This window comes from Hydrogenibacillus schlegelii (assembly GCF_001653195.1).
Lineage (GTDB): Bacteria > Bacillota > Bacilli > Thermicanales > DSM-22653 > Hydrogenibacillus > Hydrogenibacillus schlegelii.
In genome coordinates, this window is sequence record NZ_JXBB01000045.1 from 57672 (window position 1) to 114762 (window position 57091).

The following is a 57091-nucleotide window of genomic DNA, read 5'->3' on the forward strand; positions in this document are numbered from 1 at the left end:
TCCCGGGACGGCGATGGTAAGGCGGAACGGGAAGACGGCCCGGGCGGCACGGGCAAAAAAACGGCCGGGACGATCGTCCCGGTCGGGGGAGGGTCGGCGATGGCTGAAGCGGCGGAGGCGCTTCGTTCCTGGTGGGATCGAGGGCAATCTTTCGCGGCGTATGTCGACGGCATGACGGTCAACCGGGAGCGGCTGCAAAGCATCGAAGCCCGCTACGCGCTTCCTGAGGCGGCCCGGGCGTTCTGGCGCCGTTTCCGGGGGCACGGCTGGCGGGCGCTCATCCTCACGGCGGATTGGTGCGGCGATGCGATGATGGCCGTGCCGGTGTTTTGCCACATCGCCCGGGAGGCGGCGATGGAAGCGCGGTTTTACATCCGGGATGACCATCCGGCGCTCATGGACCGCTATCTGACGGGCGGCGCCCGGGCCATTCCGAAATTCGTCTTTGTCGATGCGGCGTTTCAGGAGCGGGCGGTCTGGGGGCCCCGGCCGCCGGAGGTGCAGGCGTATCTCGACGCCGTGCGGCGCCGGATTCCACCGCCGGACGATCCGGCGCACGAGACCGTCAAGCGGGCCGTCTACCGGGAGGTGGGCGATCGGTACGCCACCGATCCCGCCTTCTGGGCGGCGATCGAGGCCGATCTGCGCCGGACGCTTGAGCCGGTGGCGCCGGCGTGAAGCGCGGGGCCTGCGGCGAGCCGGCGGCGAATTGCGCCCGAGAAAGCGCCGGACGGCCGGTTCGCCCCCTTTCGATCAGAGGGTGATCACCGTGTAGCCGTCCCGGGCATAGCGGGCAAACGTGTCTCGCGCGAGATCAAGGGCGAGGCCGAGGTCCCGGACCCGGTCGGCGACGCCGAAGCGCTCGGCCTGCTGACCGCAAGCGGCGACGACGGCGCCGGCCTGAAGGAGCTCCTTCAGGAGCCGGTGCGCTTCGTCTTCGTCCTGAAGGCCGGCGAGCCACTTAAGGCCGTCCACAAAGAAGAAAATTTCCACCGTCTCGAGGCCGAGCGCTTCCCGGGCGAAAAAGGTTCGAGAGGCGACCCGAAGGGCGGAAAGCGCTTTGGCCTCGTTGTCCGGTCCGGTGGTGATCAGGTAGGCGAGCCGTCCGGCCATGGTTTCTCCCTCCCCGGTTCCGTTTCTCCGCTCCCATTGTAGCAAAAAAAGAGGAACGCCGGCCAAAAGTCCGGTCCGTCATGAAACGATCGTCGGAGCATTCGGGACGGCTTCGACTGACACGACGCCGGCGATCCGGTACCGACGATCCGTCGGCTACAGGCGGCCGCTCTTCCGCCCCTACAGGCGGCCGCCGGCGTCGCGGACGATCGCCTCGGCCGCTTCGGCGTGCTCGGGCGGGACGAGGGCGATGAGCACGACGTCTTCGCCACCGGCCGACGGGTCCCCGTCGGCGAGGCCGCTGGCCGACGGATCGGCCGCCTCCAAAACGGCAAAATCGGGCCGCGGGTGATCGGTGCCGAGCGTGAGGTGGGAGAGGCTCGGGATGCGGCCGGAGAGGAGATTGGCCGGTCGGGCGACGGCGCCGTCGTGGGGAAACGGGTTGAGCCGTCGGATGTCGACCTCGAGCGGTCCGAGGACGCGCAGGCGGCCTAAGGCCCGCTCGGCGGCATCGACGGTTCGGAAGAAGGCCTGGATCAACCGTTCGTGCGCGGGCATGGTCCCGTCGGCCTCCTCCTTTCGGGATGCGGTTTAGGTTCTCCCGTTCCGGCCGGCATATGCGAAACCTCCGGCGCCGATGAACCTGCCGGCCGGATGCCGACCGTCGGCCGAGGGAGCGCCGTGAGGCGGGCGACGGTCTTCCGGCGGCGGGTCGGGCGCTTTTCTCAATCAACAAAGAATCGGACCGCGAGGAGGAATGCCGATGCGAAGCGGGTGGCGGTTCTGGGCCGCGCGGTGGCGCGTGCTCCGGCTTACGGCGGCGTTGATGCTGGGGTCGGGAATCGGAGCGTACGTTTATGCCGAGTCGCTGGAAGGGGTGCTCGGGCCGGCGGTGGCGCAGGTGTTCGCGAAGATCGGCGCGGGGGACGGCGTTCTTCCGTCGGGGTCGGAATTGTTCATTCGTATTCTTCTGTCCAATCTTCTGGCGGCGGTCTTCGCGATCGCCGGGGGCGTCGTCTTCGGCCTTCTTCCGCTCTGGTCGGCGGTCCTAAACGGCGCCCTCATCGGCTTTCTCCTCGCGAAGACGGCGGAGCAGGGCTTTTCGCCGGCGGCGATGTTCGTCTACGGCATCCTGCCCCACGGTCTCTTTGAGCTGCCGGCGATGATTCTGGCCGCCGCTTACGGCCTCGTCATCGGCGGGGCGGTCCTCCGTTCCCTCGTCGGGAGGGTGGTCGGGCGCCGGGACGACCGATTCTCGGCCGGGTGGCGGGCGATCGCCGGGGCGTTTTGGCCGACGATCATCGCGATCGTGAGCCTCCTCATCGTGGCCGCGGCGGTGGAAAGCTTCGTGACGGTGCCGCTCGTCGAGAGGGCGTTTCGGGCCGGCCGCTGAACGTCGATCCGCGTCCTGGTCGCCGAGCGTCGATGCGCCCCGGTCGTAAAGCGTCGATGCGCCCCGGCCGCAAAGCGTCGGTGCGCGTCCTGGTCGCCGAGCGTCGGTGCGCGCCCGATCGTCTCGGCTCGTGGCCGAGTGTCGGACGCCGGATCCGACGGAACGCCTGATTCGGCTGGTTCGGCGACTGCCTTTTTCCGTATGCTATAATTCAGGATGAACGCCCAAGATGAACACGCAAGCGGTCCAGAAACGGAGAGGCGTCCGTGGACAGGCAGGAATCGGTGGACAGGCAGGACGCGAAAGACCGGCGGGCATCGATGGACGGGCAGGAACCGGAAGCGCATCAGGAGCGGCGGAGCGGGGAAGCCGGCCGGCGGGCGCATCTCGTTGCGCTGGCGATCGGCCGCCCCCGCGGGCGGGGGAGCGCCGGCGGCCGGGGTGCGGAGGAAGGGACGCCGGAAGAATCGCTGGAGGAGCTCGCGCGGCTCGTCGAGACGGCGGGCCTGGTCGTCGTCGGACGGGAAGTGGTTCGCCGGGCGCGGCCGGATCCGGCGACGTACCTGGGCGCCGGGAAGGTCGAAGCGCTGGCCGCCCGGGCGCGGGAGGGCGCCTTCGACGTCGTCGTGTTCGACGATCCCCTCACGCCGATGCAGCAGCGGAACCTCGAGCGGCTCCTGGACGTCCTCGTCCTCGATCGGACGGGCGTCATCCTGGACCTTTTTGCCCAGCGGGCCCGGTCCCGGGAAGCGAAGCTTCAGGTCGAGCTGGCGCAGCTCGAGCATCTCCTCCCGCGGGTCACCGGCCGCGGCGTCGAGCTTTCCCGCCTCGCCGGCGGCATCGGCACCCGCGGTCCCGGCGAAACGAAGCTGGAGGTCGACCGGCGGCGCATCCGGGACCGGATGGCGGCGCTCAGGCGGGCCCTGGCGGACGTGCGGGCCCATCGGGCGCGCCTTCGCGGCCGGCGGGAACGAAGCGCCGTCCCCGTCGTCGCGCTCACCGGATACACCAACGCCGGCAAGTCGACGCTTCACCGGGCGCTCGCCGGCTCGGACGTTCTGGCGGAGGATCGGCCGTTTGCCACGCTCGATGCGATCGCCCGCCGGGTCGAGCCGAAGGCCGGCGAGCCGTACCTCCTCGTCGATACCGTCGGCTTCGTCCGAAAGCTTCCCCCCTCCCTCGTGGCGGCGTTCCGTTCGACGCTGGAAGAGGTGGCGGAAGCCGATCTCATTCTGCACGTCGTCGATGCGTCGCATCCGCGCAAGGAGATGCAGATGGCCGTCGTCCGCCGCGTCCTCGAGGAGATCGGGGCGGCGGCGCGGCCGATTCTCACCGTCTACAACAAAATCGACCGGCGGTATCCCGACGGGATGCCGGAGGTTCTGCCGGCCGATCTCTGGGACGGCGTGACCGTCTCCGCCGCCCGGGGATGGAATCTGGACGCCCTCGAAGCGGCGATTCAGGCGGCCCTCTCCGGCCGACGGGAGGTCGTCGAAGCCCTGGTGCCGTATGACCGGGCGCAGTGGGTGGCATGGGCCCACCGAGAGGGCTGGGTCCTCGCCGAGGAAGCCCGTCCCGACGGGATTTTCCTCCGAGTGGAGCTGGAAAAAGGCTTGGCGGCCCGCCTGCGATCGGCGGTCTCGCCGCCGTGACGGAGGCCGCGCAGCATCGAGTTTCACCGGCGAAGGGCAGCGATTTCGGCCGGAGAGGAGAGGCGGCGTTGAAAACGCAGTGGCTGTTGTTCGCGCTGCTCGTCTTTGCGGTGCTCGTGGCTGTTTTTGCGCTTCTTAACGTCGAACCGGTGACGATCCGCTACGGGTTCGGGACGGTTCAGACGTCGCTCGTTCTCGTCATCTTGCTTTCGGCGCTTTTCGGCGGCGTCCTCGTCGGCCTGTACGGCATCATCCGGCAGTACGTCCTCGAGCGGGATCTCCGGGAGGCGCGAAAGGCGCTCGCTTCGCTCGAAGCGGAGCGAGACGCCCTCCAAGAAGAGCTCGGCGCCCTGCGGGCCCGGCTGGAGCAGAAAGAGGCGGCCGAACGGGGAGCGGAAGCGTCTGACGATCCGGAAGGCGCGCTTCCCCGCCAGCCGTAAAGCCCGCCGCTCCGCGGCGCGCATCCGGAGGGGAGGTCGGCGGAAGGGGCGTGACCGGGCGGAGGACGCCGTCGGATCTTCAAAAGGGGACTTTCCGCCGGTCCGGATTCGGTCGAGGGCGTCGCTTGAATCCGCGCCTCCGCCGGTCAGCGGCGATCCGCCCCGGAAAGGCGGGCGAGGTTTTTTTTGATTTCCCGATACAGGCGGAACGGTTTGGTCGTCATCCGGACGGGAACGGTAAGGGCAAAGCGAAGCGCTCCGGTCGATTGCCATTCCGCCTGCAGGCGCTTCGGTTTGCTCCGGAGGCGTTCGAGGAGATCGCGGGAAAGGAGCCACGTCGGGTCGACCGGTTTTCTCAGCGTGGCGCCGCATTCCGTGCACGTGACGCGAAGGAGGATGTCGCCGGCGTATTCGAGGGCGTGGGTCGTTTCCCGACGACACCGGGGGCAGAAAAGCTCGGCGTCCAGCCGCTGAATGTTCATTCCGCCCACCTCCTTCATCCTTCCTCCACCCTATTATACCAGCGCGCCGGAGGCGGGTGTCGAAAAGCCGGGGGATGGTCATGCGCTTTAAGGCGGTGACGGTGTTCGTCAACGACGTCCCGATCGTCGTCAGCCACGACGCCCAGGTGCGCCACGCGCTGATGGCGTACGATCCCGCGCTCTTCCGGCTCGTCCGGGACGGCCGGGCGGAGGTCACCGATGCGGACGGGCATCCGGTCGATCTCTTCGGCGCCGTCGGCGAGGGGTGGCGGTTTTACGTTCGGCTCGCTTCCGACCGGGAACGGCCGCCTGAAGAAGGGCGCTAGAAAGGGCGCGAGGAGAAAACCGGCCGACGAACGGCGGTGGCCGGCGAAGATGGAGCGTTGATCGCCGAAATTGGAAGAAAGGAGCTCGGAAAGAAGAGGCGGGCCATGGCGGCATTTCGACGGGAGACGGATGACATTCGGCGGGAGTCCGGCAGGGGGCCCCGGCCGCCGACGGAAAACCGGGTTTCGGGCTATCTTTCCCTCGGCGCCCGGCAGAAGGCCTCGGACGTCCATCTCGCCGCGGGGGAGCCGCCGGCGATCCGCCTGGACGGGGCGCTTCTCGTCCTTCCGGAGCCTCCCCTGACGGCGGCGGAGCTTTGGGCCTTCATCGAAGAAGCGCTTGACTCAAGCGGGCTTGCCCGGTTGCGGACGGAAGGTTCGATCGACGCGCCTTACGGGATCGAAGGCGTGGCGACCTTTCGGCTGAATATTTTTAAACAAAGGGGGGCGCCGGCCCTCGCCGCCCGCATCATCCCGGATCGGGTGCCGACCGTCGAGGAGCTCGGCCTCCCGGAGGCGGTCCGTTCGCTCGCCCGGCTTGAGGACGGCCTCGTCCTCGTCACGGGGCCGACGGGGAGCGGCAAGTCGACGACGCTGGCGGCGATCATCGAGACGATCAACCGCGAGGCGGCGCGGCACATCATCACGCTGGAAGATCCGATCGAATACGTCTTCGAAAACCACCGCTCCCTCATTCGTCAGCGGGAGATCGGGCGGGACGCGACAAGCTTTGCGGCGGCGCTCCGGGCGGCGCTCCGACAGGATCCGGACGTCATCCTCGTCGGCGAGATGCGGGACCTCGAGACGATCGCGACGGCGCTCACCGCCGCCGAGACGGGGCACTTCGTCCTTTCGACGCTGCACACGAAAAACGCCGCCCAGACGATCGACCGGATCATCGCCGTCTTCCCGGCGGCGCAGCAGAACCAGGTCCGGCAGCAGCTTTCGGCGACGCTCCGGGCCGTCGTCGCCCAGCGCCTTTTGCCGAGGCGGGGTGGCGGGCGGGTGGCCCTCGTGGAAGTCCTCATCAACACGCCGGCGGTGGCCAATCTCATCCGTCAGCAAAAAACGCACCAGATCCCGAGCCTGATGCAGACCGGGACGGCGTACGGGATGCAGACGTTCGAACGGGCGGCCCGGAAGCTGATCGAGGCCGGGGCGGTGGACCCGGCGCACCTCAGGCCGTATCTCGCCCCGGCCGGCGTCGACGAAGTATAAGCCGGGCGCGACGAGCGCGAGCAAAAATCGGCGGGCACGGCATATTCTCCCGACGCCGGACATACGGTAAAGCAACGATGTCCGGAACAGGGGGAAGGCGGATGACGAAGCCGCGTCTTTGGATCGGGAGCAAATCGGACGGACAAGCCCCGACCCGCCGGAAGGGGAAAGAAGCGGACCGCCCGACGCCCGACCGGCCGGGGACGGTCGGGGTGGAGCGGCCGGTGGAACCGGCACGGGAAGGCAGAGCGGAAAGCGGCCGGTCGGAAGGCGCCGGAGCGGCCGGCGAGGCGGCCTACGGCCCGCCGCCGGCCGGGGCGAGGACGGCCGGAGCCGACAAGGCGCCGCGGGCCCCCGGGAAGGCGGCGCCGGCCGGCGGTGAGGCGCGCTCCGGCGGCGGGTCGGGCGACGGCCGTCCGGATCGGTCCGGCGTGCCCTTTAAGACGCAGGTTTACGCCAAGTGGTTCGGCGGCGGGGCGGCCGGTCCGGCGCGCCCGGATGGGCCCCGCCAGGGCGGAATCGCCCCGGAGGAACGGGCGACCGACCGGTCGATGGCGGCGGGGGACGATCCGGTCCGGATGAAAGCGACGTCGGCTGTACCGACGGCCGGCGGATCGGCGTTCCGGAGCGCCGGGGGAGCGCGGGATAGAGCGCCGGGGCCGGACCCGGACGGCCCGGAGGCCCGGGGCGATCGCTTCGTCCGACGGGATCGGTGGACGATGGAAGGACCGGCGGGTCCCGTCCGACGCGGGACGTTCGTCCCCTTTCGGCCGGCCCGCCGGCCCCGCGCCCGCCTTCGGGGGGCGGCCGGCGTCGTTTTGTCCCTCGTCTCGGCCCTCGTCCTCGGGGGGCTCTTCGGGTACGCCCTGCTCTGGTTCGTCTTCGGGGACGGCGGCCCGGTCGCCCGCTCGCCGTCGACCGGGCCCGAGGCTTCGTCGGACGTCCGCTCCGTCGAGCGACCGGAGCGGAGCGGGCTTCCCGGCGCGGAGGCGGCGGACGGCTTTTTGCCGAAGCTCGTTTTTTATGCGGTTCAGGGCGGCGTCTTCCGCGATCGGGCCGGGGCGGCGCCGCTCATCGAGACGGCCAAAACCCGGTCGATTCCGGCGGCGGTCGTCGATGGGGATCCCCTGCGGGTGTTTTTCGGCGTCGCCTACCGGGAAGACGACGCGATGAAGCTGGCCGCCTATTATGCCGGAAAGGGCGTCGACGTCTACGTCCGACCGTACGACTTAACCGGCGGGGCAATGTCCGAAGCCGTCCCCGGGGACGTCCGGAAGCTGATCGGGTCGTTTCTTACGCACGGCCTGTACCTGTTCGACTTAAGCGGCCGCTGGACCGCCGAAGGCTTAAGCACGCCGGTCGAAATCGGCGATCCGGCGTGGCAGGCGTTTCGGGAGACGCACGGCCGTTTCCTCGACGAAGGAAGCCGGCTCAAGGCGCATCTCCCGGCGCCGGCTTCGGCCGACGTGGAGGCGATGACCCAGGCGTTGAATGCGGCGGTGATGGGCCTCGTGGAGTATCTGAAGGCGCCGAGCGACGCCTACCTCCTCGCCAACGAGGAGGCGCGCCTCCGGTATTTTCAGGCGCTCCGGTCGCTTTACGATCACCTCCGGGCCCGCTGATCCGGCCGGAGAAGATCGGCGGGGATCTTCGGCCAACTCTTCGGCGAAAAAAGCGAAAGAAACGGCGGCGTCCAGGACGCCTCAGGGGGCGGTGGGTTGGCCGAAGACCCGCCGCCGTTTGTCTTGGGACGACGGATTTCGATATAATAAACCTGATTGCCCTGCGAAACGGGGGTGTCCCGATGACGGTGCGATCGTCCGGCCTTCCGCCGGTCGTCCTCGCCTCCGGTTCTCCCCGGCGGTCGGCGCTTCTCGCCATGGTCGGCGTGCCCTTTGACGTGCTTCCGGCCGACGTCGACGAAGCCTTTTTGCCGGGCGAGGAAGCGGAGGCGGCCGCCGTCCGCCTGGCCCGGCTCAAAGGGGAGGCGGCCCGCCGGCAGCGCCCCGACGCCCTCGTCCTCGCCTTCGACACGATCGTCGCGCTCGAGGATCGCCTGTTCGGCAAACCGCGGGACGGCAAAGAAGCGGCGGAGATGCTGCGGGCGCTCTCGGGCCGGACGCACCGGGTCGTGACGGGGCTCTATGCGGCCCTGGGCGGGCGGGTCGAGACGGCGGCGGAGGTGGCCCGGGTGACGATGGTGCCGCTTTCGGAGGACGTCATCCGGACGTACGTCGCGACCGGCGAACCGATGGACAAATCCGGCGCCTACGCGGTGCAGGGCCGGGCGGCGCTCTTCGTCGAGCGGATCGACGGGGACTACACGAACGTCGTCGGGTTGCCGCTTTTTGCGCTCCGGGGGCTCGTCCGGCGGCTCGGAATCGACCTCGCCGACTACTGGACGGTTCGGTCGGTGGCCGAGGTCGGGGGGGCGTCGCCTCAGAACGGCTGACCGCGGCCGGTTCGGCGGAGGCGCTTCGGCGTCCATCCGTCGGGTCGCCGGTCACCGGCGGGACCGCCGCAACGGGATTTTGGAACATCGGCCGGAAGGGCGGTGAGGCGGTGGCGGGCGAGGGGCTTCGCATGCGGGAGGTGCCGGAGGAGGCGCGCCCGCGGGAGCGGCTTCTCCGGTACGGGGCGGAGGCGCTTTCGGATGTGGAGCTCGTGGCGATCATGCTGCGCACCGGCGTCCGGGGCGAAAGCGCCCTCCGGCTCGCGGAACGGGTGCTCGCCGCCGCCGGCGGCCTTCGGGAGCTTCTTGGAATGGGCATCGAAGAACTCGCCGCGATCCGCGGTGTCGGGACGACAAAGGCCGTGCAGCTTCTTGCGGCCTTCGAGCTGGGGCGTCGCCTCGCCCGGGAGCTCCCGCGGCCCTACGTCGTCCGTTCCGCCGCCGACGCCGCCCGCCTGCTCATGGACCGGCTCCGGTATCTCGCCCAGGAGCATTTCGTCGTCCTGTTCCTGAATGCCAAATACGAACTGATCGGCGATAAAACGATCTTCATCGGCACGCTGGACGCTTCCCTCGTGCACCCGCGGGAGGTGTTCCGGGAGGCGATCCGGCGGAGCGCCCACAGCATCATTCTCGCCCATAACCATCCGAGCGGGGATCCGACGCCGAGCGCGGAAGACGTCCGCGTCACGGGACGCCTCGTGCAGGCCGGACGCCTCCTCGGCATCGAGGTGCTCGACCACATCATCATCGGCGACGGCGTCTTTCGGAGCCTCCGGGAAGACGGCTGGCCGGTGGAGGCGGAGCGTTTCTGATCGCCTTTTCGTCCGGCGCGACCGGAATCGAGGCGCGACCGGACGCCGTGCGGCGCCGGTTCCGGCGCCGTGCGGCGTCCGAGCGGGTGAGAACCCGGAAGGCGAGCTTGAGCCTGGAAGGAAGGATGAACGCTGATGCTGTTTGCCATCGCCCGGGACATGGCGATCGACCTCGGGACGGCCAACACCCTCGTCTACGTTAAGGGAAAAGGGATCGTCGTCAAGGAGCCGTCGATCGTCGCCGTCAACACGAAGACGGGGACGATCGAGGCCGTCGGCAACGAGGCGAAGCAGATGGTCGGCCGCACCCCGTCCAACATCGTCGTCAAGCGGCCGATGAAAGGCGGCGTCATCGCCGATTTTGAAACGACGCAGATGATGCTTCGCTATTTTATCCAGAAGGCCCAGCGGACCAAGGGGCTCATCAGCCGGCGGCCGAACGTCATGGTCTGCGTCCCGTACGGGGTGACGCCGGTCGAAAAGCGGGCGGTGGAGGAGGCGGCCCGGGAGGCGGGTGCCCGGGAGGCGTGGACGATCGAAGAGCCGTTTGCGGCGGCGATCGGGGCGAACCTTCCGGTGTGGGAGCCGACGGGGAGCATGGTCGTCGATATCGGCGGCGGGACGACGGAGGTGGCGATCATTTCGCTCGGCGGCATCGTGACGAGCCGTTCGGTCCGGACCGCCGGCGACGAGATGGACGAGGCGATCATCCAGCACATCAAACGGCGTCACAACCTCCTCATCGGCGAGCGGACGGCGGAAGATCTGAAACTGGAAATCGGCGCCGCCCGGCCGCCGCGGAAGGAGGCGACGATGAGCATCCGGGGACGGGATCTCATCACGGGGTTGCCGAAGACGATCGAGGTGACGGCGTCCGAAATTGCCGAAGCCCTGGCGGAAGTCGTGGCGACGATTGTCGATGCGGTGAAGACGACCCTGGAACAGAGCCCGCCGGAGCTCGCGGCGGACATCATGGACCGGGGGATCGTCCTCACCGGCGGCGGAGCGCTCCTTCGGGAGCTCGATCAGCGGTTGTCGGAAGAGACCGGGCTCCCGGTCTTTGTCGCGGAAAACCCGCTGGAGTCGGTCGTCATCGGGACCGGGCGGGCGCTTGAAAACCTCGACCTGTACCGGAAGCATTTTTTTGAGCCGAAAAAGGCGGGGAAGCGGTCTTTCTCCGGCTGAAGCGGGAGGGCATGCGTGTGCCGCGCTTGGGCCGCCTGCTGATCGTCTTTTTTTTCGCCGCCGCCCTCCTGGCGGCGTCCCTCGCTTTTACGCCGGTGCCCCGCGGCGCCCTTTCGCTTCCGGAGCGGATGATCAAAGACGTTGCGGGCTTCGGCGCCTGGGCGCTTTCGGCGCCGGCCGGGTGGGTGAAGGGCTGGGCGAAGCGCCTGGCCGATCTGAAGGACACCTATGCGGAAAATGCCGCGCTCAAGCGGTCGCTCGTCTCCTATGCCCGGCTGAAAGCGGACTACGATCTCCTCAAGGCGGAAAACGAACGGCTTCGGGCGCTTCTCGACCTGAAGTCGACGAGCCGGGATTATGCGCTGCTGGCGGCGGAGGTCATCGGCCGGGAAGAAGAGACGTGGATGCGGTCGCTCGTCGTCGGTCGCGGCGAGACGGACGGCGTCCGGCCGAAGGAGGCGGTGCTCGCCTCCGGCGGCGCCCTCGTCGGCGTGGTGGAACGGGTCGGCGCCTTCACGAGCGACGTCCGCCTGATCACCGACCTCGAGGGGGCGCTCAACATCGCGGCGATGACGGTCGGTCCGACCCCCGCTTACGGCGTCATCGACGGCTACGACGCCGAGCGGGGCCTTCTTGCGATGAGCAAGATCCCCCTCGACGTCGACGTCCCGCTGGGGAGCACCGTCGTCACGTCGGGGCTGGGCGGCGTGCTGCCGAAAGGGCTCCTCATCGGCCGGGTCGAACGGGTCGTGCCGGCGGCCGACATGCTCACCCGAACGGCGTACGTCAAACCGGCGGCGGATCTGTATCATCTGGACTGGGTCCTCATCGCCCGGCGGCTCGATCGGGCGGTCGAGACCGGGGGCGGCCGATCGGCGGAAGGGGGCGCCGGGCGGTGAAAGGGGGAGCGACGGCGTTCGTTTTTTTTCTCGCCATCGTCGCCGACCTTGCCATTCCGTCGATCGTCGTCCCGGGCTCGATCCTTGCCGCGTACCCGGTTCAGCCGCGCTTTTTTCTCGCCGCCCTCACGCTGTACGCCGCCTTCCGCGGCTCCAGAGCGGGGGCCGCGGCCGGGGCCCTTGGCGGGGCCGTCATCGACGTCGCCTTTGGCCGGGCGTTCGGTCCGAACGCGCTCTTTTATGCCGCATGGGGGGGAGTGGCGGGCGAGGCGCGGCGGGCCGTATACCGGAACGCCTTTACCCTGTCGGGGATCGGCGCCGTCGGGGCGGTGCTGTATGATGTCTATTTTTTCGGTCTCTTTCGCCTCTTCCGCTGGACCGAAGCGAGTTGGGATACGCTTTTCTTTCATCAGGCGCTCTGGGAGTTCTGGCTGACGGCGGCGGTGGTGGCCCTCGGGTACGGGCCGGCGCGGCGCTGGGAAGCGGCCGGCGGTGGGCCCGACGGCGGCGAGGAGGGGACTTAAGGATGAACGACGTCGTCCGGAAGTTCAACGTGCTGTTTCTCGCCGTCTTTTTCCTGTTTATGCTGCTTCTTTTGCGCCTGACGGAGCTCATGCTCGTCGACGGCCCGCTGTACGCCCGGGCGGCCGAGCACATCAGCGACAAGCGGGTGTCCGTTTCGGGGTCCCGAGGGTGGATCTACGACCGGAACGGTCTGCCGCTCGCGAAGAACGAGACGGTCTTTCGCCTGACGTTTCTCGACGAGGGACTGAGCCGGGAGGACGTCGTGGCGCTGACGGCAAAGCTCGAAGCGGTCTTAAAATCGCTTCCCCGGGACAAAAACCCCGTCTACAACAATCGAGTCGACATCCTCCGGGCGCTCGACGTCGGCTGGCGCTATGAGGCGAAAACCGGCGATGAAGAAAAAGCCCGGGCGGCGATTCAGCGCCTCCGGGAGGGGACGCCGTTTCGGCCGGAGGAGTGGGAGCTGAAGGAGGCGCCGCTTTCCGATCCTCGCTACGTTCCCCGGACGATTCCGGTCGACCTTCCGCCGGAGGTCGTCTTCCGCCTGGAAGAGGAAATCGGGGAGTATCCCGGCGTCCGGATCGAGACGGCGGCCCGGCGGGTGTACGTCTACGGCGATCTCGCGCCGTATGTGATCGGCTACACGCGGCCGGTTCGCTCGACGTCGTCGAAAGAGCGCTACGATGAGCTGCTTTCGCTCGGGTATAAGCCGGAGGACCCCATCGGCGAGGTCGGCGTCGAGGCGGCGTACGAGTCGGTCCTTCGGGGCGTTCCGGGAACGGCGATCGTCCGGTCGAATGCGCTGACGCGGGAGCAGACGCTGACCGTGGAGCGGGAGCCGGCGGCGGCCGACAACGTCGTGCTGACGATCGACGCCCGGTTTCAAAGGACGGTCGAGACGATTCTCGCCGAGGAGATCGGCCGGATCAACGCCACGATCCCGGACCAGAAACGCGATCCGGTCAAAGAGGCCCTTGCCGTCGTCGTCGATCCGTGGAACGGCGATGTGCTGGCGATGGCGAAGGCGCCGGGGTATGACCTGAACTGCTGGAACAACCTCGATCGACCGGAGTGCTATAAGGAAGTTGAGCGGGGATTTTTTAATCCGCTTCTCGACGGCAAGTATCCGCCCGGTTCGACCTTTAAGCCCCTCACGGTCCTCTTCGGCTTGCAGAAAGGGCTCGTCGGCCCGAATGAAAAAATCATGTCGACCGGGACGTATCGCATCGGGACGACCGTCAAACACGACTACAAACCCGGCGGCCACGGTCCCACCGACGGCCTGAAGGCGATTCAGGAGTCGGTCAACACCTACATGTACGAGATCGGCATGCGCCTCTACCGCCGGGTCGGCGGGGTCAAACCCGCGATCGAGACCGTCCGGAGATTTGCCGAACCGTTCGGCCTCGGCACTCCGACGGGGATCGACCTGCCGGGGGAAGGGACGTTTCTTCCGGGCGGCGGGACGGAAGTCGGTCGGATCGCCGACATGATGATCGGCCAGTACGACTTCTACACGCCCCTCGAGATCGCCCAATACGCCGCCACCCTCGCCAACGGCGGCACCCGGATGCGGCTCCACGTCGTCCGCTCGATCAACGAGCCGGTGGAAAACTCCAAAGGGCCCGGCCCGGTTCGCTATCCGATCGAAGGGGAGGTCTTAAACCGCGTCGACGTCGACCCCCGCTGGATCGCGTACGTCCGGGAAGGGATGCGCCGGGTGACGCAACCGGGCGGGACGGCGGCGGCGGCGTTCGCCGGCGCGCCGGTGCCGGTGGCGCTGAAGACCGGGACCGCGCAGCGGGTGCAGGTCACGGTCCCCGGCACGAATCGGGTGCGCTATAAGTACGATACGCTGGCGATCGGCTTCGCTCCGGCGGACCGGCCGGAGATCGCCTTTGCGGTCATCGTCCCGGGGGTCTATTCCTTAAGCGGCAACACGGCGGCGCCGATCGCCCGGCGGATCGTCGACGCCTACTTCGGGGCGGAGCCGCCGGCGCCGCTTGAACCGGTGACCAAAGCGGCGGACCGCGATCGGGCAAAGGAGTAGCCCGTCCGGCGCGGCGGCCGAGGGGCTTTCCGGCGGCGCCGAAACGAAAAAGTGCGCCTTCCGGCGTCGGCCGGCGGGAGGGCGCCGAGGCGCCGGGCGCTCATGGGTGCCGGATGGGGCGCCGAAGCAGGAAAACGGCCGCCGGAAGGCGAATGGGATAGGGGAAAGCGAGGGGTCGATCGTTGGCGGCGCGTGCACCGCGACTGCACATCAAAGGAACCCGCGACGGGCTCGTCTTCTATTTCGATCCAAACGCGTCGGTGGAGGAGCTTCTCGTCGCCCTGGAGGAGCGCCTCACCGAAGGGATCGACCGCCTGGCGGAGCGCGGGGGTCCGACGCCGGTCATCCTTCACTTCGGCACTCGGTTCGTCCCGGAAGAGGTGCTCGCGGCGATCCTGGAGGCGTTCCGGAGCCGTCCGGCCCTGGTCGTCCGGGAGGTCGTCCGGGACGTGTACCGGAAGGACGAGGTGGAACAGATGCTCCGCCGGGCGCGGATGCGGACGGAGGTCGGGATCATCCGCTCCGGCGAGCTGGTGGAGAGCGAGGGGGACATCCTCATCCTCGGCGACGTCAACCCCGGCGGCGTCGTCCGGGCCGGCGGCAACATCTTCGTGTTCGGTCAGCTGGCCGGCGTCGCCCACGCCGGGTGCGGCGGCCGGAGCCGGCTGATCGTCGCCCATGACTTTCGGGCGACGCACCTTTCCATCGGCGGCGTGCACGCCGAAGCGGTGCCGCCGGAGCACTACGGCCGCGGCGCCTTCGTCCGCCTGGAAGGCGAGGCGCTCCGGTTTTACCCGATCGGCGCCCTCCGAACGCTCGACCTCGGGGCGCCGGTGTAGGCCGGGCCGCGGCGGGGTGGGCTTTCGCCCGGCGGCCGGCGTTGGCTTGGACGTCGGCCGGAGGCGACGGATGGAAGCGACGGCCCGGCGGCCGGGATCGGTTGGATGCGTCGGACGGGCGCCGCCCCGCGACGGGCTTTCGGCAAAAGCGGACGCCCGCCCCGGGGGCCGGGATCCGTCTCAGTTGCCGGTGCATGGGGCGTCACGGCGGGCGACTTCCGGCCCGGCCGCCGGGGCGGGGGCCGTTTCGGCGAACGTCCGGGGGCCGGGAGCGACCGCGGGCGATACGGCGGAAAAGGAGCGGACGGCATGGGAGAAGTCATCGTCGTCACGTCGGGAAAAGGCGGCGTCGGCAAGACGACGACCGTCGCCAACATCGGGACGGCCCTGGCGATGCTCGGGAAGTCGGTCGTCCTCATCGACACGGACATCGGGCTCAGAAACCTCGATCTCGTCCTCGGACTGGAAAACCGCATCGTCTACGACCTCGTCGACGTCGCCGAGGGATCGGCCCGGCTGGAGCAGGCGCTGGTGCGGGACAAGCGGTTCGAGGACCGGCTGGTGCTCCTGCCGGCGGCGCAGGTGAAGGACAAGACGGCTCTGAAGGCGGAAGCCCTGGTCCGGATCGTCGAAGCGCTTCAGGGGCGGTTTGACTACGTCTTTCTCGATTCTCCGGCGGGGATCGAACAGGGGTTTCACAACGCCGTCGCCGGCGCCCGGCAGGCGATCGTCGTCACGACGCCGGAGGTGTCGGCGATCCGGGACGCCGACCGGGTGATCGGGCTTTTGGAAAAACGGGGGCTGTACGGACCGAAGCTCATCATCAACCGTCTTCGGCCGCACATGGTCCGGAGCGGCGAGCAGGTGAGCATCGAGGAGATCGTGCAGATCCTCGGCATCGATCTACTCGGCGTCGTGCCGGACGACGAGGCGGTGATCAAGATGACGAACGAAGGGACGCCGGTCGTCATCGACGGCCGAACGCCGGCGGCGACGGCCTACCGGAACATCGCCCGCCGGATTTTGGGGGAACACGTTCCGCTTATGAAACTGGACGATCGGGCAGGGATGCTGGCGAAGGTCCGGCGCCTGTTCGGTCTGTGAGGCGGAATCCAGATGGAGGAGCGTCTTAGGCGGGATGCGGCGTTCGGGTGGCTTCGCTTCTTCGACTGGTCGATCGTCGGTCTCATCGCTGCCTTTGCCGCCTTGAGCTACCTGAGCATCCAGGGGGCCAATCCGCTGTACGGGGAGCCGGTCAAACAGCTTCTCTGGTACGCGGTCGGATTTTTCCTGTTTGCTGCCGTGCAGGCGGCCGACGCCCGGCTAGTGCAAAATATTGCACCAATCCTTTACGGTCTCTCGCTCGTCCTCCTCGTGCTCGTCCTCTTCTTCGGCCAGGAGACGAACGGGGCGCGAAGCTGGTTTCAGTTCGGCGCCTTCAAATTTCAGCCGGCGGAAATGGCGAAAGTGGCGACGATACTCATGGCCGCCCGATGGTTCCAGGAGCGGGAAGAGGCGGAGCGGCCGCCGGAGCGCTTTGGGGAGCTGTGGCCGTTTTTTGCCCTGGTGGCGGCGCCGGCCTTCCTCATCCTCATCGAGCCGGACCTGGGCGATGCCGTCGTCCTGGCCGTGGTCCTCGTGGCGATGCTCGCCGTCGCCGGACGGTTGAGGCATGCGGCGGGCGTGCTCGGGCTCTACGGGCTCGGCATCGCGCTCCTCGCGGCGCTCTATCGGTTCTGGCCGGCGGTGTTTTTCAAGCTGATCAAGGAATACCAGTGGCGGCGGATCACCGCCGTTCTGGCCGATCCGCCGAATCCGGCCGATCCGAGCCAGTATCAGGTGTATATGTCGCTTCAGGCGATCGGCTCCGGCCAGATGTTCGGCAAGGCCGGCTCGGGCGGAACGCTGCTTACGGAACTCCGGCTCGTCCCGGAGGCGCAGACGGATTTTATCTTTGCGGTGATCGGCGAGCGGTTCGGCTTTCTCGGAGCGGCAACGGTGCTGCTTCTGTATTTCTTCCTCCTGTATCGGCTCGTTCAGATCGGAATGCAGGTCCGGACGACGTTCGAGCGGGCGACGGTCGCCGGGCTCGTCGGCATGTGGACGTTCCAGATTTTTGAAAACATCGGCATGACGGTGAAGCTCACGCCGATCACGGGCATCACGTTGCCGTTTATCAGTTACGGGGGCAGTTCGCTGACGACCAACCTGATCGCCCTGGGGCTGGTGGTGTCGTTCGGCTGGCGGAGCGCCCGGGCGGCATAGGCAGCCGGGATCGGGACCGGCGGTGATTGAGCGGCGGACCGGCGCCGGCGCAGGCGGTGATGCGGCGGCGGTGCGGGGCACGAGCGGCGCGGCATATTCGCCCCTCCGACGGACTATAGTGGCGGTAGCCGCGGATGGGACGAGGGGGAAGACGATGCCGCGCACGTTTGTCCGATGGTTTGCTCTCGCCGCCTTCGCCGTCTTTCTCGCCGGTGCGTGGCGCCTGGGCGGAAGCCCGGGGACGGCCGGCCGGGGGGAGGCGATCGTCCCCGGGCCGCCGACCTGGTTGCCGCCGGCCGCCGTCCGGGCGGCGGAGGCGGGCCGGGACCGGCTTTACGCCCTCGTCGGGCGCCTCACGGCGGATGGCGTGCTCCGGACGCTCTTTCCGGCCCTGGCGCCGGTCGAGCGGCCCGCACCGGTCGCCTTTCGCTCGCCCTTGGACGGGGCGGTCTTTGTCTCGAGCGCCTCCGGCGCCGGGATCCTCATCGAGACGGAAGCGCAGGCGGCGGTGCACCCCGTTGCGGAAGGGTGGGTCCTTCAGGCGGCGGACGACGCGGCCCTGGGGATCCGGCTTTCGATCCTCCATCCCGACGGGACGGTGAGCGTCTACGGCCATCTGGGAGAGCTTCGGGTCCGGCCGGGGAACTGGGTCTACCCGGATGACGTCCTCGGCCGGGTGCGGGAGCGTTCGCTTTATCTGGCGCTGGAGCGGGACGGCCGGGCGCTTTCGCCGACGGATGTGATCCGGTTTGATCCGCGTTAGCGTCCACCCGCTCTTCTGGCCCCTCATCGCCGCCGGGCTTCTCGCCGGCCGGATCGGCGAACTGTTGCTCCTCTTTGCCCTCGTCCTCGCCCACGAACTCGCCCACGCCGTCGCCGCCGAAGCGTGCGGCTACCGGGTGGAGCGGATCGTGCTCCTGCCGTTCGGCGGCGCCTTGATCGCCGAACCGCCGCCGCTTCTTACGGCGCGGGTGGAGGCGATCGTCGCCGCCGCCGGCCCGCTCATGAACGCGGCCCTTCTCGTCGCCGGGGCCGTTTTGGAGCGGGCGGCCGGCGAAAGCGCGGGCGGGTTCCCCCCCGGAACGCTTCAGGCGTGGCAGGCGGGGAACGGGGCGCTTTTGAGCGTCAATTTGCTGCCCTTTTTTCCGCTGGACGGCGGGCGGCTCCTTCAGGCCGGCTTGAGCCGCCTCGTTCCGTACCGGCGGTCGCTCGTCGGGTCGTACGCCCTCACCCTCCTCGGCGGCGGTGCGCTCCTTTTTGCGCTGATCGGCCTCCGGCAGGCCGGTTGGGCGGTGGCGACGGCGTCCTTCTGGACCGTCGTCGCCTATGCCGTCTGGGAAAGCGGGCAGGCGTGGCGGGCGCTTCCGCTCACGATGGCCGCTTTTTGGCTCCGGCGAACGCTTCATGCCGAGGCGATCCGCCGCTTCCCCGTCCGAATCGTCGCCGTCGACGGCCCGCTGACGCCGGATGGGGCCGTCGGGCGCCTCTTCCGGGAGCGCTACCACCGGTTCGTCTGCCGCGGGCGCCCGGAAACGGGCGGGCGGCTCCGGTGCCCGGGGCCGTCGCCGGTGTCGGCGGTCGAAGAAAGGGCGGCATCTGTCGGCGCCGGGAGCGTTCAGGCGCCCGATGAGTTCCGGTTCATCGCTTGCCTCGTCCGGGGGGAGGACGTTTGCCGGGGCGGTTGCAACGGTTCCTCCGGCGCGTTATAGTGGTACCGTGTGAAAGCGCGAAAGGCGCAAGAGGGGGTCGACCATGAGCCGAACACCGTCTGAGCCTGCGCCTGCCCGCCCCCTCGCCCTACCGCCATCGGTGCCGGTGGCGGCTTTTGGTGTGCGGACGGGTCTTATTCTTCCGAACGACGACATCGCCGCCATCGTCGCCGATGCCGTCGGCGACTGGATCGAGGACGGCGATATCGTCTGCGTCACGGAGGCGGTCGTCGCTCGCTCTCAGAACCGCTACATGAGCTGCCGGGAGCTCGCCGACGACATCCGGGCCAAGCTCGACCTCAAGCCGGGCGCCCGCCTCGCCGTCGTCTCCCCGATCGCCAGCCGGAACCGCTTTGCCCTCGTCCTCCGGGCGGCGGCGATGGCGACCCGCGGGGGCACCGTCGTCGTGCAGTTTTCTCTGCCGTACGACGAGGTCGGGAACCAGGTGATCGATCCGGAGTTTGCCCGGACGCGCCTCCGGTTGAAAAAGGTGTACAAAAGTCTGTTGGAAGCCCGGGGAAACACGCCCCACCTCAACATCCTCATCCGGGAAGTCGTCGCCGCCCTCGTGCTGCAGCAGCACGGCTTTCAGATCCTCGCCATGCGGAAGATCATGGGTCGGGGGATCGCCGACGTCACCGTCCGGGACCCCGGCGGGGCGGTGGCCCCCCTCGAGGTGACGTTTTCTGAGGTGGAAAAGGCCGTCCGGCAGGCCGCCGCCCTGAAGGCGGACATGCCGGAGGCGACCCGGGCGTACGCGGCGACGGTCGATCTCGCCCGGCGGACGGTGACGCTGTACGATGCCGCGACGGGCGGTGCCGAGCCGGCGGTTGTCGGCTTTTACCCCTACGGCGACGTCGAGGAGGACATGCGGGACCCGGAGGCGATCGCCGAAGCGGAAGTCGGCGAGGGCGCCTTCCGGCACCCGATCACCGGCGTCGACTACCGGCGCCTGTACCGGGAGACGATTCTCGCCGGCGGCGCTCAGGCGGAAGTGTTCTTCGCCGAAAACCCGCTCAAGGTGTACGACCGGGGCTACCTCGACGGCGTCATCCTCGGCGAGGTCCACGGCCGGGAAGCGAGCCGGGAGCTCTTTCTTTCGTTCGGCGCCCGGGTGCCGGTCGTGACGCTCGACGAGATCGGGCCGCCGCCGTGGGGCGTCATCGGTTCGAACGTCTCGAACTACGACGAGTGCCGCCTGAAGCTGCTTCCGGAAGATGCCGACGCGACGGCGGAGGCGATCCGGCGGGCGATCCGGGAGCGGAGCCGAAAGGACGTCGAGGTGCTCATTTTCGGCGACGGCGCCTACAAGGATCCGGACACCGGGATCTACGAGCTCGCCGACCCGTATCCGGCGATCGGCCAGAGCGAGGGGCTCCGGACGGTCCGGCTGCGGACGGGGCTCAAGCTCAAGATGCACGTCGATACGCTTTATCAGCAGGGGCTCAGCCGGGAGGAGATTGCCTCGCGCCTCTCGGGAGCCCGGAGCGCCGGGGCCGACGAGGTCGGGACGACGCCGCGCAACCTCTCGAGCCTCGTCGCCACGCTGGCCGACCTCGTCGCCGGAAGCGCCGACGCCGGCACGCCGATCGTCGTCGTCCGGGGGTACCTCCCGTCGGAGGGCCGCTGAAAGAAGCCGGAGGCCGACGTCTTGTCCCGGCGTCGGTCGCCCCGCTCTGGCCGCACGGGTAGACACGTCGGTCCCTTCCGCGGTCGGGGCGGTTGATCGCCGACGGTCCGTGTCGTACAATGCCGATAATCGCGACGCTCGTGAGGAGCGCATGCGGTGAGGAGGGTCCGTCCGCCGATGCCGAGAGAGATCCGTCGCTTTCAGAAGGTGCTGGTGGCCAACCGGGGCGAGATCGCCATCCGCGTCTTTCGGGCCTGCGCCGAGCTTAAGATCCGCACGGTGGCGATTTATTCCGAGCAGGACATCGCGTCCCTCCACCGCTATAAGGCGGACGAAGGCTACCTCGTCGGCGAAGGGAAGGCGCCGATCGAAGCATACCTCGACATCGAAGGCATCATCGACATCGCCAAGCGCCACGGCGTCGACGCCGTCCACCCCGGCTACGGTTTTCTCGCGGAAAACGCCGCCTTTGCCCGGCGCCTCGCCGAAGAAGGCATCGCCTTCATCGGCCCCCGGCCGGAGCACCTCGAGATGTTCGGCGACAAGGTGGAGGCCCGTCGGCGGGCGGCGGCGGCGGGGCTTCCGGTCGTTCCCGGGACGGAAGCGCCGGTGGCGGAACGCGAGGCGGTCGAAGCGTTTGCCCGGGAGCATGGCTTTCCCATCATCATCAAGGCGGCGGCCGGCGGCGGCGGCCGGGGCATGCGCGTCGTCCGGAGCGCCGCCGAGCTCAAGGACGCCTTTGAGCGGGCCCGTTCCGAAGCCCAGGCCGCTTTCGGCGACGGCCGGGTGTACGTCGAAAAGCTCATCGAGCGGCCGCGGCACATCGAGGTGCAGATCCTGGGCGACCGCTACGGAAACATCGTCCACCTCTTCGAGCGGGACTGCTCGATCCAGCGGCGGCATCAAAAGATCATCGAGGTCGCGCCGGCGCGGGGGCTTTCGCCGGAGCTTCGGGCCCGGATCGCCGACGACGCCGTCCGCCTCATGCGGTCGGTCGGGTACGAAAACGCCGGCACGGTCGAATTTCTCGTCGACGCCGAGGGGCGCCACTATTTCATCGAAGTGAACCCCCGCATCCAGGTCGAGCACACGATCACCGAACTCGTCACCGACATCGACATCGTTCAGGCGCAGATCCGCCTGGCGGAAGGCTACGCCCTCACCGATCCGGAGGTCGGCATCCCGCCGCAGGAAGAGATTCGTCCCCGGGGCTATGCCATCCAGTGTCGCATCACGACCGAAGATCCGGAGAACAATTTCCTGCCGGACACCGGCCGCATCCTCGCCTACCGTTCGCCGGGGGGCTTCGGCGTTCGGCTCGACGGCGGAAACGGCTACACCGGCGCCGTCATCACGCCGTATTACGATTCCCTCCTGGTCAAGGCGTCGACGTATGCCCCCACGTTTGACCTCGCGGCGGACAAGATGCTCCGGGTCCTTCGGGAGTTCCGCATCCGGGGCGTGAAGACGAACATCCCGTTTTTGGAAAACGTCATCGCCGACCGGGAGTTCCGGGAAGGGACGGTCGACACCCACTACATCGAGCGGCGGCCGGACCTTCTCAACATGCCCCGGAGAAAAGACCGCGGCACGAAGCTCCTCCGTTTCATCGGCGAGGTGACGGTCAACGACCGCCTCGCGCCGGAGAAGCCGGCGCTCAAGAAGCCGCCGCGCCTCAGGCCCACGCCGGAGATGCGGGAGGCCGTCCGACGGCAGCTTCGCGGCGAGGGGCCCGTCCCGTCGACGAAGGTCCTCCTCGACACCCTCGGCCCCAAAGGGCTTGCCGAATGGGTGCTCAAGGAGCGGCGGGTGCTCCTTACGGACACGACGTTTCGCGACGCCCACCAGTCGCTGCTCGCCACCCGCGTCCGGACGCACGATCTCCTCGGCATCGCGGAGGCGACGGCGCATTTTGCGCCGGAGCTTTTCTCCCTCGAGATGTGGGGCGGCGCGACGTTCGATACGGCGATGCGCTTTTTGAAGGAGAGCCCGTGGGAGCGCCTCCGGCGGCTCAGGGAGATGATCCCGAATCTCCTCTTCCAGATGCTCCTCCGGGGCGCGAACGCCGTCGGCTACACGAACTACCCGGACAACGTCGTCCGGGCGTTCATCCACGAGGCGGCCCGGCAGGGGATCGACGTCTTCCGCATCTTCGACAGCCTGAACTGGTTCGACGGCATGCGGGTGGCGATCGAGGCCGTCCTCGAGACCGGCAAGGTGGCAGAGGTCGCCATCTGTTACACCGGCGACGTCCTCGACCCGGCGGAGAAAAAGTACACGATGCGCTACTACCTCGATCTGGCGAAGAAGATCGAGGCCGCCGGCGCCCACATCCTCGCGATCAAGGACATGGCCGGGCTTTTGAAGCCGTACGCCGCCTACGAGCTCATCCGGCAGCTCAAACAGGAAGTGTCGCTCCCGATCCACCTTCACACCCACGACACGAGCGGAAACGGCCTCTCGATGCTCCTCAAGGCGGTGGAAGCCGGCGTGGACATTGTCGACGGCGCCATCGCCGCCATGTCCGGTCTTACTTCCCAGCCGAGCTTAAACAGCCTCGTCGCCGCCTTAAAGGGAACCGACCGCGACCCGGGGATCGACGTCGAGCGGCTCGACCGCCTCTCCGATTACTGGGAGGTCGTCCGAACGTACTACGCGCCGTTTGAAAGCGACATGAAAGCGCCGGCGGCGGAGATCTACAAGTATCAGATGCCCGGCGGACAGTACACGAACTTAAAGCAGCAGGCGGCCTCCGTCGGCCTCGGCGACCGCTGGCCCGAGGTCAAAGAAGCGTACGCCCTCGTCAACCGCCTCCTCGGCGACATCGTCAAGGTGACGCCGTCGTCGAAGATGGTCGGCGACTTTGCCCTGTTCATGGTGCAGAACAACCTCGACGAAAAGACGCTCTTCGAGCGGGGCGAAGCGCTCGACTTCCCGGCGTCGGTCGTCGACTACTTCATGGGCTACATGGGTCAGCCGCCGGGCGGGTTTCCGGAACGGCTGCAGAAGCTGGTGCTCAAAGGCAAAGAACCGCTTCGGGATCGCCCCGGGGCGGTGCTTCCGCCGGCCGACTTCGAGGCGATCGCCCGGGAGCTCGAAGAAAAGCTCGGCCGCCCGCCCGCCTTCGAAGAGGTGCTGTCGTACGTCCTCTACCCGAAGGTGTTCCTCGAGTACGCCGAGCACGTCGAGCGGTACGGCGACGTGTCGGTCCTCGACACGCCGACGTTCTTCTACGGCCTTCGGCCCGGCGAGTCGACGACGGTCGAGATCGAACGGGGGAAGACGCTCTACATCCGCCTCCTTTCGGTGAGCGACCCGGACGAAAACGGCCGCCGAACCCTCTTTTTCGAGCTGAACGGCCAGATGCGGGCCCTCGACATCTTCGACCGCTCGATCGCCAAAGCCGAGCACGCCCACCCGAAGGCGGACCCGAAGGATCCGCGGCACATCGGCGCTTCGATGCCCGGCAAGGTGCTCAAGGTGTTCGTCCGACCCGGCGAACGGATCGAGCGGGGGACGCCGCTTCTCGTCACCGAGGCGATGAAGATGGAGCTCACCGTGCAGGCGCCCCGGGACGGGGTCGTCGCCGAGGTGCTGGTCAAAGAAGGCGATCCGGTCGAAGCGGGCGATCTCTTGGCCGTGCTGGAAGACGCTTGACCTTACAAACAAAGCCCCGCCCATCGGGCGGGGCCTTTTTTTGCGCGGGTCCAACCATCCGGTTAGCGGGCGATGAGGACGTTCGCCTTCACCGTCTGCAGCACGCGGTGGCTGACGCTCCCGAGGAAGAGCTCCTGCAGGGCGTTTAAGCCCCGGCGGCCGAGGATGACGAGGTCGACCCCTTTCGCCTCGACGTAGTCGGCGATGGCCCGCGCCGGGTCTCCCTGAAGCAGCTCGACCGAAAGCGAGACGCCTTCCCGGTCCGCCTGTTCCTTGGCTTTGGCGAGGACGGCTTCGCCCCGCTTCAGCATCATCTCCCGGTACTCGGCGCCGGAGATCATCCCGGTCATCTGCGCGAAGACGCCCTCTTCGAAGTGATCGAAGCGAACGACGTGGACGGCCACGAGGCGCGCCTCCGGCAGAAGCTTGGCGAGCGCGAGGCCGGTCTTGAGCGCCCGTTCGGCGTGCTCCGAACCGTCGTAGGCGACGAGGATGTGGCGATACATCGGGACGCCTCCTTTGATGGGGATTCACGTCCATCATATCACACATATTTCCAGGATGACCAAAAAAATAAGGAAAAATTTCGCCCTTTTTCCGCCGCGGGACGTCCCGGCGGCGCAAACGGGCGGAAGCACGCCCTTTTTCGTTCGGGATGAGGGCCTTCGCAAAGGGGGCGAGTAAAGTTAAGGAGACCTCACCTAACACCGAAATCCAGCGGCCAAAGAGACCGAACAAGGGTGAGGTCTCCCCTGGAATTCATTCGACGCCTGATCCCTCTTATCCTTACCAATTCCTCAACAAAATCCTTGTCCTTCGCTTTGCGTCCCTCTCCTTGAATCAGTGGGAAGAGGAGTCCCCTTCGCATCCGGCGGCGGTGTTACAGAACCCGCCGGCGAAAGCCCCGGAATTCATGCCGGGGATGAAGCCGGTTGTACATTCTTGATACACATGGTAGAATACGTGCATGGTGGAGATAAGGTCCGGAAGACACTCCAGATATCTCATGCTGTACCACATGGTCTGGATTCCGAAATACAGGCGAACAGTCCTTGAAGGTCCCATGGCCGATCGTCTCAAGGAAATCCTGCAGGAAACGGCGAAAGAACGCGGTTGGGAGATCATCGCCATGGAGGTGATGCCGGACCACGTTCACCTCTTTGCTTCCGTGCCGCCGACGATCCGTCCGGCCGATGTCGTGAAGGTGTTCAAGGGCGTAAGCGCCCGTAAGCTGCTTCTGGAGTTTCCCCATCTCCAGAAGTGAACCGGGCGCGGCACCCTGTGGGCGCCATCCTACTTCATGGCCACAGCCGGCCATGTTTCCGCCGAAACCATCCGCCGGTACATTGAAGAACAAAGACAGAAAGGAGGGGGCTGATTGCAAACCATCACCCTTCGCCTCCGGCTCCATCGCCCGACGCAGGCGAAGATCCGGCGGTATCGGGAACTCGTGGAACACACGACGGCCTTCGCCAACAATCTCGTCGCCGCCGGGAGGCCAAAGGGACTCACCAGCCGGACGGCGCGGGCGTACCTCGCCGGCAACCTTCCGTCGGCCGTGATCAACCAGGCGCTTCGGGACGTGGCGGCGCATCGGGACGTTAAAACGTTCCGGGTCCTCTGGCCGTCGTTCAACAACCAGAACCTGCGCTTGAAAAAAGTCGGGGACTTCTGGACGGCTTCGTTTCCAATGCAAACCGGCCGGGTTCGGGTGCCGCTCGCGGTAACCCGTAAGCAGGCCGCCCTCCTTGAACGCCTCGGCCGGGACGTGAGGCAGGGAGCGGCGAAGCTGTACGAAAAGCGCGGGCGGTGGTTCCTCGCCCTTTCGGTCACGCTGCCCGTCGAGGAGAAGACGGCTGGGACTGAGTCCGGGAAAATCGCCGGCATCGACATGGGTCTTCGTTATCTCGCGGTCGTGAACGCGGGCGGGGAGACGCTCTTTTTCCCCGGCGATCAGGCGGCCTCCGTTCGCCGCCGGTATCACGCCCTTCGCCGGCGGAACACCCGGAAGCGAGACTTCGGGCGATCGCTTCATTCCTGGTCTTTCTACCGGCTTCAGCAATTCATCGCCTACAAAGCACGCCTCGCCGGTATCCGCGTCGAATGGGTGAACCCGAAGGACACCAGCCGGACGTGTCCGCGGTGCGGGCACTGCGCAAAAGAGAACCGAAACGGCATCCGGTTCCGGTGCCGGAAGTGCGGCTACCGCGGACACGCGGATGCCGTCGGCGCCTGGAATATCAGCCTCGCGATTAGCGGCCTGGCCGAGGCGGCGTAAGCCGCCGTTCGAGGGCCGCCGCCCGGTGCGGTAACGCCTTTCGGCGGAACGCAGCCGGGGCGGGCCGAGACGTAAGCCCCGATGGCGCTGCGATGAGGCCGAAGCCGAAAGGCATGGGGCCGAGCAAGCGCTAACCTCCCCGTGGGAATCCCCGGAATTGAATTTGAAAAGAATCCTGACGGAACGATAAACGATTCAAAGGCTAAATACGATCATCCTTAAAAATGAGGTGAGGTGACTATGAAAATGAGAATGAGGTTCATGCTGGCCCACTTTATTTTCGCTGTCATGTTGGGTGTGAGTGCCTCAGGGAAGGCAACGGGCGTGCCCCGGCCTCAAAGCGTTGATCCGAAAGCCGATGTCGAAAATCCTGCTCCTGTCTTTCCGGACAACGCTCCTCTTGCTTCGTCCGGGATAATTCCAAAAGAGAAGATCATAGAAACGATCAAGGGACCGCCGGAGGGCCAGGTGTCCGCGGAACTCACGACGTGGAGGGCCTATGAAAGGGCTGAGAAGACGGGGACCTCGCATTTCGTTGGGCCAGATCGTCAAGTGTGGGTCCTCAAGGCAAAGATGCCGGAATTCAATGATTTTCGTTTGGGTCTCATCCGAGATGCGGAGGTCACGTTCGTGTTCGATGCCGAAACAGGGCAACTTCTTAACCAAAAGATTGTCGGGTTTCCGGACAAATTGCCCATGATCGCTCGACCCGATCGCTAATCGGTGGTTGGTGACCTTTGCTTCCTGACTGATAGGATCTCTACGACCCCCATCAGCTAGATTTACGACGGTTTCCCGCAATGGGGACACGGCTCACCCAGTCAGCACACGGGAATGATCTCATGATGCTTCTGGGCGTTGCACACGGGGATCATTTCTTGTTCTAGCCATTTATGGTCAACACAACGACGGAACTTGACGGGATTTTCGGCCTCTGGTAAAGTGAGGCTGACCACGCCCAAGGCGCCAGCGCGGGAGTCCGGGGAGCCGGGCTGAGAGGGAAGCCGATCCGCTTCCGACCGCCGAACCTGACCTGGATCATACCAGCGGAGGAAGGCCAGGCGCCGCGACGATCGACGGCAGGATCGAATCGGACGACCGTCCGATCCGAACCGTCTCGGACGGTCGTCCGAACGACTGAAGGCACAGGGCCGCCTCCGGGGAGGCGGCCTTTTTCGTGCCCGATGGGGCCGGACGGACGGAGGCCGGACCTCCCGGCCCTGGCGCCGGAAGAGGAGGGGGACGATGACGACGGCGTTTGAGCGGATCGCCGCCGAAGCAAGGGGTTACCGAGGGTACTTTCCGAACAGCCGTAAGGTGTACCTTCAGGGGTCGCGGCCGGACCTCCGGGTGCCGATGCGGGAGATCCTGACCGAAGAGCGAGGGCCGGACGGGAAGCCGGTGGCGGTTCGCGTCTACGATACGAGCGGGCCGTACACGGACCCGGACGCCCGGATCGACCTTCAGGCCGGGCTTCCACCTCTTCGTAGGCCGTGGATCCTCGAGCGGGGCGATGTGGAGACGGTGACCGGCCACCGGGGCCGAACGGTCTTCCGGGCCAAAGGCGATCGGGCGGTGACGCAGATGGCGTACGCCCGGCGGGGGATCATCACGCCGGAGATGGAGTTCGTCGCCCTCCGGGAGGGCGTCGATCCGGAGTTCGTCCGCCAGGAAGTCGCCCGCGGCCGGGCGATCATCCCGGCAAACGTCAACCACCCGGAAAGCGAGCCGATGATCATCGGCCGGAACTTTCACACGAAGGTGAACGCCAACATCGGGAACTCCGCCGTCTGGTCCTCGCTGGAAGAAGAAGTCGAGAAGATGACGTGGGCGATCCTCTGGGGCGCCGATACGGTGATGGACCTTTCGACCGGAAAGCGGATCTACGAGACGCGGGAGGCGATCCTCCGGAATTCACCGGTGCCGGTCGGCACGGTGCCGATCTACGAGGCGCTGGAGAAAGTGGGCGGAAAACCGGAAGACCTCTCGTGGGAGGCGTTCCGGGAGACGATCATTGAGCAGGCGGAACAGGGCGTCGACTACATGACGATCCACGCCGGCGTCCGGCTTTCGTATCTGCCGCTTACGGTCGATCGGGTGACGGGCATCGTCTCGCGGGGCGGATCGATCATCGCCGCCTGGATGCTCGCCCACCACGAAGAAAACTTTCTCTACACCCACTTCGAGGAGATCTGCGACATCCTTCGCCGCTACGACGTCGCCATCTCCTTAGGCGACGGCCTCCGGCCCGGTTCCATCGCCGACGCCAACGACCGGGCGCAGTTTGCCGAGCTCGAGACGCTCGGGGAGCTGACGAAGATCGCCTGGGCGTACGACGTGCAGGTGATGATCGAAGGGCCGGGACACATCCCCCTTCATCTCCTGAAGGAAAACGTCGACAAAGAGATCGAGCTCTGCCACGAGGCGCCGTTTTACACCCTCGGCCCGCTCGTCACCGACATCGCCCCCGGCTACGACCACATCACGTCGGCGATCGGTGCCGCAGTCGTCGGCGCTTACGGGACGGCGATGCTCTGTTACGTGACGCCGAAGGAGCACCTGGGGCTTCCGAACAAAGACGACGTCAAACAGGGGCTCATCGCGTACAAGATCGCCGCGCACGCGGCCGACCTTGCCAAGGGCATCGCCCGGGCGAAGGAGCGGGATGACGCCCTGTCCCGGGCCCGGTTTCAGTTCCGCTGGCGGGATCAGTTCAACCTGTCGCTCGACCCGAAGACGGCCGAAGCGTACCACGACGAGACGCTCCCCGCCGAAGGGGCGAAAGTCGCCCACTTCTGCTCGATGTGCGGGCCGAAGTACTGCAGCATGGCCATCTCGCACACGCTCCGGGATCGGGTCGCGGCCGTCGGAGCACAGGCCGACGCCTCCCCGGCGGCGATGGCGCCGGAGGCGGTTCAGGCCGGGATGCGGGCGATGGCCGAGGCGTTCCGGAAAAGCGGCGGGCGGCTGTACGTCCCGGTGGAAGACCGGCCGAAGGGCGAAGCTTAAATACGCCGTCTCCGTCAAAAGCCTCCGCGAACCTCGCGGAGGCTTTTTGAGGTGTTCGCTCCGTCGCCCTGGGCGCCGGTTTTCGCGTCCGTTTTCGCCGATCGCGTCGGGCGTCCTTTCGCGCTTTCCCGCGGCTTTTGCGTTCGCTTTCCGCCGCAGCTTCGGGCGTCGTCCCCGACGTTCGCCTCGGTTTTTGGCCTGAGCGAAGACGGCGACGAGGGTTCGGCCGGCGTTCGGGGTACGGATGCGGCCGCATCCCGGCGGGGGTGGGCGCCGGCGGAGCAGGCTCCGGCGAAGGGGGCGCCGGTGGGGGTGGGCGCCGGAAAAAGCGGCGCCGGCGGGGACGGTTGACAGGCTTTGGCCCCGGCGGTAAGCTGGGGCTAGGCCCGCCCGTTTCGGCAAGGACCGGCCGGGGTGACGGCGACGACCGCAGGCGGGTGCGGCATGCGGGCGACCCTGCGGGGACGAAAGGGGGCAAAAAGGCGCGCCGTGGGATGGGAGATGGCGGCCCTGGTGGCGGCGTTCGGAGCGGCCGGCGCCTTCATCGCAGTCGCGTGGGCGGTGCAGCGCTTTCTCCGGACGGCGGAAGCGGAACTTCGGTCGGCCGTCCGGGAACTTGAGGCGCTTTCCCGGACGGCCCAGGCGACCCTCGAGGAGGTCCGCCGGAGCGTCGATCGGCTGGCCGAGGACGTCCACGGCCTGGCAATGCGGGCTGAAGGTCCTCTTGTTCAGTCGGAGCGGCTGGCTAAGGAACTGACCGACCGGGCGCGGGAAATCGGCGGTGCGACGGCGTCCCTGCGCACCGCCGGGGAGCGGATGCTTACGGCAAGCAGCTGGTTGCTTCAAAAGGCGGCGCCTCGAGCCGGCCAGGTGGCGGAGGCGCTGGCGCTGGCCCGGGCCGGCGTCGAGCTCATCCGCCGCATTCGGGCGCGCCGGGCGACGGGAGAACGGTCCCAGGGGAGGGGATGACCGATGTGCCGGGCGGATGACCAGGCGATCAAAGGCTGGATCGGCGGAGCGCTGATCGGCGCTTTCGTCGGCGCCGCGACGTGCCTTTTTCTGACGCCAAAGCGCGGCGAGGAGATGCGGGAGGAAGTAAAAAAGGTCGCCGGCCGGGTGGGAGATGCCGCCCAGGCGGTCGGCGAGACGATCCGGCGGGAAGCGGAGGCGCTCGCCTCGCGGCTTCGGCGGTCTTCCCGTTCGGCCCTTGACGAGTGGACGGCGGTGAAGGACGACTTTGTCCGGGCGGTCGAGGCGAGCTTGAGCGCCGGGAAGGACCTCAAAGCGGCGCTGGAAGACGCTGCGGCTGCCGTCTTCGATCGGGCCGAAGCGGCCGCCGTCGAGAGCGTCCAGAAAGCGAAAGAGGCGGAAGACGGCGATTTGAAAGCGACCTCCGGCGCGCCCGAAGGAAAAGCCTAAGGAGCGAGACAGCCGTCCGGCGGAAAGGCGATCGGACGGCTCTTTATTTCCGGTTTGGTGCATCTCGGAGGGGAGCGACCCGCGCCAGGTGGGGCCGGTCGGACCGATCGAAGCCGACCGACGCTTGACAAAACGGCCGCGTTCCTCATACAATGGCGACAAGTCCGCCACCATCGAAGGCGGCTTCGGGGCCACGGCGGTCTTTCCCGGCGCCGGCCGGGTCGTGCCGCGACCGTTCGAAGCCGCTGGCCTGCGGACGGGCAGAGCGGAGTTCAGGTGAGTTGAGAAGAGAAGAGCATGGCCGAGCGGAGTCGAGCGGCCCGTTCGGGGCAAGGGGAAGCGGAGCGTCGAAGGGCGGCTGGAGCGCCGGTCTGAGATCGCCGCGTGCGCAGACGTTTTTGTTCCGGCGGAGCATCGAGACCGGTCCTTCAGCCGCGTGGATGCACCGTCCGGTGATCCGGATCGGAAGCGGCGGGACGGGGCTTTCGACGACCGCTTGGGCACCGGCCGGACTTCTGGCACGCTCGCCGAAAACGTCCATGCTCTTCTCCGATCGGGAGGAGGGCTTTTTTTGTTCTATTATCCGCTCGTGCGCAAGCTGTATGCCGACGCCTGGACGCCGGTCGTCGCTTACGAAGCGCTGCGCGCCGAACGGCCGACGCTTCTCGAAAGCGCCGAACACGGCGCCCGCGTCGGGCGGTATTCGGTGCTGGCCTACCGGCCGCTTTTGACCTTCACCTACGCGGTCGAATCGGCCGGCGGTCCGGGGGCGGCGCGGATTCGCGATCTTTCGTCCGGGACGGAGGAGCGGCTCACGGAGGCGCCGGAGGCGGCGCTGGAGGCGTTTTTGACCCGGATCCGGCGGCATCCGGGTGCACCGGCACCGGACGTGCCGTTCGTCGGGGCGGCGATCGGCGCCTTTTCGTTTGAGCTGGCATACGGCGGCAAGGCGCCTGTCATCCGGGGGCCGGCGACGCCGGAGAAAGGGCCGGAGGGAGCGCCTCGGGCGAAAGACGCCCGGGCAAAGGGGGCCTCCGCGGCGGATCCGCTCGCGCTCATCCGGGTCTTTTTGCCCGGTCGGCTCGTCGTGTTCGACCATCTGACGAAGACGGCGGCGTACGTGGGCCTCGTGCCGCTCTCGTCACCGGAACTCGGGTCGGCGGAGCGGGCGGCGCTGACCGAGGCGGAGGCGGCGCTGGAGGCGGAGGCGGAGGCGTTTGTCGCCCGCCTGGGAAAGACGGCGCTCCCGGCGCTTCAGGGCGATCGGGGGGAGGTCCCCGAGATGCCGGTGACCGCCGAGCCCGTGGACGGGGCGTTTGTCGAGCAGGTGGGATCGGTGCTCGCGGCGGTCCGCCGCGGAGCGGTCGAACAGGTGGTCCTTTCGCGGCGATATGAGGTGGCGGGGACGTTCGATCCCTTTCTCGTCTACCGGTACCTTCGGGCCGAAAATCCGTCGCCCTACCTTTTCCTCCTCGATCTGAGCGGCTTCGGGGGGGACGTCTACGCCGGGAGTTCGCCGGAAAGCCTCGTCCGGATCGAGGGCGGGCGGATCTCGACCCGCCCGATCGCCGGCACCCGTCCCCGGGGGAAAACGCCGGAGGAAGATGCGCGGCTGGAGGCGGAACTTCTCGCCGACGCGAAGGAGGCCGCCGAGCACGACATGCTCGTCCGGCTGGCGGAGGACGACCTTCGGGCCGTGGCCGATCCGGAGACGGTCCGGATCGAGGCGTACCGGACGGTGGAGCGCTACTCCCACGTCATGCATCTCGTCTCGCACTTAAGCGGCCGGCTGCGCCGTGAGGTGACGCCGGTCGAGGCGCTCTTTCGCCTCTTCCCCGCCGGCACCGTGAGCGGCGCGCCCCGTGCGGCGGCGCTCGCGCTGATCCGCCGGCTGGAGCCCGAGCCGCGGGGCCTGTACGCCGGGGGCGTCGGCTGGATCCATCCGGACGGCGACCTCGATCTGGCCATCGCCATCCGGACGATCCGCTTTTACGCCGGCGGCGCTACGGTTCAGGCCGGCGCCGGCATCGTCGCCGGGTCGGTGCCGGAGCGGGAGCTCGAAGAAACCCGCCGGAAGGCGATGGCGCTCCTTCGGGCGCTCGCCCGGTCGACGGCGCATGCCGAGCCGTTCGCCGCAACGGGAAAAGGACACCGGCAGTAGAAGGGGCGCCGGCGGAGGTCCGAGGCTCGAACAACGACCGGGGGTGAGAAACCATGCAGGATGTGTTGCGAAAGCTCGCCGCCGGGGAAACGCTCGCGCAGGACGAGGCCCGCGCGGCGATGGAGCGCCTCATCGGCGGGGAGGTCGACGACGTCCACATCGCCGCCTTTTTCGGCCTGCTCAGAGGGCGAGGAGAGACGGCGGAGGAGATCGCCGGCTTTGCCGCCGGCATCCGGGGCCTGGCCCGGTCGATTTCGGCGCCGGCGGGGGCGATCGACACCGCCGGCACCGGCGGCGACGGCGGTCGGACGTACAACGTGTCGACGGCGGCGGCCCTCGTCGCGGCGGCGGCCGGCGTGCCAGTCGTCAAGCATGGCAACCGGGCCGTCTCGGGCCGGGCGGGGAGCGCCGACGTCCTCAGGGCCTTGGGAATTCCGACGGAGCTTCCGCCGGAGACGGCAGCGGCCTATCTTCGCCGGACGGGGTTCGTCTTTCTCTTTGCGCCGCTCTATCATCCGGCCCTGGCCCGGGTGCAGCCGGTGCGGCGGGCCCTCGGCATCCCGACGGTGATGAACCTCCTCGGGCCGCTCGTCAACCCGGCGGGCGTCCGGCGCCAGCTCGTCGGCGTCGCCGACCGGCGGTATCAGGGGGCGATCGCCCGGGCGCTCCTCGCCGGCGGAACGGAGCGGGCGCTCGTCGTCTCGTCCGCCGACGGGCTGGATGAAATCTCCGTGAGCGCTCCGACGCGGGTGCTCGAGATCGACGGCGGGCGCCTTCTCGAGTACGACCTCACCCCGGAGGCGCTGGGGCTTCCCCTCTTTCCGCCGGGAGCGTACGGCGCCGGCGATGCGGCCGAAAACGCGCGCCTCGTCGAGGGGCTCCTTCGGCCGACGGGGCGGCCGATGAATGCCGACTATGCCCTCCTTCTGGCCAACGCCGGCGCCGCCCTCTACGTCGCCAAAGCGGCGCCGTCGCTCCGGGACGGGGTGCGTCTGGCGGCGGAGACGATCGAAAGCGGCCGGGCGGCGGCGTACCTCGATCGTCTGCGGGCGGAGGTGCCGGTGCCGGATGCTTGAGACGATCGTGAGCTACAAGCGGCTGGAGGTCGATGAACTCCGGCGGTCGGTCGGCCCGGCGATCGTGCGGGCGGTGGAGGCGGGCCCGCTTTCTCCGGTCCGCTCCCTCGCGGCGGCCCTCCGGAATCGCCGCCGGGGCGTCGCCCTCATCGCCGAGGCGAAAAAGGCGAGCCCCTCGAAAGGCGTCATTCGGGAAGGATTCGACCCGGTGGACGTCGCCCTCGCCTACCGGGCGGCGGCGGTCGACGCGGTGAGCGTCCTGACGGACCGGCCGTCGTTTCTCGGCGATCGGCTCTATCTTCCCCTTTTTTCCCGGATCGTCGAACGGCCCGTGCTGCGAAAGGACTTTATCCTCGATCCTTTGCAGCTTTATGAATCCCGCCTCCTCGGCGCCGATGCGGTGCTTCTCATCGTCCGCGCCCTGCGGCCGGAGGAGGTCGGGCGGCTCCTCGGCGAAGCGCACGCCCTCGGCCTCGAGGCCCTCGTCGAAGTGCACGATGAGCGGGAGCTCGACGTGGCCCTTTCGGCCGGCGCCCGGATCATCGGCATCAACAACCGGGATCTGGCGACGTTTCGCACCGACCGCGCCGTGACCGAGCGGCTCGTCCGCTCGATCCCGAACGACGTTCTCGTCGTGAGCGAAAGCGGCATCCGGGGACCCGAAGACGTCGATGCCCTGGGCGCCCTCGGGGTGGACGCCGTCCTCGTCGGAGAATACCTCATGCGCCAGCCGGATCTCGTTCGGGCGGTCCGGGCGCTCGTCCGGGAAACGGGGGACGATTCGGAAGACCGGCCGGCGGCCGACCGCTCCTCCCGCCGGGGAGCGGCGCGATGAACGGCACGGCGATCAAAATCTGTGGGCTTCGCGATCAGGCGGCCGTCGAGGCCGTCGCCGCCCTCGGGGATCGAATCCGGTATGCCGGCTTCGTCTTCGCCGAAAGCCGGCGACGGGTGACGCCGGAGGCGGTGCGGCGGCTCGATCTGACCCGCCTCGCGGCGCGGCGGGTGGGCGTCTTCGTCGATCCCGACCCGGCCCTCGTCCGGGCGGCGGTCGAGGCCGCCTCCTTGGAGGCGCTCCAGTTTTCCGGCGATGAGCCGCCGGAGGTGGTGGAAGCCTACCGTCGGACATGGGGGCTTTCCGTCATCAAGGCGATGGACGCGGCGGCCGGTCCGGAGGCGGCCGAGCGGTGGCTCGGCGGCGGGCGCCCGCCGTTTGACATCCTCCTTCTGGATGTCAGGCGCCCCGGCGCCTTCGGCGGGACCGGGACCGCGTTCGACTGGGAAATGATTCCCGAGTGGCAGGCGTTCGCCCGGGCATACGGGCTTTCCCTCTGGGTCGCCGGCGGGCTTCGGCCGGAGACCGTCGGCGCGCTCGTCCGGCGTTTCCGGCCGGACGGGGTGGACGTCTCAAGCGGCGTCGAGACCGGCGGCCAAAAAGACGCTGCCAAGATCCGCCGTTTCGTCGAGGCGGTGGCGGCGGCCGAAGCGGTGACGACCGAGGCGACGGACGCGGGAAGCCGGGGAGAAACGGCCCCGCCCCGCTGAACGCCTTCGGGGGATCCGCCGATCGGCCGGCGGCCGCCCGGACGCCGGTCGCCGCAAGCGGCCCCGTCGTCCGTTCGCCGCCGACGGTGGAAGCGGCTGCCCGATGCCGGAGGAGTCCCTGGAAGGAGGTGAAGGCCTCCGACGCGGCGGAGGCCGATCGGTGAAGGAAAACCTTTCCAAAAACGCGGAAGGAACCGTGCCGGAAAACGGGCCGATCAAACCCGTGCGGCCGATCCCGCCGGAGGTGCTCCGGTCGCTTCCGGACGCCGAGGGCCGGTTTGGCCCGTATGGCGGCCGGTTCGTCCCGGAGACGCTCATGGCGGCTTTGGAGGAGCTCGAAGACGCCGTCCGGCGGATCGTCCCGAGCCCGGGCTTTCAGGCGAAACTGGCCGCGCTTCTCCAGGAATATGTCGGCCGGCCGACGCCGCTTACGTATGCGGCGCGCCTGTCGGAGGCGTACGGGGTGTCGATCTACCTCAAGCGGGAAGACCTCGCGCACACCGGCGCCCACAAGATCAACAACGCCCTCGGCCAGGCGCTTCTCGCCCGGGAGATGGGGAAGTCGCGCCTCATCGCCGAAACCGGGGCCGGCCAGCACGGCGTGGCGACGGCGACGGCGGCGGCCCTGCTCGGCATGCGGTGCACGATCTTTATGGGCGAAGAAGATATGGCCCGGCAGGCGCTCAATGTGTTCCGCATGCGGCTTTTGGGCGCCGAGGTCGTCGCGGTCCGGCACGGGACCCGGACGCTCAAAGAAGCCGTCAACGAAGCGCTCCGGCACTGGAGCGCCCACGTCGACGAAACGTTTTACGTCCTCGGCTCGGCGGTCGGGCCGCACCCGTATCCGCTGCTGGTGCGAACGTTGCAACGGGTGATCGGCGATGAGGCCCGGGCGCAAAGCCTGAGCCTCCTCGGCCGGCTGCCGGAGGCGGTCGTGGCCAGCGTCGGCGGCGGGTCGAACGCGATCGGCATTTTTTACCCTTTTTTAAGCGATCCGGTGCGGCTCATCGGCGTCGAGGCGGCCGGCGAAGGGATCGAAAGCGGCCGGCATGCGGCCCCCCTTTCCGCCGGGTCGGTGGGCGTGCTTCACGGCGCCCGCACGTTTTTGCTTCAAGACGACGTCGGCCACATCCGGCCGGCTCACTCGGTCTCCGCCGGCCTCGACTACCCCGGAGTGGGGCCGGAGCACGCCTGGCTCAAAGACGTCGGCCGGGCGGAGTACGTTGCCGTGCGCGACGAGGAGGCGCTGGAGGCGCTTAAAGATTTAAGTCGTTTGGAGGGGATCCTGCCGGCCCTCGAGAGCGCCCACGCCCTCGCGTACGTGAAAAAGGCAGCCGCTTCGCTTACGGGGCCGGTGATCGTGAGCCTCTCCGGCCGCGGGGACAAAGACGTCGAAACGGTGGCCCGTCGTCTCGGCGCGGTGCTCGGAGGCGCCGACGATCCGGCCGCGAGGGGCGCTGTCGGCGGGCCGCCGGAGCGATGAGACAGGCGGGAGGGGAGGACATGGGAGAAGCGCGCATTCTGGAGGCATTCCGGACGGCCCGGACCCGGCCGGCGTTCATCCCGTTCGTCATGGCCGGCGACCCCGATCTCGAGCAGACGGCGGCGGTCGTCCGGGCGCTCGCCCGGGCCGGGGCGGCGATCGTCGAGCTCGGCGTGCCGTATTCGGACCCGATCGCCGACGGGCCGGTGCTCATCGAGGCGGCCGGCCGGGCGCTTCGCGCCGGCACGACGCCGGCGGCGGTGCTCGATCTCGTCCGCCGGCTCCGAAGGGAGGGAGCGCCGCCGATCGTCCTCCTTTTGTACGCCAACGTCCTCTTTCGGGCGGGCGTGGAGGATTTCGTGCGGGCGGCGGCGGAGGCCGGCGTCGACGGGCTGATCGTGCCGGATCTGCCGGCGGAAGAAAGCGCGGCGGTGCTCCGGACGGCGGAGGCGTTCGACGTTCCCGTCATCCCGCTCGTCGCCCCCACCTCCCGGCGCCGGCTCGACCGGATCCTGGCCGGCCGTCGGGGCTTTGTCTACGTCGTCTCGTCTCTCGGCGTGACCGGACCTCGGGAGGTGCTCTCCCCGGAACTTCACGCGCTCATCCGGGACGTCCGGGCTCGGACGGCGCTTCCGGTGGCGGTCGGGTTCGGCATCTCCCGCCGGGAACAGGTGGCGTCCCTCGCCGGGGTGGCCGACGGGGCGATCGTCGGAAGCGCCCTCGTCCGACACCTCGCCCAGGGGGGCGCGGTGGAGCCGTGGGTCGCGGCCCTTTTCGGCCCGCCCGCTGGCGCCGGCGCCGCCGGTGTGTTATGATGGCGTATCATCGCGCCTGCCGGAATCGGGCGCCGAATCGGACGCCGGAGGAAGCGGGGGAAGAAAGGTCGCGGCCTTGATCCGGCAGCGGGCGCGGGAGATCCGGTGGCGTATGTGAAGGTCAGCGGAAAGAAAGGCGGGCGGAAGATGGCGTTTTCGGTCCGGATGAAGCCCCTCGATGTCCCGATCTACGAGCCGGGCAAACCGATCGCCGAGATCCGGGAACGGTACGGCCTCGATGCGGTCATCAAGCTCGCCAGCAACGAAAACCCGTACGGGCCGTCGCCGAAGGTGCAAGAAGCGCTCCTTGCCCGGCTTTCAGCGGATCCGGAGCTCTGGCTCCGCTATCCGGACGGGGCGGCCCGGGAGCTGAAGCGGGCCCTTTCGCTTCGGTGGGGACATCCGGCGGAGGGGATCGCCGTCGGCGCCGGGGCGGACGAGCTCATCCAGCTCATCGCCCTCCGCTTTCTTGCCGACGGCGATGAGGCGGTGATGGGGGAGCTTTCCTTTCCGATGTATCCGATTGCGACCCGCATCGCCGGCGGGGTGCCGATTCCGGTGCCGATGGGGCCGGAGGGGCGCCTTGACCTCCCGGCGATGCTCCGGGCGATCGGCCCCCGAACGCGGATCGTCTGGCTGGCGAACCCGAACAACCCGACGGGGACGGTGTTTGACCGCGAGCGGTGGGCGGCTTTTCTCGCCGAAGTGCCGGAGACGGTGCTTGTCGTCCTGGACGAGGCATACGCCGAGTATGTGTCGGACCCGAATTACCCCGACGGTCCGGCGGCGGTGCGGCGGCATCCCAACGTCGTCGTCCTGCGGACGTTTTCCAAAGCGTACGGGCTGGCGGGCTTTCGCATCGGCTACGCCCTCGCGGCGCCGGAAGTCGTCCGGGAGCTCGAGCGCGTGCGAAAGCCGTTCAATACGTCGGCGGTGGCGCAGCTGGCGGCAACGCTCGCTCTGGAAGACGAGGCGCACGTCGCCTTCGTCCGGGAGGCGAACCGGAAGGCCCGGGCGGCGCTCCGGCAGGCGCTCGAGGCGCGTGGGTTTCGGCCGTACCCGTCGGAGACGAACTTTCTCTATCTCCCCCACGATGACGGCCGCGGGTTGGCGACGCGGCTTGAGGCGGCGGGCGTCATCGTGCGGCCGGTGCCCGGCGGCATCCGGGTGAGCGTCGGGACGGAAGCGGAAAATGCCCGGCTGCTTGCGGCGCTCGACGCCCTGGAGGGGCGAAGACGATGACGGAACGTACCGAGGCGGTCGTCGTCGGCATGGGCCTCATCGGCGGCTCGATCGCCGCCGTCCTCCGGGCCCGGGGACTTCGGGTCAGCGGCGTCGACCGGCTCGTCGCCCGAGCGGAGCGGGCCGCCCAAAGAGGGCTCATCGATCGGGCGCTCCGGCCGGAGGCGGCGGAGGCGGCGTATCGGGCGGCGGATCTCATCGTGCTGGCGCTTCCGGTCCTCTCGATCGTCCCGGCGCTTCGCCGCCTGGCGGAGGAGCGGCTCAAACCCGGCGTCATCGTCACCGACGTCGGCAGCACGAAGCGGTCGATCGTCGCCGAGGCGGAGGCGCTGTTTGCCGGCCGGGACGTCCGCTTCATCGGCGGCCACCCGATGGCCGGGTCTCACAAGTCGGGCGTCGAGGCGGCGCATCCGGACCTGTTTGAAAACGCCTACTATGTCCTCTGCCCGAGCCGTCTCGCCGAGGCGGCCGACGTCGAGCGGCTCAAAGATTGGCTGGCGCCGGCCCGGGTGAAGTGGTTGGTGATGGATCCGGCGGAACATGACCGGGTCGTGGCCGTGATCAGCCACCTGCCGCACGTCGTCGCGGCGCTCCTCGTGCAGATGCTCGCCCGGCGGGAAGCGGAAAGCCCGTATTACGCGCTTCTTGCCGCCGGCGGATTTAAAGACCTCACGCGGATTGCCGCCTCCAACCCGGAGATGTGGCGGGACATCGTCCTGGACAACCGGGCGGCGATCCTGGCGGCCTTCGAGGAGTGGGAGACGGACCTTCGGTCGGTTCGGGCGATGCTCGAGGCGGGGGATGGCCCGGCCCTCGAGGCATTTTTTGCCGCGGCGGCTCGCTACCGGGCGCGGCTTCCGGAGCGTCGGCCGGGGGCGATTCGGCCGGCCTACGACCTGTTCGTGGACATCCCGGACCGGCCGGGGGAGATCGGCCGGCTTGCGACGCGCCTCGGCGCGGCGGGCATCAACCTGACGAACCTCGAGATTCTGGAGCTTCGCGAGGACGTCTTCGGCGTGCTCCGGCTCGCGTTTCGCAACGATCGGGACCGGGAGCGGGCGGCGGCGCTCCTCGTCGAGGCAGGGTATCCGGTTTATGCGTTTTCCAACGGCGAGATGAAAGCCTTCGGCCCGGCCGGGGGCGGAGAAGGAGGGCGGGGACGGTGACGGCGGTGGTGCGCGTCCGGCCGGCGGCCCGGCTGGCAGGGGTCATCCGGGTGCCGGGGGACAAGTCGATCTCCCATCGGGCGCTTCTCTTCTCGGCGCTCGCCGCGGGGCGGACGACGCTGGTCGGCCTCCAGGGCGGGGCGGACGTTCGGGCGACGGCGACGGCCCTTCGGGCGCTCGGCGTCCCGATCGTCCCGATCGAAGAAGCGCGGCGCGCTTCGACCGGTCAGGGGGCGGCGGATTGGGCCGGCGGCGCGATCGGCAGGTTCGGAACGATTTTGGCGGGCGGTTCGATCGCCGGGGCCGGCCCGCTCGCCGGGACGGGCGCGGCCGGGCGATCCGGGCGCCCGGGAGCGGCCGGCGTCCGCGTTCTCGGCGAGGGGCCCGGCGGGTGGTCGGCCGTCGTCGAAGGCGGCGGTCCGGAGGCGCTCCGGGAACCGATCGGGGTGATCGACACCGAAAATTCCGGGACGACGGCGCGGCTTCTTCTCGGGCTGCTTTCGTCGCGGCCGTTTTTTACCGCCTTAACCGGCGATGCGTCCCTCGTCCGCCGGCCGATGGAGCGGGTGGTCGAGCCGCTTCGGGCGATGGGCGCCCGGATCGACGGTCGGGACGGCGGCCGACGGCTCCCCCTCGCCGTCCGGGGCGGGTCGCTTCGCCCCCTTCGCTACCGCCTGCCGGTCGCAAGCGCTCAGGTAAAGTCGGCCCTCATCCTGGCGGGGCTGTTTGCCGACGGGGAGAGCGTGATTGAAGAGCCGACGGAAAGCCGGGACCACACGGAACGGCTCCTCGCGGCGTTTGCGCCGGGAGCGCTTCGGATCGAGGCGGAGGAAGGGGGCGGGCGAACGATCACCGTCCGACCGGTCGACCGGCTCCGGCCGGTCGACCTCGCCGTCCCGGGGGATTTTTCGTCGGCGGCGTTTTTCTTTGCGCTCGCCGCGGCCCATCCGGACGCCGACATCGTCGTGGCCGGCGTCGGAGTGAACCCGACCCGGACGGGGATGCTGGACGTTTTGCGGGCGATGGGCGCCGGCGTCGAGGTGCGTCCGTCCGGTGGTCCGGAGGCGGGATGGGAAGCGGACCAACCGTCCGACGGGCGACTTTCCGGTGTCGAGGCGGGCGGGCCGGCCGGCGAACCGGTGGCGGACGTCCGGGTGACCGCCGGTCCCCTCGTCGGGACGGAGGTCGGCGGCGCCCTCGTCCCCCGGCTCATCGATGAACTCCCGGTGATCGCGGTGCTGGCGACGCAGGCGCGGGGGCGGACGGTGATCCGGGATGCGGCGGAACTTCGGGTGAAAGAGACGGACCGGATCGCCCACGTCGTCGAAGGGCTCCGGGCGATGGGCGCCCGGGTCGAAGCGAGGGACGACGGGATGGTCATCGAAGGGCCGACGCCGCTCCGCCCGGCCCGGGTGCATGCCCGTGGCGACCACCGGCTGGCGATGGCCTTTGCCGTGGCGGGGCTCCTCGCCCGGCCGGACGGCGAGGGGGCGACGGAGATCGTCGGGGCGGAGGCGGTCCAGGTGTCGTATCCGGACTTTTTCGCCGACCTCGTCCGGCTGGGCGCCGCCGTCGAAGCGGTCGACGCCGCTTTGGCGACGGATGCCGGCGAGGAAGCCGGCGCTTGAGACGGCAAAAAGCGCGGGCCGGATCCGGCGCGGGCGTCGATTTCGGCGACAAGCCGCGGCAAAGCCGTAAAGCGATGAGGAAAACGGTAACGTTTGCAGTTATCGGTTTCTTGAAAGCGCTTGACGTCCGGGAGGTCGGCGGTATACTTTAAAGACAGGTATGGTTTCTCTCCACTCCTATCTTCACTTGGCGCCGGTCGGCTTCCGACGTCGGCGCAGCGCCCGCGAGATGCGCGGGCGCTTTTTTTTGCCGCTTCCGCGTTGTGGCCGCCTCCCTCTCAGGTCGCCTCGCTTTTCGCCCGTCTCGGGCGAATCGCCCCTTCGGTCGCCGCCGGCATCGCCCGTTTTCGCCGGTTCGCGGCATATCGTCCCTTCGGCCGTCATAGGCATGAGGGGAAAAATCGTGCGTCGGCGGCGGGAGGCGGGAAGATGCAGGCGGTCTGGGTGATCGGAACGCCTTGTGACGGGCCGCCGGACCGGCCGAATGCGGCGCCCGCGCGGGGCGCGAAAGCGGCCCTCGCGAAGGGCGCACAGGCGGTCGCTTCGGAGCGGGCGGACGCCGCGGTCCGGGGAGAGGCGGGGATCGGCCTCTCGGGGGCGAAAGAAGCGGCGGCCCGGGCGGTGACAGAGAGCGGGATCCCGGAGACGGCGGAAACGGCTTTGAACGGTCGAGAAACGGCTTGGGAGGGAAGGGAGACCGTCGCCCTGGGAGGGGGCGTCGTCGCCTTTTCGATCGTAAACGGCCGGATCTACGACCTGGGCGGTGTCCTCGGGCGGGCGCAGGCGGAGCGGACGGTGGTGCTCCCGCCAAAGACGCGCCTTTGCCCGGGCCGGCTGTACGACGGGCCGCTCTGGGCGCGCGGCGACGACCCGGCGGCGTTCTTGGCCGGTCGGGCGGAGCCCCTCGGGCTTAAGGTCTACCGGGAAGCGATGGCCGGCCTCGCCCGGGAGGGTTACACGGCGTTCGTGGACTGGGTGCCGGTGTCGGCGCCGGAGGAGCTTCCGGCGGCGGTCCGGCAGGCGGCGGCCCGGCATGCCTTGAGTCCGTTCGATTTTACGCTCAAACCGGTGATGGCGGCATCCAAGCTGTTCGGGCGTCGGGGAGAGCGGCTCATCCGGGCGCTTCGGGATCTCGGGCTCCTCGAGGCGGTCATCGCCGTCGATGCGCCCCCGCCGGGGGGGCGGTTTTTTCACGATCTTCGGGATCGGTTGGACGGTTTTCCGCTCCGGGTGACGCTCTTTTTGTTGGCGGAAGGGCGGGACGAGGCGGTTGACGGGGCGGCAGCGGACTGGTATCATGGACTCTGTAGCGCTGGAATTTATGTCCGGACGTTTTTTTTATCGGCGATCGGTCGAACCGCCGGCGGTTGGCGCTGGAGCGGCCTCTACGGGCCGAAGGGGCGCCTCGCGCCGGGAGCTGATGCCGATTTTGCTCTCGTCCGGCCAGACGGGACGACGGAAGTGTGGGTGCGGGGGATGGCCGATCCGGCGTCGCCGCTTCCGTTCGGGCGGGGCCGGTTTTTGAAGCCGCGGGCGACGTTTGCCCCGGAGGCGTTTCTCTGCGCCGGGCAACTCCGGCCGCGGATGGGCGTATAACCGTGCGGGCGACCGCGAAAGGGGAGCGTGGGACGCCTTGTGCGATCGGGAGCAGGAAATCATCCGGGCGATCAAAGACGGCGAGGTCGAGCGGTTTGCGGATCTGATCCGCTGTTACGAGCCGCGGCTCCGGCAGTTTGTCCGGCAGTACCTCACCGCCTATCGCCTGGAGGACCTCGTCGACGACATGGTGCAGGAGACGTTTCTCAAAGCGTTTCACAGCCTGCATGCGTTTCGGGACGACGAGGCGGCCTTTTCGACGTGGTTGTTTACGATCGCACGGAACACCGTTCTGAGCGAGCTCCGGCGGAGCCGGCACCAGGACGTCGCCCTTGACGACCGGCTGAAGGAGCGGCTCCGATCTCCGTTTCGACCGCCGGAGGAGACGATCATCGTCGGGGAGACGGCGGCGCTGGTCCGGCAGGCGATCATGGCGCTTCCGGAGCGGCAGCGCAAAGCCCTGGTGCTTCGGGAGTACGAGGAAATGGAGTACAGGGACATCGCCGACCGCCTGGGGCTTACGGTCAGTTCGGTCAAATCGCTCCTGTTCCGCGCCCGAACGACGCTCAAGGAAAAGCTCGAACCGTACATACGCGACGGGCGGATGGAGGGAAGGCGGCGGTGAACGGCGGCCGGGCAGACAAAAGGGACCCCCGAGGCGGAGCGGAGGAGGCGCGGGTCGAGGCGATCATGGCCCGGGTGCGGGCGGAAGCCCGGTGGGCGTATCCCGATCACCCGGAGTCGATCGTTCGGCAGGCGCGAATCGTGGGGGTGCTCTTTTTCGTCTTGCTCGGCCTGGTGCTTCTTCTGGCCGTCGGCCTGATCCAAAAAGGCGCGCCGCCGGTGGAGCCGGCGCAAGGAGCGGAGCTCAAACCGCCGGTCGGCAGCGGGCCGCTCATGCACGCCCTGCTCGTCCAGGAGGCGCCGCCGGCGTTCCCGCCGGCAGCCTATCCGGGGGCGGTGGCCGCCGCGGGGGAACTCCTTCCGTACCACCCCTTCTGGCCGGCGATGACCGTCAACGGCACCCTCGTCTTCGGGCTCTTCGGCGGACTCGTGGTGCTTCTTTTTCTGCGATGGTGGTTCGGCCGTTCGGCATGAGGCCGGTATAAGCGATCTGCGGGTTGGCAATGACTGGGGATGGACGAAGCCATCGCCCGAGGGGGTGCCGCCCGTGGAACCGAGAACTCCGGTGACGAACCCGCTGTACGGGGTGATGGCGGAGCTCGTTCTTGAAGAGGCGATCCGCCAGTACCACATCCGGCGGCTTCGGGAGGAGATCGACGCCGCGCTGGCCGCCCACGACCGAGGCCGGTTCATGGAGCTCGCGGCGGAGCTCGCCCGCCTGACGGAACCGGACGGGGAAAGGTCAAACCGGGGCGCATAAGGGCCGGAGCGGCCCTTTTTCCATTTTATGAATGGCCGGCGATGCGAAAGAGGGGGAAAAACGCGGTGCGATACGGTCCGGAGGACTGGGAAGCGTGGGCGGCGGCGCTGGCCTTCGTGGACAGCGCCCTGATCGGCGTGGCGGCGTTTCCGGTGGAACCGGACGTCGTCACGGCGGGACGAAGGCTTTGGACCCGGCTGGAGGCGCTCGGCCGCCTGGAGGCGTCGCTCCGGGGGCGACTGGCGCTTCTGCCCCCGGTGATCGAATACGGCCGGCTCCGGAAGGAAAGCATGGAATTTGAGGCGGTGCGGCGGGCGTTCCGCTATGTGTTTCTGGCCCCGCTCGACGAGGCGCTTCCCGGCGCTCGGACGGGGGAGGACGGCGCCTCCGGTCGCCTCATCGTTCTTCCGCCAAACGGAGACGAGCGGATGTGGTACAGGGTGATTGTGGATACGTGGCACGGCGGCGAATCGTGAACGTTTGTTGACAGATGGACGCCGCCGGGCGCCGGGGGCCGGGGGAATTCTTGACAGCGCTTTTACGCCTTGGCTATGATGGCACTGGGCGTCGCCGCAAGACGGAAATGGTCGTAAAATGGCGCGACTTTTGCGGCGCAAGGACCGATCGCGGCGCTTTTTTCAGGCGCCGGCTTGTGACGGACGGTGCAAAGGGGGCGAGATGGGATGGCCGAGAGCGCGTCGCAACCGCATTTCGGGGCCCCGGACGATGCCGGGGGGGGCCGGGAGGGGGAGATCACCCGCCGGCAGTTTTTGACGTACACGCTCATGGGGACGGGCGGATTTATGGCGTCCATGCTCCTCGTCCCGCCCCTCCGCATGGCGGTCGATCCGCTTCTCAAGGCGGGCGAGGAGAAGCCTTTCGTGCCGGTGGCCGACGTGAACGAGATCACCGACGAGCCGAAGCGGTTTGAATTCACCCTGAAGATCAACGACGCGTGGGTGAAAAACCAGGCGACGACGTACTCCGCTTGGGTCTACAAAGAAGGGTCGGAGATCGTCGCCCTGTCGCCGATCTGCAAGCACCTCGGCTGCACGGTGAACTGGAACGCCAGCCCGGAGCACCCGAACATGTTCTACTGTCCGTGCCACGGGGGACTGTACACGAAAGACGGCATCAACGTCCCCGGTACGCCGCCGCGGGCCCCCCTCGACCTCTATGAGGTCAAGGTCGAAGGCGGCAAGCTCTATCTCGGCCCGCTGATCCAGCGGACGTGAGGAGGGATGGACGTTGATGCAAAGAATCTACAACTGGCTGGACGAGCGGCTTGATCTTTCGCCGATTTGGCGGGACATCGCCGACCATGAGGTGCCGGAGCACGTCAACCCGGCGCACCATTTTTCGGCGTTCGTCTACTGTTTCGGAGGACTGACGTTTTTTACTATCGTCATCCAGATCCTGTCCGGGATGTTTTTGACCATGTACTATACCCCCGATATTGTAAACGCCTACAACAGCGTCAAATATTTGCAAACCGAAGTCGCCTTCGGCTACATCGTCCGGGGCATGCATCACTGGGGCGCGTCCGTCGTCATCGTCATGATGTTCCTGCATATGCTCCGGGTGTTCTTCACCGGCGCTTACAAGAAGCCTCGCGAGATGAACTGGGTCGTCGGCGTCCTCATCTTCGCCGTCGTCCTCGGCCTCGGCTTTACCGGCTATCTCCTCCCGTGGGACAACAAGGCGTATTTTGCGACAAAGGTCGGGCTGGAGATCGCCGAGACGGTGCCGATCGTCGGGCCGTATGTGAAGTCGTTCCTCGCCGGCGGCGACATCGTCGGCGCGGCGACGCTGGCCCGCTTTTTCGCCATCCACGTGTTTTTCCTGCCGGGGCTTTTGCTTTTGCTTCTGGCGATCCACTTCATCCTCATCCGCCGGCAGGGCATCTCCGGTCCGCTGTGATCCCCTTCGCCCCCGGACGGGCGGTTGCGGCGCTCGCGTTCGGCTTCGCCCGATGGGGCGGCCAGATCGGAAGCGGGACTTTTATCCGGCGGTGCCGGGAGCGGCGCTCGTCGACGATTTCGTTTGTTAAGCGCCGACGGTCGGCACCGCCGAAGCGGCGCGGGCGGTCGGTCCGCCGAAGAGTACGGAACCTGCGGGGCCAAACCGCCGAAGGCGGTCCGGGGGAGAGGCAAACCGGACGGGAACGGGAAAAGGAGGAAAGGGCGTGGCAGGCGAGCGGCAGGACAAAGCGTCCGTGAAGTACGTGGGCGATTCCCGGATCCCGGTGCGGCGGGAGAAACGCCTCCCGAAGCCGTACAGCGAGTATCCGGGGAAGACGGAGCCGTTTTTCCCGAACTTTCTTCTCAAAGAATGGATGGCGGCGGTCGTCTTTCTCGTCGGGTTCATGGCGCTCGTCATTTCGCACCCGGCGCCGCTCGAGCCCCATGCGGCGGACCCGAACGATACGACGTACACTCCGATGCCGGACTGGTACTTTCTCTTCCTGTACCAGCTTCTCAAGTACATCCCCGGCAGCATGATCGTCCTCGGGACGGTGATCATCCCCGGGATCTTCAGCCTGCTCCTTTTGCTCGCGCCGTGGCTCGACCGGAGTCCGGAACGCCGTCCGTCCCGGCGGCCGGTGGCGACGGCCCTCATGCTGTTCGTCGTCGCGAGCATCGTCGTCCTGACCTACCAGGCGGTCGCGTCGCATAAGGCCCAGCAGGCGGAGGCGGCCGCCGCGACGCCGCCTCCGCCTCCGCCGCCGGCGGCGGAAGGGGCAGCCTTCGATCCGGAGCAGGCTTTTATTGCGAGCTGCGCGAGCTGCCACGGGCAGGATCTGAAAGGGACGCCGGCGGCGCCGAGCCTCGTCGGACTCAACCTTTCGGTCGACGAGGTGGTGGACATCATCACGAACGGCCGGAAGGGCTCGATGGGCGTCATGCCGCCGGGGATGTTCCAGGGAACGGATGAGCAGAAAAAGCAGCTCGCCGAATGGGTGCTCTCCCATCAGTGAGGCGCTCCCGGACCGGACCGTCGGCCCGCGGCCGATAGGACGGAAGCGGCCGGCGGCCGGGGCGTGGCGGCGCCGGCGCCGGAAAGGGGCGGGAAAGGTGAGTGGGGAATGACGCGAAAGCCGTTTTACTTCCTCATGCTCGGCGGGACGGTCCTCCTTCTTCTTCTCGTCTTTTTCGTCTACCTCCCGACGAAGGGGAAGGGGCCGTCGGCGGCGGAAGGCGAGACGGCGGCCAATTTTGACCCGCAGGCGGCCTTCCAGCAGAGCTGCGCGAGCTGCCACGGGCAGGATCTGAAAGGGACGCCGGCGGCGCCGAGCCTCGTCGGGCTCAACCTTTCGGTCGATGAGGTGGTGGACATCATCACGAACGGCCGGAAGGGTTCGATGGGCGTCATGCCGCCGGGGATGTTCAACGGAAGCGATGCGGAGAAAAAAGCGCTCGCCGAGTGGGTGCTTTCCCACCGGTGAGGGTCGCCGGGAGACCGCCGGAGGCCGGCGGACCTTGGCTCGTCCGACCGCCGAAAAAGCCCCCGAATGCCGGGGGCTTTTTCGGCGGTCGCTTTTGTCGTTGGAGTCGGTTTTGTCGGCATGGGAGGTTGGGCGGTCAGCGGATCGGCCGTTTTTCTTCGTCGAGGGTGAAGCCTTCGCCGTGGACGTCGTGGGCGTCGCTGATGACGACGAAGGCGGTCGGGTCTTCGGCCATGATGATCGCCTTCAGGTGGACGACTTCGTTCCGGGCGACGACGCAGTAGAGCATCGGCCGTTCGGCGTTCGTATAGGCGCCGCGGCTCTGGATGATCGTCGCGCCGCGGCCGAGCTCGTGGAGGATGCGGTGGGCGATGGCGTCGATCCGGTCGGAGACGATGAGGACCATGCGGGCGCTGTAGGCCGTCTCCTGGACGAAGTCGATCACTCGGGCGGCGACGGTGAGGGAGACGATCGTGTACATCGCCCGCTCGGTGTCGAGATAGGTGAGCATCGACAGGGCGATGACGCCGGCGTCGATCATGAACATCGTCCGGCCCATGCTCGTGCCGCGGTATTTGTTCACCACCCGCGCGACGATGTCGACGCCGCCGGTCGTGCCGCCGAAACGGAAGATGAGGCCGAGGCCGGTGCCGATCGCCGCTCCGGCGTAGAGGGCGGCGAGCAGGGTGTCGTCCATCGGGGGGGTTCGAAGAAAGGCGAGGGCTTCGATGAAGACGGAGCTCAGGACGGTGCCGACGACGGTCATGATCATCGCCCGACCCCCGAGGGTGCGCCACCCCAGAACGAGGAGCGGACCGTTGGCGGCGAGCAAAAACCACCCCGGCGGGATGCCGAAGAGGTAGTTGAACATGAGCGCGATGCCGGTGAGGCCGCCTTCGGCGAGGCCGTTGGAGATGGTGAAGGCGTTCAGACCGAAGGCGAAGATCGCCGAACCGAGGGCGATGCCGGCGATGGATTTGAGATGGGACGCGAAGCGGGTTCGGCGCACGAAACTTCTCCTTTCGCACGTCCGTTGCCATCCGTCGTTCGGCCACCGCTTCTCATTATAGCACTTTGCATTTGTTTCCGGCGGCCGTTTTCGCTACCATGAGGAGAGATGGCCACAGGGAGGGTCAACGGTGGTCCATGAAGCAGCCTCGGCGCCGGAGCTCGGCCGACCGAAGACGCTTCCGGAGATTCAGGCGGAGGTCGACGCTCTCATCGGCCGTTTTCAGGAAGGGTACTTCAGCCCGATGGAGATGATCGCCCGGTTCGCCGAGGAGCTCGGCGAGCTCGCCCGGGAAGTTTCGCACCGCTACGGGGCAAAACGGAAGAAACCCGAAGAACCGGAAGGGTCCATCGAGCTTGAGCTCGGCGACCTCTTTTTCGTCCTCGTGTCGTTTGCCAATGCCCAGGGGATCGACCTCGGCCGGGCGTATGAGGCGGTGATGGCCAAATATCGCACGCGGGACAAAGATCGCTGGACGCCAAAGGGGGAGGCGCGGTCATGATCCGGATCGTGCTGGCGGGGGCGTTCGGCCGGATGGGCCGGGAAGTCGTGGCGATGATCGACCGGACGCCGCATTTTCGCCTCGTCGGCATCGTCGACCCGAAGGGCCGGACGCTGGACGGGGTGCCGACGTACGGGTCGGTGGGAGAGGCGCTCGCGCCGGGGGCGGACGTGTTCATCGATTTTACGACGCCGGAGGTCGTCTACGGCCACGCCCGGGCGGCGATCGAGCACGGCGTCCGGCCGGTGATCGGCACGACGGGGCTTCAGCCCGAGGAGATCGCCGAGCTTTCCGCCCGGGCCGGCGCTCGGCGCCTGGGGGGCGTCATCGCCGCCAATTTTGCCCTCGGGGCGGTGCTGATGATCCGCCTGGCGGCGGAGGTGGCGAAGTACTTCCCGGCGGCCGAGATCGTCGAGCTTCACCATGCCATGAAGCGGGATGCGCCGAGCGGGACGGCCCTCATGACGGCGGCGGCGATCGCCCGGGCCCGCCGGCGGCCGGCCGAAGAGGCGGCGCGCCTCGGGGCACCGGTTCGGGACCCGGCGGCGGAGCGAAGCGGCCCCGGCGCCCGCCTCGAGGCGGTGGAGGAGATGGCGCCGCCGTCCCGGGGGCTCATCCTGAACGGCATCCCGATTCACAGCGTCCGCCTTCCGGGGCTCGTCGCCCATCAAGAGGTTCTTTTCGGCGGAGAAGGAGAGACGCTCCTCCTCCGGCATGACGCGACGACCCGAGCGGCGTTCATGCCGGGGCTTCGGCTCGCCGTGGAAAAGGTGATGACGCTTGATCGGCTCGTCGTCGGGCTGGAAAATCTCCTGGACTGACGGAGGACGCGCGATGAACATCGCCCTCATCGCCCATGACCGCAAAAAAGAAGAGCTCGTCCGCTTCTGCCTCGCTTACCGGCCGGTGCTGGAGCGCCACACCCTCTGGGCGACCGGGACGACCGGCCGGAAGATCGCCGAGGCGACGGGCCTTTCGGTCCGCCGCGTCGCGTCGGGGCCGTACGGCGGCGATCAGCAGATCGGCGCCAAGATCGCCGAAAACGTCATCGACCTCGTCATTTTTTTGCGGGACCCGCTCACGCCCCAGCCCCACGAGCCGGACGTGAGCGCCCTCCTTCGCCTGGCCGACGTCTACAACGTGCCGGTGGCGACCAACCTCGGCTCGGCGGAGCTCCTCCTCCGGGCGCTCGGCGAGCGGGAGGCGTGGTGGGCCTTTCGCCGGCTTCGGCGCGGCCAAAGGCTCGACGGGGCGGACGGCGAACCCTCGGCCGGCGTCGGTCCGGAGGCCCCCTGACCGTGACCCGGCGAACGCTTCCGTCCGGCGCCCCGGTTTTGGACGCCTCACTCTGGGAAACGCCCCTTTGGGCGGCGGCCCGCCGGGTGATCCGGACGATCGAGGCGGCGGGACACGCGGCCTTCGTCGTGGGCGGCGCGGTGCGGGATCGGCTTCTGGGCCTTCCGGCTTCGGAGATCGACATCGCCACCTCGATGCGGCCGGAAGCGGTGCGCCGGCTCTTTCCCCGGACGCACCCGACGGGGGAGCGTTTCGGGACGGTGACGGTCGTCGAGGGCGGCTTTCCTTTTGAAGTGACGACGTTTCGCGTCGAGACGTATCCGTCCGTGGACCGGCATCCGGCGGTGCGGTTCACCGGCCGGCTCGAAGACGACCTCGCCCGGCGCGATTTTACGATCAACGCCATGGCGCTTTCGGCGGACGGCCGGCTCATCGATCCGTTTGACGGGCGCCGGGATCTCGAACGGCGGGTGCTCCGGACCGTCGGCGATCCGGCGGAGCGATTTCGGGAAGATCCCCTCCGGCTCATCCGGGCGATCCGCTTTGCCGTCCGCTACGGGCTTCGCATGGCGCCGGAGACGTGGCGGGCCCTCGTCGCCCTGCGGGGAGAGCTCGTCCGGGTGGCGCCGGAGCGGATCGTGATGGAGATGGAAAAAAGCCGGCGGGGAGCGGAGCCGTGGCCGCTTCTTCGCTGGCTCGACCGGGCCGACCTCTGGCTTCGCCTCGGGGAGCCGGCCATCGCCCGGGCGGTGGCGGCCGCCGATCCGCCGGACGTCTTCTGGGCGGCGATCACCGCCGCCATGCGCCCGGCCCGGGGATTGCCGCCGTCCGGTGCCGGCGCGATCGCCGGCGGGGGGGCACCGTTCGGGGAGGGGCTCGACGCCGAGGCTGGGGCGTGGGGGCTTAGGCTTCCCCTTTCTCGGGAGGCCCGTCGGTTGATTCGGGCCGCGCTCGGCATGGAGGCGTCGCCCGGCAGGGAATCGGCCGGCCCTTCGGTTCGGCCGCGGTCGCTTGAGGCCGCCTACGCCCGGGAAGGTCGGTTTGACGGCCGGACGGCCCGCGGAGGCGACCGCCGCCCGACGGCGCCGATGGCGGAGGCCGAAGCGTTGCCGTACGGGTACGCGTGGGGCACCCGGGGCGCGGCGGCGGTGTTTCGGGCGCTCCGGCTGGCGGATCTCATCGCCGGGCGTCCTCGGCCGGAGACGCTCGCCCGATTTCGGGCCCTGGCCGAGTTTCGGGCCCGCCTCCCTCTCCCCGATCCCCGGCGGCTTCGCCTCGACCTCGGGGCCTGGCGCACTTCGCGAAAGGCCCCGGCCGGGCCCTACCTCGAGGCGATGCGCCGGCACCTCTGGCTGGCCGTCAACCGGGGGTTTCCGAATGCGGCCGAGGCGCTGGAGGCGGAAGCCGACCGGCTGTGGCGGGAGGCGGGCGCGGCGCTCCGCCCGCCCTTTCGGCTGCCGGCGTTTTTGGCTGACGGGCCGGAGGCCGGAGACGTCCCGGCGACCTGAGCCGGGGCGGGCGGTGAACCGATCGGGCGCCGCCGCGCCGGCGCGGCGGCGGTCGGGGATGTGGCGCTTTTCGAAGATCCGGCGACCGTCCGGATTCCGCTTTTGACAATCGCCGTTCTAAGGGCCGTTGCCGCGCGGCGAAATGGGGACGACGGCATCGGGGCGACGGTGCCCGACGAGCGGGCAACGAACGGGGCGCCGGCGCCTGTCGACGAGCCGACGCCGATCGGGAGGGGTGAAGGCGTGACACCGAATCGGAGCGCTTTAGAACATGACGGGGCCAATCACGCGGCGGCGGTTCGTCTGGCGGACCGCCTGTTTGCGGCGCTTTTGGCGGCGCCCGGGACGTATGTCTCCGGCTCGGCGCTTGCGGCCCGCTTCGGCGTCAGCCGGACGGCGATCTGGAAGGCGGCCAATCGCCTCATGGAAGCGGGTTTTCCCGTCGAACGGGCGCACCGGCGCGGATACCGCCTCGCCGAGGGATACGATCCGCCGGTCGGCCCGAACGGCTGGGAGGGGTTGGAGGGTGCGGAGCTGGGCCAGGCGTTTCGCTTTTTCCCGGAGGTGGACAGCACGCAGAACGCCGCCCGGCGATGGTTCGACGACGGGGCGCCTCACGGCGCCGTCGTCCTCGCGGAGCGCCAGACGGCCGGCCGGGGGCGGATGGGGCGGCAGTGGGTTTCACCGCCGGGGACCGGCCTCTGGATGAGCGTGATCCTGACGGACGGGCTCCGCCTGGCCGACGTCCACGCCCTCTCGCTCATGGCGGGGCTCGCCGTCGCCGAAGCGCTCGAGGCGTTCGGCTACCGTCCGGGCCTCAAGTGGCCCAACGACGTCCTCCTGGCCGGGAAAAAAGTCGCCGGCGTCCTCATCGAAGGTCAGGGAGAACTCGACCGGCTTTATTTTGCCGTCGTCGGCATCGGCCTCAATGTCCGGCTTCCGGAGGCGTTTCCTCCGGAGCTCCGGACGATCGCGACCGCCCTCGCCGAGCACGGGCCGCCGCCGCCCCGCCGAAAGCTGGCCGCGGCGATCCTGTCGGCCCTCGACCGGGAGCTCCGGGCCTACCGGGCGGAAGGTTTCGGCCCGCTCCGGGAACGGTGGCTCGTCCGGGCGGTTTCCCTCGGCCGGGAGATCGCCGTCGAGACGGGCGGCGGCCGGATCGTCGGGCGTTTTGCCGGGCTGGACGACGACGGGAAGCTGCTCGTCGAGACGGCGGCGGGGCTTCGGGCGATCGCCAGCGGCGAGGTGCGGCTTTGAGGGGCGGTTTTGGGGCGGTTTTTAAGAAACGCTTTTCGGGATCCGGCGAGACGCCCTTTGCCTTGTGCGAACGGCACCTGCCGCCTCCGCCGTTCGGGACTTTCCCCCGTTGGACAGCGCCCGTGCCGGGCGTACACAAAAAGCGGCAGCCCAACGGCTGCCGCCAGGTGCAGGGGGTCTCCTTTCAGTATTCCGGCTTCCAAGGAAGGGAGGGAATGTGGTCTTCGAGGAAGTGGGCCAGGCGCTCCGCTTCGGCTTCGCTTTTGAGCTGCAGCGCTTCTTTCAGCCAGATCGGATTGGCGAGGTCGCTCGCATCGGCGAGGGCGGTCCGCCCGGTCTGGAGGTTGATGATCATCGTCTTGCCGAAGAACTGGTTGGAGAAAAGGAGCCCGAGGTCGTACAGCCCTTCTTCCGTGTGCACCCCGATGAAACGCACCTGGGCCTGCTCGGTGTTTTCGTAGACGGCTTCAAAGAGCGCCACCCGGATTCCCTCCTTCCTTAGACTTCGTTTCTTAGCCTTCATTGACTTTGCTTTTGCCCTTGCTTTGCCGTGCCTTTCGGTTCCGGATCGGCCTTCGCCGCTCTCCGGCCGACCCTTCCCGGCCGGGAATCGGCGCCGTCCGGCCGAGACCGGCTTCCGCCTGCCGGTTCGGTCGATCCGACGGGATCGCCGGCCGGGCTTTGCTTTCGCGTCCCGGACGGTTGCCGCATGACGCGGGCCGCTTTTTGCCGATCGTGCGCCCTGGCCGCGGCAAAACGCGTCGGCGCCCGGACGCTCCGGTCCGCCCGGGCGCTTGAGCCCTGCGGCCCGCTCCTTCCGCCCGGGCGCTCCGGTCCGCCGGCTTCGCCCGGGCGCCCGGCGCCGGCGCTCCGCTTCGACGCAAAAGCCCCGCACCAAGTCGAGAGGGCCAGCCTCCAGGCTTGGCGCGGGGCGTGCGCAGGCGCATTCGGCGCCGCTCCCTCCGCTTCCTCGTTCGGTCAAAGGCACCGCCGACCCGAGGTGAGCGGTCATGGTTCGCCAGAGAGACTTCCCTGCATTAGCCGACGGGGTTAGCTGACGGGCAGGATGGCAGGGAATGCGTCTGACTCATCCCTCCCGACGCCTATCGTCGGGATTAGCCCCAAAAGATCGGGTCCCCCGCTCCCGGCATCCGCCGAGATTAGGCCGTCTTTGCTTTTACGTTCATTTTAAGGATTGCGTTCCGGGAAAACAAGATAAATCTTTTGCACTGGCCTCGCCGCCAACGGCCATCTCGGCTTTCAGCCGGTCGGCGGCTTCGGACCAGCGGAGGGCGACGCCGCCGAAACCGCGGACAAACCGTTCGGCATCCCCCGAGGCGGAAAACGCATAGACCGGCGGCCGGCAGCAGGCGGCCGGCGCTTCGCCGCCCAAGACGTACGTCGCTTCCTCGGCCGGGACGGTCGTATGGGTGAGGACGTCCCGAACGAGGGCGTACGCGCCGGCATGACCGGGGCTCCGGAGCCGCCGGTGATGGATGAGCCCGCAGTGGGCACAGCAGGCGACGTCCACCCGGCCGTCGGGGAGAAGCAGGCGGTAGGCCAGCGTCGGGTTGACCGGCTTACCGCAGACGACGCAGCGGCTTGGGCCGTCGTCGGGCGACGACGGCGGGGGCGCTTCCTTTCGGTGGGGTTCGAGAAGGGCGATGCCGCCGTACGTCTTGACGGCGATCCCTTCGTCGACGAGGGCGCGAACGTCCCGGTGAATGGTCATTTCGCTCACGCCGAAGAGCGCGCTCAGCTCGGAAATCTTAAGCGTTTTCCGTTCAAAAAGGAGCCGGCGAATCGTCGCCCGGCGTTCGATCGGGAGCATGGCCGTCGCTCCTCCGGCCGTCCGCGGGCGGACGGCAGCGTTTCAAAATCGTGGCGGCGTTGATTGTGTTTCGATGTTACTTCATTCTAACACATGGTTCGCTCCGTTCCGCAACTCATAGACAAATTTCCCATCGAAGGGATACTGTCCGGTTGCTTCCTGCTTCATCCACCGGCACCGGCCGGAGCCTGCAACCTCCGGTGTCCACAGGCTTGACTTCCCGTGGAACTCACGGTAGGACCGTCTTACGCCACGGTCAGGGCGAACTTGAGTAGGTTCTTGGCCGCATTCACGTCCCGATCGTGATGCGTGCCGCACGCCGGACACGTCCACGCCCGGACGGAAAGCGGAAGTTCGGGAAGAACATATCCGCAGGAAGAGCACGTCTTCGACGTCGGCTCAAAGCGGCCAGCCTTCACGATCCGCGCGCCCCGAAGCTTGGCTTTCGCTTCGAGGAGCGCCCGGAAGGTGCCCCAGCCGACGTCGGCGATGGGCCGGGCAAGTCGCCTGTTTTTGATCAGGTTCCGAACGTCCAGATCCTCGATCGCGATCACCGGATGCGTCCGGACGAGTTCGGTCGTGAGCTTGTGGAGGAAGTCCAGCCGGATGTTTCGAATCCGGCGGTGGAGTCTGGCGATCTCGAGACGCGTCTTTTCGTAGTTCTTCGTCCGTTCGATGAGCCTTCCCTTTTCGTCCCTCACTCCGCGGCGGGAAAGTTTTCGCTGAAGTCTTCTCAGACGTTTGAGCGCGCGCCGCAGGGGTCTCGGAGCATCGGTCTTTCGGATCGCCCC

General features: G+C 68.2%; 56 protein-coding genes, 1 pseudogene and 1 riboswitch (1 of these 58 running past the window's edge). Of the genes and pseudogenes, 49 read left to right on the forward strand and 8 right to left on the reverse strand.

The annotated features are described in order from the left end of the window. The first annotated feature begins 99 nt into the window (after window positions 1-99). A complete protein-coding gene (locus SA87_RS09775; RefSeq protein ID WP_066202606.1) occupies window positions 100-678 on the forward strand; it encodes a thioredoxin family protein in 579 nt (192 codons plus the stop codon). A 75-nt stretch (window positions 679-753) separates the two neighbouring features. On the opposite strand, the gene SA87_RS09780 is transcribed toward SA87_RS09775, so the two are convergent. Beyond that, window positions 754-1113, reverse strand: a complete 360-nt coding sequence (locus tag SA87_RS09780) for a DsrE family protein (RefSeq protein WP_066202465.1) — start codon at window positions 1111-1113, stop codon at window positions 754-756. A 180-nt stretch (window positions 1114-1293) separates the two neighbouring features. Continuing rightward, entirely contained in the window at window positions 1294-1671 is a 378-nt protein-coding gene (locus SA87_RS09785) for a hypothetical protein (RefSeq protein ID WP_066202468.1), read from the reverse strand. 205 nt (window positions 1672-1876) lie between these two features. Between SA87_RS09785 and SA87_RS09790 the strand changes: the two genes are divergently transcribed. The 3 genes from SA87_RS09790 to SA87_RS09800 all read left to right on the forward strand — a co-directional run bounded on the left by SA87_RS09790 (window position 1877) and on the right by SA87_RS09800 (window position 4598). Then, window positions 1877-2506, forward strand: coding sequence for a stage II sporulation protein M (locus SA87_RS09790; protein WP_066441805.1), 630 nt, complete (start codon window positions 1877-1879; stop codon window positions 2504-2506). 266 nt (window positions 2507-2772) lie between these two features. Further along, a complete protein-coding gene (hflX, locus tag SA87_RS09795) occupies window positions 2773-4158 on the forward strand; it encodes a GTPase HflX (RefSeq protein ID WP_211258070.1) in 1386 nt (461 codons plus the stop codon). 68 nt (window positions 4159-4226) lie between these two features. After that, window positions 4227-4598 carry a LapA family protein gene (locus SA87_RS09800; protein WP_066202471.1) on the forward strand — a complete coding sequence of 124 codons (372 nt, stop codon included), beginning with the start codon at window positions 4227-4229 and terminating at the stop codon, window positions 4596-4598. A gap of 146 nt (window positions 4599-4744) precedes the next feature. On the opposite strand, the gene SA87_RS09805 is transcribed toward SA87_RS09800, so the two are convergent. Then, window positions 4745-5080 (reverse strand): hypothetical protein, encoded by a 336-nt coding sequence (locus SA87_RS09805; RefSeq protein WP_066202472.1) that lies wholly within the window; start codon window positions 5078-5080, stop codon window positions 4745-4747. Window positions 5081-5136: 56 nt separating this feature from the next. Here SA87_RS09805 and SA87_RS09810 point away from each other — a divergent pair, with 56 nt between their 5' ends. The 16 genes from SA87_RS09810 (at window position 5137) to SA87_RS09885 (ending at window position 24650) form a co-directional block, all read left to right on the forward strand. Further along, a complete protein-coding gene (locus SA87_RS09810) occupies window positions 5137-5406 on the forward strand; it encodes a hypothetical protein (protein WP_169816954.1) in 270 nt (89 codons plus the stop codon). A 105-nt stretch (window positions 5407-5511) separates the two neighbouring features. After that, on the forward strand, window positions 5512-6624 hold the full coding sequence (locus SA87_RS09815; protein WP_082718343.1) for a type IV pilus twitching motility protein PilT: 1113 nt from the start codon (window positions 5512-5514) through the stop codon (window positions 6622-6624). Window positions 6625-6725: 101 nt separating this feature from the next. Continuing rightward, window positions 6726-8246, forward strand: a complete 1521-nt coding sequence (locus SA87_RS09820; RefSeq protein ID WP_066202475.1) for a hypothetical protein — start codon at window positions 6726-6728, stop codon at window positions 8244-8246. 182 nt (window positions 8247-8428) lie between these two features. After that, complete coding sequence (locus tag SA87_RS09825) at window positions 8429-9076, forward strand: Maf family protein (RefSeq protein WP_066202477.1); 648 nt, start codon at window positions 8429-8431, stop codon at window positions 9074-9076. A 131-nt stretch (window positions 9077-9207) separates the two neighbouring features. Next, window positions 9208-9891, forward strand: a complete 684-nt coding sequence (radC, locus tag SA87_RS09830) for a RadC family protein (RefSeq protein WP_066202611.1) — start codon at window positions 9208-9210, stop codon at window positions 9889-9891. Between the two features lie 135 nt (window positions 9892-10026). After that, window positions 10027-11076 (forward strand): rod shape-determining protein, encoded by a 1050-nt coding sequence (locus tag SA87_RS09835; RefSeq protein WP_066202479.1) that lies wholly within the window; start codon window positions 10027-10029, stop codon window positions 11074-11076. An 11-nt stretch (window positions 11077-11087) separates the two neighbouring features. Further along, window positions 11088-11975 carry a rod shape-determining protein MreC gene (mreC, locus tag SA87_RS09840; RefSeq protein ID WP_066441981.1) on the forward strand — a complete coding sequence of 296 codons (888 nt, stop codon included), beginning with the start codon at window positions 11088-11090 and terminating at the stop codon, window positions 11973-11975. After that, window positions 11972-12499 (forward strand): rod shape-determining protein MreD, encoded by a 528-nt coding sequence (mreD, locus tag SA87_RS09845; RefSeq protein WP_066202483.1) that lies wholly within the window; start codon window positions 11972-11974, stop codon window positions 12497-12499. Before mreC ends, mreD begins: the two co-directional genes overlap by 4 nt. A 2-nt stretch (window positions 12500-12501) precedes the next feature. After that, window positions 12502-14550 (forward strand): peptidoglycan D,D-transpeptidase FtsI family protein, encoded by a 2049-nt coding sequence (locus tag SA87_RS09850; RefSeq protein WP_066202485.1) that lies wholly within the window; start codon window positions 12502-12504, stop codon window positions 14548-14550. Between the two features lie 182 nt (window positions 14551-14732). Further along, entirely contained in the window at window positions 14733-15389 is a 657-nt protein-coding gene (locus SA87_RS09855; protein ID WP_066202488.1) for a septum site-determining protein MinC, read from the forward strand. A gap of 309 nt (window positions 15390-15698) precedes the next feature. Continuing rightward, the gene (gene minD / locus SA87_RS09860; RefSeq protein ID WP_066202490.1) at window positions 15699-16493 is read left to right on the forward strand and encodes a septum site-determining protein MinD; all 795 of its coding nucleotides are present in this window, start codon (window positions 15699-15701) and stop codon (window positions 16491-16493) included. A gap of 12 nt (window positions 16494-16505) precedes the next feature. Next, window positions 16506-17654, forward strand: coding sequence for an FtsW/RodA/SpoVE family cell cycle protein (locus tag SA87_RS09865; protein ID WP_066202491.1), 1149 nt, complete (start codon window positions 16506-16508; stop codon window positions 17652-17654). 154 nt (window positions 17655-17808) lie between these two features. Next, complete coding sequence (locus SA87_RS09870; protein WP_066202493.1) at window positions 17809-18417, forward strand: M23 family metallopeptidase; 609 nt, start codon at window positions 17809-17811, stop codon at window positions 18415-18417. Then, complete coding sequence (locus SA87_RS09875) at window positions 18404-19363, forward strand: metalloprotease (RefSeq protein WP_066202494.1); 960 nt, start codon at window positions 18404-18406, stop codon at window positions 19361-19363. Before SA87_RS09870 ends, SA87_RS09875 begins: the two co-directional genes overlap by 14 nt. A 106-nt stretch (window positions 19364-19469) precedes the next feature. Next, window positions 19470-20993 (forward strand): coenzyme F420-0:L-glutamate ligase, encoded by a 1524-nt coding sequence (locus tag SA87_RS09880; protein WP_211264223.1) that lies wholly within the window; start codon window positions 19470-19472, stop codon window positions 20991-20993. A 177-nt stretch (window positions 20994-21170) separates the two neighbouring features. Then, the gene (locus SA87_RS09885; protein ID WP_066202497.1) at window positions 21171-24650 is read left to right on the forward strand and encodes a pyruvate carboxylase; all 3480 of its coding nucleotides are present in this window, start codon (window positions 21171-21173) and stop codon (window positions 24648-24650) included. Window positions 24651-24712: 62 nt separating this feature from the next. Here SA87_RS09885 and SA87_RS09890 read toward each other — a convergent pair whose 3' ends face one another. Next, window positions 24713-25156 carry a universal stress protein gene (locus SA87_RS09890; RefSeq protein ID WP_066202499.1) on the reverse strand — a complete coding sequence of 148 codons (444 nt, stop codon included), beginning with the start codon at window positions 25154-25156 and terminating at the stop codon, window positions 24713-24715. A 464-nt stretch (window positions 25157-25620) separates the two neighbouring features. Here SA87_RS09890 and tnpA point away from each other — a divergent pair. The 24 genes and pseudogenes from tnpA to SA87_RS10020 all read left to right on the forward strand — a co-directional run bounded on the left by tnpA (window position 25621) and on the right by SA87_RS10020 (window position 48897). Continuing rightward, window positions 25621-26028: pseudogene (gene tnpA / locus SA87_RS09895) on the forward strand (IS200/IS605 family transposase). Next, window positions 26029-26928, forward strand: coding sequence for a zinc ribbon domain-containing protein (locus SA87_RS09900; RefSeq protein ID WP_066202500.1), 900 nt, complete (start codon window positions 26029-26031; stop codon window positions 26926-26928). A gap of 261 nt (window positions 26929-27189) precedes the next feature. Then, complete coding sequence (locus SA87_RS09905; RefSeq protein WP_156423616.1) at window positions 27190-27648, forward strand: hypothetical protein; 459 nt, start codon at window positions 27190-27192, stop codon at window positions 27646-27648. Between the two features lie 525 nt (window positions 27649-28173). Next, window positions 28174-29937, forward strand: a complete 1764-nt coding sequence (gene thiC / locus SA87_RS09910) for a phosphomethylpyrimidine synthase ThiC (protein WP_066202504.1) — start codon at window positions 28174-28176, stop codon at window positions 29935-29937. Between the two features lie 414 nt (window positions 29938-30351). Then, window positions 30352-30906 (forward strand): hypothetical protein, encoded by a 555-nt coding sequence (locus tag SA87_RS09920; RefSeq protein WP_156423617.1) that lies wholly within the window; start codon window positions 30352-30354, stop codon window positions 30904-30906. 3 nt (window positions 30907-30909) lie between these two features. Continuing rightward, window positions 30910-31356 (forward strand): YtxH domain-containing protein, encoded by a 447-nt coding sequence (locus SA87_RS09925; protein ID WP_066202509.1) that lies wholly within the window; start codon window positions 30910-30912, stop codon window positions 31354-31356. A 571-nt stretch (window positions 31357-31927) separates the two neighbouring features. Beyond that, window positions 31928-33517: an anthranilate synthase component I family protein gene (locus SA87_RS14275; protein WP_156516534.1), complete on the forward strand. Its 1590-nt coding sequence runs from the start codon at window positions 31928-31930 to the stop codon at window positions 33515-33517. A gap of 53 nt (window positions 33518-33570) precedes the next feature. Beyond that, window positions 33571-34593 (forward strand): anthranilate phosphoribosyltransferase, encoded by a 1023-nt coding sequence (trpD, locus tag SA87_RS09940; protein ID WP_066202512.1) that lies wholly within the window; start codon window positions 33571-33573, stop codon window positions 34591-34593. Further along, window positions 34586-35428 (forward strand): indole-3-glycerol phosphate synthase TrpC, encoded by an 843-nt coding sequence (gene trpC, locus SA87_RS09945; protein WP_066202515.1) that lies wholly within the window; start codon window positions 34586-34588, stop codon window positions 35426-35428. Before trpD ends, trpC begins: the two co-directional genes overlap by 8 nt. Further along, entirely contained in the window at window positions 35425-36138 is a 714-nt protein-coding gene (locus tag SA87_RS09950; RefSeq protein ID WP_066202517.1) for a phosphoribosylanthranilate isomerase, read from the forward strand. Before trpC ends, SA87_RS09950 begins: the two co-directional genes overlap by 4 nt. A 244-nt stretch (window positions 36139-36382) precedes the next feature. Next, window positions 36383-37621 carry a tryptophan synthase subunit beta gene (gene trpB / locus SA87_RS09955; protein ID WP_066441993.1) on the forward strand — a complete coding sequence of 413 codons (1239 nt, stop codon included), beginning with the start codon at window positions 36383-36385 and terminating at the stop codon, window positions 37619-37621. Window positions 37622-37641: 20 nt separating this feature from the next. Then, window positions 37642-38436 carry a tryptophan synthase subunit alpha gene (gene trpA / locus SA87_RS09960; protein ID WP_066202519.1) on the forward strand — a complete coding sequence of 265 codons (795 nt, stop codon included), beginning with the start codon at window positions 37642-37644 and terminating at the stop codon, window positions 38434-38436. 147 nt (window positions 38437-38583) lie between these two features. Beyond that, on the forward strand, window positions 38584-39678 hold the full coding sequence (hisC, locus tag SA87_RS09965) for a histidinol-phosphate transaminase (RefSeq protein WP_066202617.1): 1095 nt from the start codon (window positions 38584-38586) through the stop codon (window positions 39676-39678). Beyond that, the gene (locus tag SA87_RS09970; protein ID WP_066202520.1) at window positions 39675-40844 is read left to right on the forward strand and encodes a prephenate dehydrogenase; all 1170 of its coding nucleotides are present in this window, start codon (window positions 39675-39677) and stop codon (window positions 40842-40844) included. The genes hisC and SA87_RS09970 overlap by 4 nt, the downstream gene beginning before the upstream one ends. Continuing rightward, window positions 40841-42472, forward strand: a complete 1632-nt coding sequence (aroA, locus tag SA87_RS09975; RefSeq protein ID WP_066202523.1) for a 3-phosphoshikimate 1-carboxyvinyltransferase — start codon at window positions 40841-40843, stop codon at window positions 42470-42472. Before SA87_RS09970 ends, aroA begins: the two co-directional genes overlap by 4 nt. Before the next feature lie 429 nt (window positions 42473-42901). Then, window positions 42902-44068 carry a hypothetical protein gene (locus tag SA87_RS09980; protein WP_066202525.1) on the forward strand — a complete coding sequence of 389 codons (1167 nt, stop codon included), beginning with the start codon at window positions 42902-42904 and terminating at the stop codon, window positions 44066-44068. A 37-nt stretch (window positions 44069-44105) separates the two neighbouring features. Further along, complete coding sequence (locus SA87_RS09985) at window positions 44106-44693, forward strand: RNA polymerase sigma factor (RefSeq protein WP_066202528.1); 588 nt, start codon at window positions 44106-44108, stop codon at window positions 44691-44693. Further along, complete coding sequence (locus tag SA87_RS09990; protein ID WP_066202529.1) at window positions 44690-45166, forward strand: hypothetical protein; 477 nt, start codon at window positions 44690-44692, stop codon at window positions 45164-45166. Before SA87_RS09985 ends, SA87_RS09990 begins: the two co-directional genes overlap by 4 nt. Window positions 45167-45239: 73 nt before the next feature. Continuing rightward, window positions 45240-45452 (forward strand): IDEAL domain-containing protein, encoded by a 213-nt coding sequence (locus tag SA87_RS09995; protein ID WP_066441300.1) that lies wholly within the window; start codon window positions 45240-45242, stop codon window positions 45450-45452. 41 nt (window positions 45453-45493) lie between these two features. After that, entirely contained in the window at window positions 45494-45928 is a 435-nt protein-coding gene (locus SA87_RS10000) for a hypothetical protein (RefSeq protein ID WP_169816955.1), read from the forward strand. Between the two features lie 309 nt (window positions 45929-46237). Beyond that, the gene (locus tag SA87_RS10005; protein WP_066202619.1) at window positions 46238-46687 is read left to right on the forward strand and encodes a QcrA and Rieske domain-containing protein; all 450 of its coding nucleotides are present in this window, start codon (window positions 46238-46240) and stop codon (window positions 46685-46687) included. 16 nt (window positions 46688-46703) lie between these two features. Continuing rightward, window positions 46704-47372, forward strand: a complete 669-nt coding sequence (gene qcrB / locus SA87_RS10010; RefSeq protein WP_409359813.1) for a menaquinol-cytochrome c reductase cytochrome b subunit — start codon at window positions 46704-46706, stop codon at window positions 47370-47372. A 265-nt stretch (window positions 47373-47637) separates the two neighbouring features. Next, window positions 47638-48429 carry a menaquinol-cytochrome c reductase cytochrome b/c subunit gene (locus tag SA87_RS10015; RefSeq protein WP_245637709.1) on the forward strand — a complete coding sequence of 264 codons (792 nt, stop codon included), beginning with the start codon at window positions 47638-47640 and terminating at the stop codon, window positions 48427-48429. 108 nt (window positions 48430-48537) lie between these two features. Continuing rightward, the gene (locus tag SA87_RS10020; RefSeq protein WP_066202538.1) at window positions 48538-48897 is read left to right on the forward strand and encodes a c-type cytochrome; all 360 of its coding nucleotides are present in this window, start codon (window positions 48538-48540) and stop codon (window positions 48895-48897) included. 136 nt (window positions 48898-49033) lie between these two features. Here the strand turns inward: SA87_RS10020 and SA87_RS10025 are convergent, their stop codons facing one another. Next, a complete protein-coding gene (locus SA87_RS10025; RefSeq protein ID WP_066202543.1) occupies window positions 49034-49906 on the reverse strand; it encodes a YitT family protein in 873 nt (290 codons plus the stop codon). Between the two features lie 130 nt (window positions 49907-50036). Here SA87_RS10025 and SA87_RS10030 point away from each other — a divergent pair, with 130 nt between their 5' ends. The 5 genes from SA87_RS10030 to SA87_RS10050 all read left to right on the forward strand — a co-directional run bounded on the left by SA87_RS10030 (window position 50037) and on the right by SA87_RS10050 (window position 54469). Further along, on the forward strand, window positions 50037-50408 hold the full coding sequence (locus SA87_RS10030; RefSeq protein ID WP_066202546.1) for a nucleotide pyrophosphohydrolase: 372 nt from the start codon (window positions 50037-50039) through the stop codon (window positions 50406-50408). Continuing rightward, window positions 50405-51229, forward strand: a complete 825-nt coding sequence (gene dapB / locus SA87_RS10035) for a 4-hydroxy-tetrahydrodipicolinate reductase (protein WP_066202549.1) — start codon at window positions 50405-50407, stop codon at window positions 51227-51229. Before SA87_RS10030 ends, dapB begins: the two co-directional genes overlap by 4 nt. Window positions 51230-51242: 13 nt before the next feature. Then, window positions 51243-51704 (forward strand): methylglyoxal synthase, encoded by a 462-nt coding sequence (gene mgsA / locus SA87_RS10040; protein WP_066202551.1) that lies wholly within the window; start codon window positions 51243-51245, stop codon window positions 51702-51704. Window positions 51705-51706: 2 nt separating this feature from the next. After that, window positions 51707-53212 carry a CCA tRNA nucleotidyltransferase gene (locus SA87_RS10045; protein ID WP_066202552.1) on the forward strand — a complete coding sequence of 502 codons (1506 nt, stop codon included), beginning with the start codon at window positions 51707-51709 and terminating at the stop codon, window positions 53210-53212. 243 nt (window positions 53213-53455) lie between these two features. Continuing rightward, window positions 53456-54469 carry a biotin--[acetyl-CoA-carboxylase] ligase gene (locus SA87_RS10050; RefSeq protein WP_156516535.1) on the forward strand — a complete coding sequence of 338 codons (1014 nt, stop codon included), beginning with the start codon at window positions 53456-53458 and terminating at the stop codon, window positions 54467-54469. 184 nt (window positions 54470-54653) lie between these two features. Here the strand turns inward: SA87_RS10050 and SA87_RS13580 are convergent, their stop codons facing one another. From SA87_RS13580 to SA87_RS10070, 3 genes are all read right to left on the reverse strand, one after another. After that, window positions 54654-54950: a DUF3055 domain-containing protein gene (locus tag SA87_RS13580; protein ID WP_066441161.1), complete on the reverse strand. Its 297-nt coding sequence runs from the start codon at window positions 54948-54950 to the stop codon at window positions 54654-54656. Between the two features lie 542 nt (window positions 54951-55492). After that, a riboswitch (cyclic di-AMP (ydaO/yuaA leader) is annotated at window positions 55493-55646 on the reverse strand. A 6-nt stretch (window positions 55647-55652) separates the two neighbouring features. Continuing rightward, window positions 55653-56300, reverse strand: coding sequence for a DeoR family transcriptional regulator (locus tag SA87_RS10065; RefSeq protein ID WP_066202559.1), 648 nt, complete (start codon window positions 56298-56300; stop codon window positions 55653-55655). 245 nt (window positions 56301-56545) lie between these two features. Further along, a protein-coding gene (locus SA87_RS10070; protein WP_066202562.1) for an RNA-guided endonuclease TnpB family protein crosses the window boundary here: on the reverse strand, window positions 56546-57091 show its 3' portion. 675 nt of this gene lie beyond the right edge of the window; 546 of the gene's 1221 nt are visible here — the last part of the coding sequence; its start codon lies off the right edge, out of view — the gene reads right to left on this strand; it ends in the stop codon at window positions 56546-56548.

Coding starts and splice junctions, on each gene's coding strand:
- SA87_RS09825 (WP_066202477.1), top strand. CDS start 8,429: ATGACGGTGCGATCGTCCGGCCTTCCGCCGGTCGTCCTCGCCTCCGGT.
- SA87_RS09950 (WP_066202517.1), top strand. CDS start 35,425: ATGAACGGCACGGCGATCAAAATCTGTGGGCTTCGCGATCAGGCGGCC.
- dapB (WP_066202549.1), top strand. CDS start 50,405: ATGATCCGGATCGTGCTGGCGGGGGCGTTCGGCCGGATGGGCCGGGAA.
- SA87_RS09980 (WP_066202525.1), top strand. CDS start 42,902: ATGCAGGCGGTCTGGGTGATCGGAACGCCTTGTGACGGGCCGCCGGAC.
- SA87_RS09885 (WP_066202497.1), top strand. CDS start 21,171: ATGCCGAGAGAGATCCGTCGCTTTCAGAAGGTGCTGGTGGCCAACCGG.
- trpA (WP_066202519.1), top strand. CDS start 37,642: ATGGGAGAAGCGCGCATTCTGGAGGCATTCCGGACGGCCCGGACCCGG.
- SA87_RS10005 (WP_066202619.1), top strand. CDS start 46,238: ATGGGGACGGGCGGATTTATGGCGTCCATGCTCCTCGTCCCGCCCCTC.
- SA87_RS10020 (WP_066202538.1), top strand. CDS start 48,538: ATGACGCGAAAGCCGTTTTACTTCCTCATGCTCGGCGGGACGGTCCTC.
- trpC (WP_066202515.1), top strand. CDS start 34,586: ATGCTTGAGACGATCGTGAGCTACAAGCGGCTGGAGGTCGATGAACTC.
- SA87_RS09775 (WP_066202606.1), top strand. CDS start 100: ATGGCTGAAGCGGCGGAGGCGCTTCGTTCCTGGTGGGATCGAGGGCAA.
- SA87_RS09850 (WP_066202485.1), top strand. CDS start 12,502: ATGAACGACGTCGTCCGGAAGTTCAACGTGCTGTTTCTCGCCGTCTTT.
- minD (WP_066202490.1), top strand. CDS start 15,699: ATGGGAGAAGTCATCGTCGTCACGTCGGGAAAAGGCGGCGTCGGCAAG.
- trpD (WP_066202512.1), top strand. CDS start 33,571: ATGCAGGATGTGTTGCGAAAGCTCGCCGCCGGGGAAACGCTCGCGCAG.
- SA87_RS09780 (WP_066202465.1), bottom strand. CDS start 1,113: ATGGCCGGACGGCTCGCCTACCTGATCACCACCGGACCGGACAACGAG.
- SA87_RS09785 (WP_066202468.1), bottom strand. CDS start 1,671: ATGCCCGCGCACGAACGGTTGATCCAGGCCTTCTTCCGAACCGTCGAT.
- SA87_RS09905 (WP_156423616.1), top strand. CDS start 27,190: ATGCTGGCCCACTTTATTTTCGCTGTCATGTTGGGTGTGAGTGCCTCA.
- radC (WP_066202611.1), top strand. CDS start 9,208: ATGCGGGAGGTGCCGGAGGAGGCGCGCCCGCGGGAGCGGCTTCTCCGG.
- mgsA (WP_066202551.1), top strand. CDS start 51,243: ATGAACATCGCCCTCATCGCCCATGACCGCAAAAAAGAAGAGCTCGTC.
- SA87_RS10065 (WP_066202559.1), bottom strand. CDS start 56,300: ATGCTCCCGATCGAACGCCGGGCGACGATTCGCCGGCTCCTTTTTGAA.
- hisC (WP_066202617.1), top strand. CDS start 38,584: ATGGCGTTTTCGGTCCGGATGAAGCCCCTCGATGTCCCGATCTACGAG.
- SA87_RS09865 (WP_066202491.1), top strand. CDS start 16,506: ATGGAGGAGCGTCTTAGGCGGGATGCGGCGTTCGGGTGGCTTCGCTTC.
- SA87_RS09815 (WP_082718343.1), top strand. CDS start 5,512: ATGGCGGCATTTCGACGGGAGACGGATGACATTCGGCGGGAGTCCGGC.
- thiC (WP_066202504.1), top strand. CDS start 28,174: ATGACGACGGCGTTTGAGCGGATCGCCGCCGAAGCAAGGGGTTACCGA.
- SA87_RS09790 (WP_066441805.1), top strand. CDS start 1,877: ATGCGAAGCGGGTGGCGGTTCTGGGCCGCGCGGTGGCGCGTGCTCCGG.
- SA87_RS09925 (WP_066202509.1), top strand. CDS start 30,910: ATGTGCCGGGCGGATGACCAGGCGATCAAAGGCTGGATCGGCGGAGCG.
- SA87_RS09835 (WP_066202479.1), top strand. CDS start 10,027: ATGCTGTTTGCCATCGCCCGGGACATGGCGATCGACCTCGGGACGGCC.
- SA87_RS09870 (WP_066202493.1), top strand. CDS start 17,809: ATGCCGCGCACGTTTGTCCGATGGTTTGCTCTCGCCGCCTTCGCCGTC.
- mreC (WP_066441981.1), top strand. CDS start 11,088: ATGCGTGTGCCGCGCTTGGGCCGCCTGCTGATCGTCTTTTTTTTCGCC.
- SA87_RS09805 (WP_066202472.1), bottom strand. CDS start 5,080: ATGAACATTCAGCGGCTGGACGCCGAGCTTTTCTGCCCCCGGTGTCGT.
- SA87_RS09820 (WP_066202475.1), top strand. CDS start 6,726: ATGACGAAGCCGCGTCTTTGGATCGGGAGCAAATCGGACGGACAAGCC.
- SA87_RS09970 (WP_066202520.1), top strand. CDS start 39,675: ATGACGGAACGTACCGAGGCGGTCGTCGTCGGCATGGGCCTCATCGGC.
- SA87_RS10000 (WP_169816955.1), top strand. CDS start 45,494: ATGCGAAAGAGGGGGAAAAACGCGGTGCGATACGGTCCGGAGGACTGG.
- qcrB (WP_409359813.1), top strand. CDS start 46,704: ATGCAAAGAATCTACAACTGGCTGGACGAGCGGCTTGATCTTTCGCCG.
- SA87_RS09890 (WP_066202499.1), bottom strand. CDS start 25,156: ATGTATCGCCACATCCTCGTCGCCTACGACGGTTCGGAGCACGCCGAA.